The organism is Pseudomonas sp. NBRC 111124, assembly GCF_001320245.1.
Classification (GTDB): domain Bacteria; phylum Pseudomonadota; class Gammaproteobacteria; order Pseudomonadales; family Pseudomonadaceae; genus Aquipseudomonas.
This window is the reverse complement of sequence record NZ_BCBA01000027.1, coordinates 114692-170793: the sequence shown is the minus strand read 5'-3', so window position 1 is coordinate 170793 and position 56102 is coordinate 114692. Positions and strand designations below refer to the sequence as shown.

Annotated in this window: 54 protein-coding genes (2 of these 54 running past the window's edge); 29 read left to right on the top strand and 25 right to left on the bottom strand. The window is 63.2% G+C overall.

Going from position 1 to position 56102, the window contains the following annotated elements; translation table 11 throughout:
* Positions 1 to 267: the 5' end (the start) of a PhoH family protein gene (locus tag APH28_RS11755; protein WP_060509489.1), read on the bottom strand. Its footprint begins 732 nt before the window's first position; only the first 267 of its 999 coding nucleotides appear in the window; the start codon lies at positions 265 to 267; its stop codon lies beyond the left edge, outside the window.
* Between the two features lie 174 nt (positions 268 to 441).
* On the opposite strand from APH28_RS11755, the gene APH28_RS11750 reads away from it, so the two are divergent.
* Complete coding sequence (locus tag APH28_RS11750) at positions 442 to 768, top strand: DUF1820 family protein (protein WP_060509487.1); 327 nt, start codon at positions 442 to 444, stop codon at positions 766 to 768.
* Between the two features lie 3 nt (positions 769 to 771).
* On the opposite strand, the gene APH28_RS11745 is transcribed toward APH28_RS11750, so the two are convergent.
* From APH28_RS11745 to APH28_RS11730, 4 genes are all read right to left on the bottom strand, one after another.
* Complete coding sequence (locus APH28_RS11745) at positions 772 to 1317, bottom strand: tetratricopeptide repeat protein (RefSeq protein ID WP_060509485.1); 546 nt, start codon at positions 1315 to 1317, stop codon at positions 772 to 774.
* A gap of 236 nt (positions 1318 to 1553) precedes the next feature.
* Positions 1554 to 2837: a glutamate-1-semialdehyde 2,1-aminomutase gene (gene hemL / locus APH28_RS11740; RefSeq protein WP_060509483.1), complete on the bottom strand. Its 1284-nt coding sequence runs from the start codon at positions 2835 to 2837 to the stop codon at positions 1554 to 1556.
* Positions 2838 to 2854: 17 nt separating this feature from the next.
* The gene (thiE, locus tag APH28_RS11735) at positions 2855 to 3478 is read right to left on the bottom strand and encodes a thiamine phosphate synthase (RefSeq protein WP_060509481.1); all 624 of its coding nucleotides are present in this window, start codon (positions 3476 to 3478) and stop codon (positions 2855 to 2857) included.
* Positions 3479 to 3491: 13 nt separating this feature from the next.
* Positions 3492 to 4289: a hydroxymethylpyrimidine/phosphomethylpyrimidine kinase gene (locus APH28_RS11730; RefSeq protein WP_060509606.1), complete on the bottom strand. Its 798-nt coding sequence runs from the start codon at positions 4287 to 4289 to the stop codon at positions 3492 to 3494.
* 265 nt (positions 4290 to 4554) lie between these two features.
* Between APH28_RS11730 and APH28_RS11725 the strand changes: the two genes are divergently transcribed.
* The 4 genes from APH28_RS11725 (at position 4555) to APH28_RS11710 (ending at position 10506) form a co-directional block, all read left to right on the top strand.
* On the top strand, positions 4555 to 6546 hold the full coding sequence (locus APH28_RS11725) for a hybrid sensor histidine kinase/response regulator (RefSeq protein WP_060509479.1): 1992 nt from the start codon (positions 4555 to 4557) through the stop codon (positions 6544 to 6546).
* A gap of 117 nt (positions 6547 to 6663) precedes the next feature.
* On the top strand, positions 6664 to 8316 hold the full coding sequence (locus APH28_RS11720) for an acyl-CoA dehydrogenase family protein (protein WP_060509477.1): 1653 nt from the start codon (positions 6664 to 6666) through the stop codon (positions 8314 to 8316).
* 84 nt (positions 8317 to 8400) lie between these two features.
* On the top strand, positions 8401 to 9864 hold the full coding sequence (amn, locus tag APH28_RS11715) for an AMP nucleosidase (protein WP_060509475.1): 1464 nt from the start codon (positions 8401 to 8403) through the stop codon (positions 9862 to 9864).
* A 6-nt stretch (positions 9865 to 9870) separates the two neighbouring features.
* Positions 9871 to 10506 carry a pseudouridine synthase gene (locus tag APH28_RS11710; protein WP_060509473.1) on the top strand — a complete coding sequence of 212 codons (636 nt, stop codon included), beginning with the start codon at positions 9871 to 9873 and terminating at the stop codon, positions 10504 to 10506.
* 3 nt (positions 10507 to 10509) lie between these two features.
* Here the strand turns inward: APH28_RS11710 and APH28_RS11705 are convergent, their stop codons facing one another.
* A complete protein-coding gene (locus APH28_RS11705) occupies positions 10510 to 10713 on the bottom strand; it encodes a DUF2788 domain-containing protein (protein ID WP_027917747.1) in 204 nt (67 codons plus the stop codon).
* Positions 10714 to 10765: 52 nt separating this feature from the next.
* Complete coding sequence (locus APH28_RS11700) at positions 10766 to 11242, bottom strand: Lrp/AsnC family transcriptional regulator (protein WP_003249795.1); 477 nt, start codon at positions 11240 to 11242, stop codon at positions 10766 to 10768.
* A 391-nt stretch (positions 11243 to 11633) separates the two neighbouring features.
* Here APH28_RS11700 and APH28_RS11695 point away from each other — a divergent pair, with 391 nt between their 5' ends.
* The gene (locus APH28_RS11695) at positions 11634 to 12458 is read left to right on the top strand and encodes a DUF6515 family protein (RefSeq protein WP_060509472.1); all 825 of its coding nucleotides are present in this window, start codon (positions 11634 to 11636) and stop codon (positions 12456 to 12458) included.
* 1 nt (position 12459) lies between these two features.
* On the opposite strand, the gene APH28_RS11690 is transcribed toward APH28_RS11695, so the two are convergent.
* Together APH28_RS11690 and APH28_RS11685 are read right to left on the bottom strand one after the other, a co-directional pair.
* Positions 12460 to 13329, bottom strand: coding sequence for a cation diffusion facilitator family transporter (locus tag APH28_RS11690; protein ID WP_060509470.1), 870 nt, complete (start codon positions 13327 to 13329; stop codon positions 12460 to 12462).
* Between the two features lie 25 nt (positions 13330 to 13354).
* Positions 13355 to 13774, bottom strand: coding sequence for a hypothetical protein (locus APH28_RS11685; RefSeq protein ID WP_060509604.1), 420 nt, complete (start codon positions 13772 to 13774; stop codon positions 13355 to 13357).
* A 115-nt stretch (positions 13775 to 13889) separates the two neighbouring features.
* On the opposite strand from APH28_RS11685, the gene hrpB reads away from it, so the two are divergent.
* Positions 13890 to 16418, top strand: coding sequence for an ATP-dependent helicase HrpB (gene hrpB / locus APH28_RS11680; RefSeq protein WP_060509468.1), 2529 nt, complete (start codon positions 13890 to 13892; stop codon positions 16416 to 16418).
* Positions 16419 to 16446: 28 nt separating this feature from the next.
* On the opposite strand, the gene APH28_RS11675 is transcribed toward hrpB, so the two are convergent.
* Positions 16447 to 16941: a hypothetical protein gene (locus tag APH28_RS11675; RefSeq protein WP_060509466.1), complete on the bottom strand. Its 495-nt coding sequence runs from the start codon at positions 16939 to 16941 to the stop codon at positions 16447 to 16449.
* 99 nt (positions 16942 to 17040) lie between these two features.
* Positions 17041 to 17697 (bottom strand): YciC family protein, encoded by a 657-nt coding sequence (locus APH28_RS11670; protein WP_060509464.1) that lies wholly within the window; start codon positions 17695 to 17697, stop codon positions 17041 to 17043.
* A 155-nt stretch (positions 17698 to 17852) separates the two neighbouring features.
* On the opposite strand from APH28_RS11670, the gene APH28_RS11665 reads away from it, so the two are divergent.
* From APH28_RS11665 to APH28_RS11645, 5 genes are all read left to right on the top strand, one after another.
* Entirely contained in the window at positions 17853 to 18617 is a 765-nt protein-coding gene (locus APH28_RS11665) for a DUF2076 domain-containing protein (protein ID WP_060509462.1), read from the top strand.
* 68 nt (positions 18618 to 18685) lie between these two features.
* On the top strand, positions 18686 to 19165 hold the full coding sequence (locus APH28_RS11660) for an NYN domain-containing protein (RefSeq protein ID WP_054883934.1): 480 nt from the start codon (positions 18686 to 18688) through the stop codon (positions 19163 to 19165).
* An 8-nt stretch (positions 19166 to 19173) separates the two neighbouring features.
* Positions 19174 to 19782, top strand: coding sequence for a PolC-type DNA polymerase III (locus APH28_RS11655; RefSeq protein WP_060509459.1), 609 nt, complete (start codon positions 19174 to 19176; stop codon positions 19780 to 19782).
* Between the two features lie 106 nt (positions 19783 to 19888).
* The gene (gene yedA, locus APH28_RS11650; RefSeq protein WP_060509457.1) at positions 19889 to 20803 is read left to right on the top strand and encodes a drug/metabolite exporter YedA; all 915 of its coding nucleotides are present in this window, start codon (positions 19889 to 19891) and stop codon (positions 20801 to 20803) included.
* Positions 20804 to 20858: 55 nt separating this feature from the next.
* The gene (locus APH28_RS11645; RefSeq protein ID WP_060509455.1) at positions 20859 to 22190 is read left to right on the top strand and encodes a DEAD/DEAH box helicase; all 1332 of its coding nucleotides are present in this window, start codon (positions 20859 to 20861) and stop codon (positions 22188 to 22190) included.
* Positions 22191 to 22310: 120 nt separating this feature from the next.
* On the opposite strand, the gene APH28_RS11640 is transcribed toward APH28_RS11645, so the two are convergent.
* From APH28_RS11640 to APH28_RS11630, 3 genes are all read right to left on the bottom strand, one after another.
* Complete coding sequence (locus APH28_RS11640; RefSeq protein ID WP_060509602.1) at positions 22311 to 23552, bottom strand: TIGR03862 family flavoprotein; 1242 nt, start codon at positions 23550 to 23552, stop codon at positions 22311 to 22313.
* Positions 23553 to 23701: 149 nt separating this feature from the next.
* Complete coding sequence (locus APH28_RS11635; protein ID WP_060509453.1) at positions 23702 to 24616, bottom strand: histone deacetylase; 915 nt, start codon at positions 24614 to 24616, stop codon at positions 23702 to 23704.
* Positions 24617 to 24654: 38 nt separating this feature from the next.
* Positions 24655 to 25341, bottom strand: a complete 687-nt coding sequence (locus tag APH28_RS11630) for a histidine phosphatase family protein (protein WP_060509452.1) — start codon at positions 25339 to 25341, stop codon at positions 24655 to 24657.
* A gap of 167 nt (positions 25342 to 25508) precedes the next feature.
* Here APH28_RS11630 and APH28_RS11625 point away from each other — a divergent pair, with 167 nt between their 5' ends.
* The 4 genes from APH28_RS11625 to APH28_RS11610 all read left to right on the top strand — a co-directional run bounded on the left by APH28_RS11625 (position 25509) and on the right by APH28_RS11610 (position 28698).
* The gene (locus tag APH28_RS11625) at positions 25509 to 26081 is read left to right on the top strand and encodes a GNAT family N-acetyltransferase (RefSeq protein WP_060509450.1); all 573 of its coding nucleotides are present in this window, start codon (positions 25509 to 25511) and stop codon (positions 26079 to 26081) included.
* A 90-nt stretch (positions 26082 to 26171) separates the two neighbouring features.
* On the top strand, positions 26172 to 27041 hold the full coding sequence (gene tesB, locus APH28_RS11620; protein WP_060509448.1) for an acyl-CoA thioesterase II: 870 nt from the start codon (positions 26172 to 26174) through the stop codon (positions 27039 to 27041).
* Positions 27038 to 27628 (top strand): HAD family hydrolase, encoded by a 591-nt coding sequence (locus APH28_RS11615; RefSeq protein WP_060509447.1) that lies wholly within the window; start codon positions 27038 to 27040, stop codon positions 27626 to 27628. The genes tesB and APH28_RS11615 overlap by 4 nt, the downstream gene beginning before the upstream one ends.
* Positions 27629 to 27687: 59 nt before the next feature.
* Positions 27688 to 28698 carry an NAD(P)-dependent alcohol dehydrogenase gene (locus APH28_RS11610; protein WP_060509445.1) on the top strand — a complete coding sequence of 337 codons (1011 nt, stop codon included), beginning with the start codon at positions 27688 to 27690 and terminating at the stop codon, positions 28696 to 28698.
* 19 nt (positions 28699 to 28717) lie between these two features.
* On the opposite strand, the gene APH28_RS11605 is transcribed toward APH28_RS11610, so the two are convergent.
* Entirely contained in the window at positions 28718 to 29416 is a 699-nt protein-coding gene (locus APH28_RS11605) for a FadR/GntR family transcriptional regulator (RefSeq protein WP_060509443.1), read from the bottom strand.
* 259 nt (positions 29417 to 29675) lie between these two features.
* Between APH28_RS11605 and APH28_RS11595 the strand changes: the two genes are divergently transcribed.
* Positions 29676 to 31028: an MFS transporter gene (locus tag APH28_RS11595; protein ID WP_060509439.1), complete on the top strand. Its 1353-nt coding sequence runs from the start codon at positions 29676 to 29678 to the stop codon at positions 31026 to 31028.
* A 19-nt stretch (positions 31029 to 31047) separates the two neighbouring features.
* On the top strand, positions 31048 to 32403 hold the full coding sequence (gudD, locus tag APH28_RS11590; RefSeq protein WP_060509436.1) for a glucarate dehydratase: 1356 nt from the start codon (positions 31048 to 31050) through the stop codon (positions 32401 to 32403).
* A gap of 92 nt (positions 32404 to 32495) precedes the next feature.
* On the opposite strand, the gene APH28_RS11585 is transcribed toward gudD, so the two are convergent.
* Complete coding sequence (locus APH28_RS11585) at positions 32496 to 33383, bottom strand: LysR substrate-binding domain-containing protein (protein ID WP_060509434.1); 888 nt, start codon at positions 33381 to 33383, stop codon at positions 32496 to 32498.
* Between the two features lie 99 nt (positions 33384 to 33482).
* Here APH28_RS11585 and APH28_RS11580 point away from each other — a divergent pair, with 99 nt between their 5' ends.
* The 4 genes from APH28_RS11580 to APH28_RS11565 all read left to right on the top strand — a co-directional run bounded on the left by APH28_RS11580 (position 33483) and on the right by APH28_RS11565 (position 38883).
* Entirely contained in the window at positions 33483 to 34433 is a 951-nt protein-coding gene (locus tag APH28_RS11580) for a 2-hydroxyacid dehydrogenase (RefSeq protein WP_060509432.1), read from the top strand.
* A gap of 161 nt (positions 34434 to 34594) precedes the next feature.
* A complete protein-coding gene (locus APH28_RS11575) occupies positions 34595 to 35938 on the top strand; it encodes an MFS transporter (protein ID WP_060509430.1) in 1344 nt (447 codons plus the stop codon).
* A gap of 365 nt (positions 35939 to 36303) precedes the next feature.
* Complete coding sequence (gabP, locus tag APH28_RS11570; RefSeq protein WP_060509428.1) at positions 36304 to 37695, top strand: GABA permease; 1392 nt, start codon at positions 36304 to 36306, stop codon at positions 37693 to 37695.
* 144 nt (positions 37696 to 37839) lie between these two features.
* Positions 37840 to 38883 carry a YhcG family protein gene (locus APH28_RS11565; protein ID WP_060509426.1) on the top strand — a complete coding sequence of 348 codons (1044 nt, stop codon included), beginning with the start codon at positions 37840 to 37842 and terminating at the stop codon, positions 38881 to 38883.
* A gap of 7 nt (positions 38884 to 38890) precedes the next feature.
* Here APH28_RS11565 and APH28_RS11560 read toward each other — a convergent pair whose 3' ends face one another.
* Positions 38891 to 39760 carry a LysR family transcriptional regulator gene (locus tag APH28_RS11560; RefSeq protein WP_060509424.1) on the bottom strand — a complete coding sequence of 290 codons (870 nt, stop codon included), beginning with the start codon at positions 39758 to 39760 and terminating at the stop codon, positions 38891 to 38893.
* Between the two features lie 104 nt (positions 39761 to 39864).
* Here APH28_RS11560 and APH28_RS11555 point away from each other — a divergent pair, with 104 nt between their 5' ends.
* From APH28_RS11555 to APH28_RS11525, 7 genes are all read left to right on the top strand, one after another.
* Positions 39865 to 41391 (top strand): MFS transporter, encoded by a 1527-nt coding sequence (locus APH28_RS11555; protein ID WP_060509419.1) that lies wholly within the window; start codon positions 39865 to 39867, stop codon positions 41389 to 41391.
* A gap of 120 nt (positions 41392 to 41511) precedes the next feature.
* A complete protein-coding gene (locus APH28_RS11550) occupies positions 41512 to 42363 on the top strand; it encodes an STAS domain-containing protein (protein WP_060509417.1) in 852 nt (283 codons plus the stop codon).
* Positions 42364 to 42367: 4 nt separating this feature from the next.
* On the top strand, positions 42368 to 42730 hold the full coding sequence (locus APH28_RS11545; RefSeq protein ID WP_060509415.1) for an STAS domain-containing protein: 363 nt from the start codon (positions 42368 to 42370) through the stop codon (positions 42728 to 42730).
* A complete protein-coding gene (locus APH28_RS11540) occupies positions 42727 to 43131 on the top strand; it encodes an anti-sigma regulatory factor (RefSeq protein ID WP_060509413.1) in 405 nt (134 codons plus the stop codon). Before APH28_RS11545 ends, APH28_RS11540 begins: the two co-directional genes overlap by 4 nt.
* Positions 43128 to 44138: an ATP-binding protein gene (locus APH28_RS11535; protein WP_060509600.1), complete on the top strand. Its 1011-nt coding sequence runs from the start codon at positions 43128 to 43130 to the stop codon at positions 44136 to 44138. Before APH28_RS11540 ends, APH28_RS11535 begins: the two co-directional genes overlap by 4 nt.
* Entirely contained in the window at positions 44131 to 44994 is an 864-nt protein-coding gene (locus APH28_RS11530) for a sensor histidine kinase KdpD (protein ID WP_060509411.1), read from the top strand. The genes APH28_RS11535 and APH28_RS11530 overlap by 8 nt, the downstream gene beginning before the upstream one ends.
* A complete protein-coding gene (locus tag APH28_RS11525) occupies positions 44984 to 46921 on the top strand; it encodes a response regulator (protein ID WP_060509409.1) in 1938 nt (645 codons plus the stop codon). Before APH28_RS11530 ends, APH28_RS11525 begins: the two co-directional genes overlap by 11 nt.
* Positions 46922 to 46956: 35 nt before the next feature.
* Here the strand turns inward: APH28_RS11525 and APH28_RS11520 are convergent, their stop codons facing one another.
* From APH28_RS11520 to APH28_RS11485, 8 genes are all read right to left on the bottom strand, one after another.
* Complete coding sequence (locus APH28_RS11520; RefSeq protein ID WP_060509407.1) at positions 46957 to 48777, bottom strand: hypothetical protein; 1821 nt, start codon at positions 48775 to 48777, stop codon at positions 46957 to 46959.
* 75 nt (positions 48778 to 48852) lie between these two features.
* Positions 48853 to 49542, bottom strand: a complete 690-nt coding sequence (locus APH28_RS11515; protein WP_060509405.1) for an OmpA family protein — start codon at positions 49540 to 49542, stop codon at positions 48853 to 48855.
* A 7-nt stretch (positions 49543 to 49549) separates the two neighbouring features.
* Positions 49550 to 51748, bottom strand: coding sequence for a hypothetical protein (locus APH28_RS11510; RefSeq protein ID WP_256249178.1), 2199 nt, complete (start codon positions 51746 to 51748; stop codon positions 49550 to 49552).
* On the bottom strand, positions 51745 to 52977 hold the full coding sequence (locus APH28_RS11505) for a hypothetical protein (protein ID WP_060509402.1): 1233 nt from the start codon (positions 52975 to 52977) through the stop codon (positions 51745 to 51747). Before APH28_RS11505 ends, APH28_RS11510 begins: the two co-directional genes overlap by 4 nt.
* Positions 52978 to 53940 (bottom strand): ATP-binding protein, encoded by a 963-nt coding sequence (locus APH28_RS11500; RefSeq protein ID WP_060509400.1) that lies wholly within the window; start codon positions 53938 to 53940, stop codon positions 52978 to 52980. It abuts the gene before it with no gap.
* A 574-nt stretch (positions 53941 to 54514) separates the two neighbouring features.
* Positions 54515 to 54784 carry a DUF3077 domain-containing protein gene (locus tag APH28_RS11495; RefSeq protein WP_060509398.1) on the bottom strand — a complete coding sequence of 90 codons (270 nt, stop codon included), beginning with the start codon at positions 54782 to 54784 and terminating at the stop codon, positions 54515 to 54517.
* Positions 54785 to 54845: 61 nt separating this feature from the next.
* Positions 54846 to 55088 (bottom strand): hypothetical protein, encoded by a 243-nt coding sequence (locus APH28_RS11490; RefSeq protein WP_060509396.1) that lies wholly within the window; start codon positions 55086 to 55088, stop codon positions 54846 to 54848.
* Between the two features lie 570 nt (positions 55089 to 55658).
* Positions 55659 to 56102, bottom strand: partial view of a hypothetical protein gene (locus APH28_RS11485; protein ID WP_034023893.1) — the 3' portion only. The gene runs 231 nt beyond the window's last position; the window shows 444 of its 675 coding nt (coding positions 232–675); its start codon lies off the right edge, out of view; its stop codon occupies positions 55659 to 55661.

Below are 56102 nucleotides of genomic sequence, written 5' to 3'. Positions count from 1 at the left end.
CGACTCCTGCAGGTACAGGTGCACGGTCTCTGGCGAAAGGTCGTTGGCCTTGGTCTCGCGGTAGAGACGGCGCAGCAGTTGCTCGGCAGCGGAAGTGGTCTTGGGTTCGCCGATCAGCTCGAATTGATTGCCGCGATTGCGGATTTCAATCGCCAGGCGTTGTTCGATCAGGCGCAGGTGCTCGTCGAACTGGCCACACAAGTTGGCGAAACGGTGGGCCTCGAAGGGTTCGAGGATGAAACGATGGGGTTGTATGGGTGCGTTCAAGGTCGTTTTTAGCCGCTCGACGGCAATGAAGGTGAACTCAAGAATAACCCTTGAAGGGCAGTGGCGAAAGCACTGAAACGATCAAGGGTTGGTACAAGCGGTGTACCTGCGCGGGCCTGGGCCTGCTCTGCTATGATGCGCGCCTTTTCTTACGCATGTGTTATCCCGCCGAACATGAGCAAACGCGAACCCGCCATCTATAAAGTGATCTTCCTCAACCAGGGGCAGGTCTTCGAGATGTATGCCAAGCAGATCTACCAGAGCGACCTGTGGGGCTTTCTGGAAATCGACGAGTTCGTTTTCGGCGAGCGCACCCAGGTGGTGGTCGACCCGAGCGAAGAGAAGCTCAAGAATCAGTTCGAAGGGGTGATCCGCAGTTTCGTGCCGATGCATTCGATCGTACGCATTGACGAGGTGGAGCGCCTGGGCACGGCCAAGATCAGCGAGGCCAGGGCCAGTGGCAACGTGATGCCGTTCCCCATGCCGATGCCGGAGAAGTAAGGCTCAGGGCAGTGGCGAAAACGGTGTGCGCCCTTCGGCGTTCTGCAGTTCCAGCAGGTACTTGCGGAAGATCTGGCCAAGCACCTGGGTGGCGTGTTCCAGTTCGTCGCGGGGCATTTGCTCGGTCACTTCGTCGGCCATGTCCAGCGCATCTTCGGCACCGTTGACTGCAGCCATCTTCAGCAGGATATAAGCCTGCACGTTGTTGGCCTTCACCCCTTCGCCATGGAAGAACATGGCGCCAAGGCGGTATTGGGCTTCGGCGTGGCCTTGCAGCGAGGCCTTCTCGAACCAGTCCAGGGCCTTTTTCAGGTTTTTCGGCGTGAGCGTGTAGTAGTACTCGCCCAGCTCGAACTGTGCCTGGGCGTCCCCGGTCGCCGCTGTTTCCTCGCAGGTTTTCAGCGCGTTCTGCAGGTCTTCTGGCTGAACATTGAGCGTGCAGCGCCCCGTTGCCGGAATCAGCAACGAGTTACCGCCCTCCGCCAGGGCCAGCAGGGGCTGAAGAAGCAACAGGCAGCCCAGGGTAAGGGCGCGGCCGGTGCGGTTCATGGGGATCGACTTACCTCTGCAAAGCTGCGGCCAATGTCTCTGGTGGCACATTATGGGATAAGCAGCGCCAACCTTACAAAGTTTTACGCGAAATTGTGTTGAGAAGAAGGGTTTGCTGATTGGATTGGCATTTATTGCCTGCACGCGCCTCTTCGCGGGTAAACCCGTTCCCACAGGTTACACGCATAACTTGTGGGAGCGGGTTTACCCGCGAAGAGGCCGGTGCAGGCGGCCAGTCACTTCAGCGCGGCAAAGGCTTTTTCAGCTGCATCCAGGGTGATCTGCAGTTCTTTTTCACCATGAGCGATCGAAGTGAAGCCAGCTTCGAACGCGCTCGGTGCCAGGTACACGCCGCCGTCGAGCATCAGGTGGAAGAAGCGCTTGAAGCGCTCAGCGTCGCTGGCCATCACGTCGTCGAAGGTGACGATGTCGTCGGCACCGCTGAAGTACAGGCCAAACATGGCGCCCGCCTGGGTGGTGACGAACGGTACGCCAGCGGCATCGGCACGCTGCTGCAGGCCGTCGAGCATGCGGCTGGTGAAGGCGGTCAGTTCGTCATGGAAACCCGGGCGGCTGATGAGCTTCAGGGTGGTCAGGCCTGCGGCCATGGCCAGCGGGTTGCCCGACAGCGTACCGGCCTGGTAGACCGGGCCCAGCGGGGCGATGCAGCCCATGATTTCGCGCTTGCCACCGAAGCAGCCCACGGGCATGCCGCCGCCGACGATCTTGCCGAAGGTCGACAGGTCCGGCTTGATGCCGTAGTAACCCTGGGCGCCGCCCAGCGAAACACGGAAACCGGTCATCACTTCGTCGAAGATCAGCACCACGCCGTGCTTGTCGCATTGCTCGCGCAGGCCTTCAAGGAAGCCAGGCGCTGGCGGAACGCAGTTCATGTTGCCGGCCACGGGCTCGACGATGATGCAGGCCACGGTCTGGCCGACCTCGGCCAGGGTCTTTTCGACCGCAGCGATGTCGTTGAACGGCAGCGTCAGGGTGTGTTTGGCAAAATCCGCCGGTACACCTGCCGAGCTCGGCACGCCCTGAGTCAGCAGGCCCGAACCGGCCTTGACCAGCAGGCTGTCGGAGTGGCCGTGGTAGCAGCCTTCGAACTTGATGATGGCGTCACGGCCGGTGTAGCCACGGGCCAGGCGGATGGCGCTCATGGTCGCTTCGGTACCGGAGCTGACCATGCGTACCATTTCCATCGATGGTACCAGCGAGCAGACCAGGTCGGCCATCTCGGTTTCCATCGCGGTCGGCGCGCCGTAGGACAGGCCGTGCTCCAGCTGGCGGCGTACTGCGTCGAGCACGTCCGGGTGGCCATGGCCAAGGATCATCGGGCCCCACGAGCCGACATAGTCGACATAGCGCTTGTCATCTTCGTCGACGACGTAGGCGCCTTCGGCGTGCTTGAAGAACAGCGGCGTGCCGCCGACGCTCTTGAAAGCGCGGACCGGCGAGTTGACGCCACCTGGGATGTGTTTCTGGGCTTGGGCGAACAGGGCTTCGGAACGGGACATGGGGTCTTCTCTCGAAATCAGGAAGCGAATAGGGCGTTGAAGGCGCGGGCGCGGCGGGTGACTTCCTGCGCGCTCTCGGCGCCGAACAGGCCGTGGATCACCGCCAGCAGATCGGCACCGTGGGCGATCAGCGGGGCGGCGTTGTCGAGGGTGATGCCACCGATCACGGCGATCGGCAGTTTCACCTGGGCACGGGCCTGCTCCAGCAGGTCGACATTGGCAGCCGGCGCACCGGGCTTGGTAACGGAATTGAAGAAGCGGCCGAAGGCCACGTAGCTGGCACCTTCGCTGGCCGCCTGGGCGGCCAGCTCGAGGCTGGCGTGGCAGGTGGAGCCAATGATCGCCTGGCGACCGAGCAGGGCGCGCGCGGGTGTCAGCGGGCCGTCGGTCTGGCCCAGGTGCACGCCGACGCCCAGGCGTGCGGCCAGCTCGGCGTCGTCGTTGATGAGCAACTGGGTGCCATAGCGCTCGCACAGCTTCATCAGCGCTTCGGCCTCGCGCAGGCGGCGGGCGGCGTCATCGCTTTTGTCACGGTACTGCAGCAGGCACACACCGCCTTCCAGCGCGGCTTCGACGTGGGACAGGAAACGGCCGGCGAGCAGCTGGCTGTCGGTGATCGCATACAGACCGCGTAGCTTCATTTAAAGCCTCGTATCAGGAGCAGAAATCCAGGGGCAGCCGGCGCGGGACGAATTGGCCCTTGCCCAGCTGTTCGGCGTCGCGCAGGGTGCGCCAGGTGTAATCCAGGGCGCTTTTCACCGCGCTTTGCAATTGCTCGCCAAGCGCCAGGCGACCGGCCAGGGCGCTGGCCAGGGTGCAGCCCGAGCCGTGGTAGCTGCCCGGCAGGCGCTGGCAGGTCCAGGTGAGGCTCTGGCCGTCGCGGCTGTACAGGCGGTTATGGATTTCGTCCTCGTCACCGTGACCGCCGGTGATCAGCAGGTGTCTACAGAACGGCAACAGTTTTTCGGCACATTCGTCGGCGGTGCCTTCAGGCAGTTCCGCGAGGATGCGCGCTTCCGGCAGGTTCGGCGTGGCGATGGTCGCCAGCGGCAGCAGGCGTTCGCGCAGGGCATAGCCGACTTCGTCCTTGCCCAGGCGGCCACCGCCACCGGCGCGCAGCACCGGGTCGCAGACCAGCGGCAGGTGCGGGTGGGCACTGAGCAGTTCAGCGACGGTGTCGACCATGCTGATCGAGCCGAGCATGCCCAGCTTGACGGCGGCGACCGTGGAGTCGGCCAGCACGGCATTGGCCTGGGCCAGGACCCACTCGCGGTCGAGCACGCGGAAGTCGGAAACGTTGACGGTATCCTGCACGGTCAGGGCGGTCACGGTAGGTGCGGCGTGACAGCCTTGGGCGATCAGGGCTTCGATATCTGCCTGCAAGCCGGCGCCGCCACTTGGGTCGTGGCCGGAGAGACAGAGGACAACGGGGCGGGAGCTGTAGGTATTCATGGTCGGCGAGCTTACCACCAAACCCATTTGCGCGGATCGTCCTACAAGACTGAATTGCTGATCGAACGGTCAGATTTGATGTTGTTACGGTACTGAAAGCATTGATTTAGAGCGTTTTCTTTGAAAATTGGAGTGGCCCGTCGCCAGCGTTGAAAGCTATGCTAGAGTGCTCGGATAACTCGACAAACGGGCTCTGCCGGATTTCGTCGTCTCAAAGGGATTGGAGGCCATCGCGACGCGACCGGACAGGCCATGCTGGGGCTGTATGCGCTATTTGCTGATTGTGCTTCTGGGCTTGCTGCCCGTGCTGGCCGGAGCCGTCGAATTCGACGAGGCGACCCGGCACCTTCCCTTGGGCAAAGTCATGCAGGTCTACGAGGACCGTGACGGCAGCGCCAGCATTGCCCAGGTCAGCGCGCCGGTCTTCGCCAGCCGTTTCCGCACGCACCACCAGGAGGTGCTGAATGCCGGTTACTCGACGTCGGTGTTCTGGCTCAAGGTCGACCTGCACTATGTGGCCTCTGCCGAAGCGCAGCCGCGCCAGTGGTTGCTGGAGCTGGCATACCCGCCGATGGACCATATCGAGCTGTACTTGCCGGGCAATGATGGCGAGTTCCGCCTGGCCCAGCGCACCGGCGACGCCTTGCCCTACGACAGCCGACAGATACGCCAGAACAACTATCTGTTCGAACTTCTTTTGCAGCCCGGGCAGTCGACCACCGTCTACCTGCGCCTGCACAGCCAGGGCTCGGTGCAGGCACCCCTGGCGTTGTGGTCCGCCGAGGCCTACATGGAAGACCAGCCGACCCGCCTCTATGTGCTGGGCATGATCTACGGCGTGCTGCTGGTGATGGCGGTTTACAACCTGTTCATCTACCTCAGTGTGCGGGACGTCAGTTACCTCTACTACATTCTCTACATTGCCTCGTTTGGCTTCTACCAGGTGTCGGTGAACGGGGCTGGGGTCGCTTATTTCTGGCCGGACAATCCGTGGTGGGCCAATGCCGCGACGCCGTTGTTCATCGGCGCCGCAGGCCTGTTCGGTTGCCAGTTTGCACGGCACTTCCTGCAACTGAGCAAGATCAGCCGCGGCTTCGACCGGTTGCTGCAGCTATTGATGCTCGGTGGCGTGCTGGTAATGGTACTGTCGGTGAGCATGCGCTACGGCATCGCCTTGCGCATGGCCACGGTGCTGGCCCTGCTGTTCACCGTGAGCATCTTTGCGGCCGGGTTGTATGCCTGGGTGCGTGGCCTGCGCGTGGCGCGCTGGTTCATCATCGCCTGGACGGCGTTTCTCCTCGGCGGGTTGGTGAACACCCTGATGGTACTGGGCTACCTGCCCAACCTGTTCATCACCATGTATTCCAGCCAGCTGGGTTCCGCGCTGGAAGTGGCGTTGCTGTCGCTGGCCTTGGCCGACCGCATCAACAGCATGCGCGAACAGCAGGCGCAGACGCTGCGTGATACTGGCCAGGCGTTGGAGCAGATGAACCAGCAACTGGCCAGGAGCAACCACCTGAAGGATGAGTTCCTCGCCACTGTCACCCACGAACTGCGCACGCCGATGAATGGCGTGATCGGCTCGCTGGAACTGATGCACACACTGCCCATGAGTGCCGAGATGGCCCAGTACCACCGCACGGCGGTCGGTTCGGCCCAGGGCATGATGGACATGGTCGACGACATTCTCACCTTGACCGAATTGCAAGCCGGCCGCATGCGCCTGCAGGCGCAGCCGTTCAGCTTGCGGCGCACGCTGCAGGACTTGCGGGCCGGCTATGCCGGAACGGCTTTAGGCAAGGGGTTGTACCTGAGCCTGGACATTCCCGCCGAGTTGCCGGACGAGTTGCTGGGCGATGCGCAGAAAGTGGCGCGTTGTCTGGGCTGCCTGGTGGACAACGGCCTGAAGTTCACTCATCAGGGTGGGGTGATGGTGCAGGTCCGCGGGCGCCGTTTGGGCCCGGACAGCCTGGCGTTGACCTTCACCATCAGTGACAGCGGCATCGGTTTCGATGATCTGGACCAGGCGATTCTCTATCAGCGTTTCTTCCAGGTCGACGGCTCGATGACCCGGCGTTATGGCGGGTTGGGTATTGGCTTGTCGATCTGCCGGCAGCTGGCCGAACTGCTCGACGCCAAGTTGTCCCATGAGTCGACGCGGGGGTTGGGGAGCCGGTTTGAGTTGACCTTGAATGTGGCGATTGCTCAGGTGCAGATACCGCCGGGCAGGGCCGTTTCGGGTGCTACTCGATTCTGATTCAAGGTGGTTTATCAGGGCTGCTCGCCACATGTTTAGTCATTAATGTCACTTTGACTGACCCGCAGGGAGTGCTTCACTGGGCTTTTCAGGCATGCCCGGATCCAGGAGCTCCCAATGAACCTGCACCAGTACGCTGAAACCCACGAAGTCACCAATCAACCGCCATCCCTCGACGGTGCCAACCTGTACCGCCTCGACCTGCCGCTGCAGGAGTGGTCGCGGCGCTTCGGGGCCGGTTGGGCCGAGTCGCGGATCGACGCCTATGGTGCCCTGGCCGGCGGCCCGCTGATGGCCGCTGGCTTCCTGGCCAATGCGCACAAGCCGGAGTTCAGCAGCCATGACCGCTATGGCCATCGCATCGACCTGGTCGAGTTCCACCCCGCCTACCACGAACTGATGCGCACCGCCGTCGAGCATGGCCTGCCATCGTTGCCCTGGGCCGAGCCTCGCCCTGGCGCTCATGTGGCACGGGCGTCGATGACCTACCTGCACAGCCAGGCCGAGGCCGGTACCGGCTGCCCGCTGACCATGACCTTTGCTGCCGTACCTGCGCTCAGGCTGCAGCCCGAACTGGCCGAATACTGGCTACCGAAAATCCTGGCCTGCGAGTACGACCCGCGCAATGTCGGTGACCGGCACAAGGCCGGGGTGACCCTTGGCATGGCCATGACCGAGAAGCAGGGCGGCACCGACGTGCGTGCCAACACCACCCGTGCCTACCCGGTCGGCAGCCCCGGCCCCGGGCAGGCCTACGAGTTGGTCGGGCACAAGTGGTTCTGCTCGGCACCGATGTGCGACGCCTTCCTCACCCTGGCGCAGACCGACAAGGGCCTGAGCTGCTTCCTGCTGCCGCGTCATCGGCCTGACGACAGCCGCAACCAGTTCTACATCCAGCGCCTGAAGAACAAGTTGGGCAACAGCTCCAATGCCTCCAGCGAAGTCGAGTTTCGCGGTGCCTTGGCATGGATGGTGGGCGAAGAAGGACGCGGCGTGCCGACCATCATCGAGATGGTCGCCATGACCCGCTTCGACTGCATGGTCGGCTCCAGCGCACTGATGCGCCAGGCATTGACCCAGGCGGCACACCATTGCGCACATCGCAAGGTCGGTGGCCGGGTGCTGAACGAACAACCCCTGATGCAGAACGTGCTGGCCGACCTGGCCCTGGAAAGCGAGGCCGCGCTCGCCTTGAGCCTGCGCATGGGGCAAGCCCTGGAGCAACTCGACGATCCGCAGCAGGCGCACTTCGCGCGGCTGGTGACAGCGGTGGGCAAGTACTGGATCTGCAAGCGTGCGCCGGCCATGATCAACGAGGCCGCTGAGTGCCTGGGCGGTGCCGGTTACGTCGAAGACAGTATCCTGCCGCGGCTGTACCGCGAAGCGCCGGTCAACTCGACTTGGGAGGGTTCTGGCAACGTGCAATGCCTGGACGTGTTGCGCGCGTTGTCCAAGGAACCCGGCGTGCTCGATGCACTGTTCGCCGAGCTGGGCGACGGGCATGGCGATCCGCGCTTGGCTGCGCATATCGGCAACCTCAAGGGGGCGTTCGCCGACACCAGCGATATCCAGTACCGGGCACGGCAACTGACCGAGGACATTGCCTTGGCACTGCAGGCCAAGCTGCTGCTGGAGGCAGGGAATACCGTGGTCAGCGATGCGTTCATCGGTAGCCGGCTGACCGGTGGCGGGCGGGTGTATGGCGCATTGCCGCGAGGCATCGATGTCGCGGCGCTGGTGGCGCGGGCGACGCCAGCCTGGCCAGGTTGAATACGGCGGCTGACCACCGGGGATGTATTTAGTAACAAAGGCAGGCAAGATGGCTGACATGCATGTCCAGACAGGAAGCCGAGTGTGAGCCAAGCGTTTGTAGTCGTTGATACCCCCGAACAGGCCGTCGACCGTCTGGCGGCCCTGCATGAACAGGCCACCGGGGCGCTGAGCCAGGCCCTCAAGCGCTACCTGAAGGACCGTACCGAGCCGAGTGCCGATGAGCGCGCGGTGTACCGATACCCGGCGCTGCGCCTGACCTACTACAGCCACGGCGAAGTCGCCGCCACTACCCGCGCCTATGCCAAGGTCCAGGTGGCGGGCACTTACAGCGTCACCGTCACCCAGCCCGCAGCATTTCGCGGTTACCTGCTGGAGCAACTGCGCCCGTTGATGCACGACTATACGGTGACCGTGGAAGTCGGTGTCAGCGAACAGAACATCCCTTACCCCTATGTGGTCGACCAGGGCGATGAGCTGGCTGGCAGCGGCATCACCGCCGCCGAGCTGGCGCGGGTGTTCCCCAGCACCGACCTGTCGGCAGCTACCGACAACATCGCCGATGGCCTGTATGACTGGGGCAATGCCGAAACCCTGCCGCTGGCGCTGTTCGATGCCGCCCGCGTGGACTTCTCGCTGCGCCGCCTGGTGCACTACACCGGCAGCGACTGGCGCCACGTTCAGCCGTGGATCCTGCTGACCAACTACCACCGCTACGTCGACCAGTTCATCAGCCACGGTCTCGAGCAGCTGCGTGAAGACCCGCGGTTCGTGCGCATGGTGCTGCCGGGCAACGTAATGATCGAAAAGGGCATGGATCACGGCGAAGCTCAGGCCCTGGTGGCCAGTGTCGTCTGGCACCGCTATCAAATGCCGGCCTACCACCTGATCGCTGGCGACGGTGATGGCGTGACCCTGGTCAACATCGGCGTCGGCCCGTCCAACGCCAAGAACATCACCGACCACCTGGCTGTGCTGCGTCCGCACTGCTGGCTGATGATCGGCCACTGCGGCGGCCTGCGCCAGTCGCAGACCATCGGCGACTATGTGCTGGCCCACGCCTACATGCGCCGCGACGGCATTCTCGATCGCGTGGTGCCACCGAACATTCCGATCCCGGCGTTGGCTGAAGTGCAGCTGGCGCTGCAGGAAGCCGCAGCGCAGGTCACCGGCGAGCGTGGTGAAGAACTGAAGAAGCGCCTGCGCACCGGCACCGTGCTGACCTATGACGACCGCAACTGGGAGCTGCGTTGGGCCCAGGAGCGCCCTTTGATCAACCTGTCGCGCGCCGTGGCGGTGGACATGGAAAGCGGCACCATCGCGGCCCAGGGCTATCGCCTGCGGGTACCGTACGGCACTTTGCTGTGCGTGTCCGACAAGCCGTTGCACAGCGAAATCAAGCTGCCAGGTTCGGCCAACGCCTTCTACAACCGTGCCGTCAGCCAGCATCTGAAGATCGGCATCGCCGCACTCGACCTGCTGCGCACCGAGCTCAATTCGTTGCACTCGCGTAAACTGCGCAGCTTCGATGAGCCGCCGTTCCGCTGAGGATCCATGCCACTGCCACCCCGTTCCAAGCCGCGCCGCCCCCAGGCGCGGCCTGCCGGCCCCCGTCGCCAGGCCAAGGCGCCACCGGCCGAGCCACGCCTGATTCTGTTCAACAAGCCGTTCGATGTGCTGACCCAGTTCAGTGACGGTGAAGGGCGCGCGACCCTCAAGGACTTCATCGACATCCCTGGCATCTACCCGGCCGGACGGCTGGACCGTGACAGTGAAGGCTTGTTGCTGCTGACCAACGATGGCGGGCTGCAGGCGCGCATTGCCGACCCGAAGCACAAGTTGCCCAAGACCTACTGGGTGCAGGTGGAGGGTGAGCCGAGCGACGAGCAGATCCAGCGTTTGCGTGATGGCGTGGAGCTCAATGATGGCCAGACCTTGCCTGCCGAAGCCCGGCGCCTCGACGAGCCCGAGCTATGGCCGCGCAATCCGCCGGTCCGGTTTCGCAAGAGCGTGCCGACCAGCTGGCTGGAATTGGTGATCCGCGAAGGGCGTAACCGCCAGGTGCGGCGGATGACTGCCGCGGTGGGCTTGCCGACCTTGCGCCTGGTGCGGGTGCGGATTGGCGACTGGGCGCTGGATGGGCTGGAGCAGGGCTGCTGGCGCGAGGTTGCCCCGAAGCTGGCGCGTTAGGGCCTAGACCCCTTCGAGAAACGCCACCACCACGCTCTTGATGATGAAGGCCAGCACCCCCAGCCCAAGTACGAAGAACAAAATCATCGTGCCAAAGCGCCCGGCCTTGGACTTTTTCGCCAGGTCCCAGACGATGAAGCCCATGAAACCGATCAGTACGGTGACCAGTACGATCATCATCCATTCTTCGAATACGGCGGGATCCATCTGTGTACTCCAGGCAGGCTGAGCTTCCGATTATAGGCGGGCAAGCGGGTGTTTAGCGCAGGTGTGTCAATGGCAGCTCGGTACTTGCCAGTACCTGGTTGAGCACGAAGCTCGAGCGCACGCTGGTCACGCCTTCGATCCGGGTCAGGCTGCCTAGCAGCAGTTTCTGGTAGTGGTCCATGTCTGGCACCACCACCTTGAGCTGGTAGTCAGCATCCATACCGGTGACCAGGCTGCATTCGAGTACCTGCGGCAGGTTGCGGATGGCGGCCTCGAACGTCTCGAAGCGTTCCGGGGTGTGTCGGTCCATGCCGATCAGCACATAGGCGGTCAAGCTCAGGCCTAGCTTCTTGCGGTCGAGCAGGGCGACCTGGCGCGAGATATAGCCGTCGTCTTCAAGCTGCTTGACCCGACGCGAGCATGGCGATGGCGACAGGCCGATGCGTTCGGCCAGCTCCTGGTTGGAGATGCGCGCGTCGCGCTGCAGTTCGGCGAGGATGCTCAGGTCGTAGCGGTCAAGTTTGCTCATGGAAAAAGCCTTTTCTGTACGGATTGCGGTGAATTATCAATCCAGGGTTAAAAATTGCGCAAGTGCTATTTATCTGAGCAATCTTCGCAATCTTGTGCCGCAACCCATCCCGTATCGTTAACCCCAGAATCACTGCCCGGACATCAGTCCACGGCGACGCGCCCTAGGCGGGCGGTCGCGGCCAGCCATCCAACAGGATCTGCAGGCCCCCGGGCTACACAGCTTCCAGAAGACGCTGTGAGGTGAGCCGGCGCCACAAGTGCCGAGCACGGACGACAATTCCCAAAGGGAGGCCAATGGCCTCCCTTTTTTAATGGCCGCGATTTCATCTGCCCCTGGCGCCAGCGCGGTAGACTGGCAGCATGCCGTTTTCTTTACCGTGAGGAACAACATGAAGTCGCGCATCTGGCAGTTCGCAGGTGTTGGTTTGCTGGGTTTGAGCATCAGCCTCGGGGCCATGGCCGAAGGGCCGGGCGAGGGGCGCGGTGATGGGTTTGGCAACGGCCCTGGCCGCCCACTCAACTCGCGTGACGAAGTGCAGCAGACCCAGCCCGCGCGGCAGGGCTACTACCAGGATATCCCTCGGCACAATGGCGACAATCGTCACTGGCAAGCCGGCGGCCCAGGCCAGCGGCCCGGCGGCGACTGGCAGGGGCGCCCGGACGGCCACGGCAATGGCTGGGGCCCGGGGCCACAGTATCGTCCTGGCCATTCCATCGATCATTTCCCGGACCGCTACTGGAAGGTGCCGTATCGCGGCAATGACTACTTCTACTCGGGTGGCTACTGGTATCGCCCGCACGGTGGCAGTTACGTGGTGGTGACCCCGCCTTACGGCGTGCGGGTCAGCTATCTGCCGTCCTACGCGCGGGAAGTCTGGCTGGGCGGCGCGCTGTTCTTCCTGGTCGCCGATACCTATTACCAATACCTGGCCGATAGCCAGGAATATGTTGTGGTCAACCCACCCTCGATGGCGCCGGCACCGTTGCCAGCGTCAGCCCCGGCCAGCAACAGCTATGACGTGATCGCCTATCCGATGTATGGCCAAGGGCAGGAGCAACAGGATCAGGACCGCTACCAGTGCCACCGCTGGGCCGTGAGCCAGTCAGGCTTCGACCCGGCGACAGCGCCATATGCACCGCCCGTCGAGGTGGCGAGCAACTACCGCCGGGCGTTGGGCGCCTGCTTCAGTGGCCGGGGCTACAGCGTCAACTGATTCACACGGGGTCGGCATGTACCATCACATCCGCCTGTGGATAACGCTGGCGGATGACTTCCGAGGCCCGCACGCACAGGTCGTGGGCATCATTGAGCGGCAACTGCCCAGGCAGCTCCAGGTGTAGTTGCACGAACCACTGGTTGCCCGACACCCGCGTACGCAGGTCATGCACGCCTTTCACACCGGGAATGCCCAGCACCAGTTCGGTCATCCCTTCGCCGATGTCGCCGGGCAGTTCCTTGTCCATCAGGATCGCCGTGCTTTCGCGGGCGATCTGCAGGGCACTCCAGAGAATGTAGAAGGCGATACCGAGGCCGAACAGCGCATCCAGTTGCGGCCAGCCGAAGCGTGCCAGCAGCAGGGCGAGCAGGATGCTGCCGTTGAGCAGCAGGTCGGAGCGGTAATGCAGCGAGTCGGCGCGCACAGCGGTGGAACCGGTCAGGCGAATGACCTTGCGCTGCAACGCCAGTAAGGCGACCGTCAACGCCAGCGACAGCAGCATCACGGCGATGCCAATGGCGGTGCCACCCAGCGGCGCCGGAGCTTGCAGGCGCTCGACAGCCTGCACCCCGATCAGCACCGCGCTAACCCCGATGAACAGCGCCTGAGCCATGCCGGCCAGGGCCTCGGCCTTGCCGTGGCCGAAACGATGGTCGTCATCGGCCGGGCGCAAGGCGTAGTGCACGGCGAGCAGGTTGAGGAATGAGGCGACGGCATCCAGGGCCGAGTCAGTCAGCCCGGCCAGCAGGCTGACCGAGCCGCTCAGCCACCAGGCTACAGCCTTGCTCACGACCAGGATGCTGGCCACCGCCAGTGAGGCGCGGGTGGCCAGGCGCAGCAGGCGCTGGTGTTCGGCCGGGGTAATCATGCCCAAGGCAATGTCCTTGTGTGAATCAGGCCGCAGGTACGAGGCCCAGCGCCGCCAGCTGCTCGACGCTGCCGCGGTGCTGGATCAGCCGTGGGTCATCCAGCGGCAGGCGCTGGCCCAGTTCGCTTTCCAGAATGGCCTGCAGCTTGAGGTTGTCGACCTTGCCATCCGGGCTGACGGCGTCACGCAGTTTTGCCGGATCGACCTGGGCAGTGTGCCCGCCCTTGTAGTAGATGGCGCCCGTGGCGAAGTCGATGCCAAAGGCGATCAGGCCCGGGATCACATAGAACAGGATACCGATGGCGTCCATCGCGGCAACCACGGGGTCGATCTTGCCGCCGATCTGGCCACGGCGCTCGGGATAGAAAATGGTGCCGCAGGCCGTCAGCTGGGTCAGCAGAGTGACGATCAGGGCGCCACCAATGACGCGGGATGGGATGCGCATGTAAATCTCCGAAAAGTATTCAGCAGGGCAAGCGAAGCGCCAGCACCTGAAGCTAAGACCATGATAGAGCAGGCTGGGTTCGCCGTTATACTCGCCAGACTGTTCGAGGACCACCATGATTTCTTTACCGATCGATGCCGTCTTGCCCGCCCTGCGCGAAGCCCTGGAAAACCGCGACGAAGCCGTGCTCGAAGCGCCCCCCGGCGCGGGCAAGACCACCCGCGTGCCGTTGGCGCTGCTGAACGAGCCGTGGCTGGCAGGGCAGACCATCCTGATGCTCGAACCGCGCCGCCTGGCTGCGCGGGCGGCGGCCGAGCGCCTGGCCAGCGAGCTTGGCGAAAAGGTCGGCGAAACCGTGGGCTACCGCATTCGCCTGGACAGCAAGGTCGGCCCGAACACCCGTATCGAGGTGGTCACCGAAGGCATCCTCACTCGTCGGCTGCAGTCCGACCCGGCACTCGAAGGTGTGGGCCTGCTGATCTTTGACGAATTTCATGAGCGCAGCCTGGATGCCGACCTGGCCCTGGCGTTGAGCCTCAATGGCCGCGAGCTGTTGCGTGACGACCCGCCGTTGAAGATCCTGCTGATGTCTGCGACCCTGGAAGGCGAGCGCCTGTCGCGTTTGCTCGACGACGCGCCGGTGGTCAGCAGCGAGGGGCGCATGCACCCGGTGGATATCCGCTGGAGCCGACCGTTCCAGCCGGGTGAGTTCATCGAGCCACGGGTTGTCGATAACGTGCTGCTGGCATTGGCCGAGCAGCCTGGCAGCGTGCTGGTGTTCCTGCCTGGCCAGGCCGAGATTCGCCGTGTGCACCAGAGCCTGCAAGACGCTCTGGGCGAGCGCCCCGATGTGCTGCTGTGCCCGCTGCACGGTGAGCTTGACCTCAATGCCCAGCGCGCCGCGATCGACCCACCGGCCAAGGGACTGCGCAAGGTGGTGCTGGCCACCAACATCGCCGAAACCAGCCTGACCATCGACGGCGTGCGCGTTGTCATCGATGCTGGCCTGGCGCGCGTGCCGCGTTTCGATCCGGGTAGTGGCATGACTCGCCTGGATACCCAGCGCATTTCCCGTGCCAGCGCTACCCAGCGTGCCGGCCGTGCCGGGCGCCTGGAGCCGGGGGTGTGCTACCGGCTGTGGTCCGAGGCTCAACATGACCAGCTGGCTGCCCATGGCAGCGCCGAGATTCTTCAGGCCGACCTTGCCGGCCTGGCCCTGCAACTGGCCCGCTGGGGTGTTGCACCGCAGCAGCTGTGCTGGCTCGACCAACCGCCCGCAGCAGCCTTCTCCCAGGCCCAGGACCTGCTGGCGCGGCTGGGCGCGTTCAAGCCGGGCAGTCGCGGTAACCTCAGTGACCACGGCCAGGCCATGGCCGAGCTGCCGGCACACCCACGTATCGCTCACCTGCTGCTGCGTGGCCAGGACCTGGGCCTGGCGACCATGGCCTGCGATGTCGCCGCGTTGCTTGGCGAGCGTGATATCCAGCGCGGTGGTGGTGCCGACCTGCACAGCCGGCTGGCATTGGTCAGCGGCGAGAACAAGGCCAGCCGCGGTGGCCAGGGCGGCGTGCAGCGCGCGCGGCAGCTCGCTCGCCAGTACCGCAGCCTGCTGCGCGGCAAGCCCGCAGCCGCTGTTGCCGACCCCGATCACCCCCGTTGGCTCGGCGCACTGCTGGCGCTGGCCTATCCCGATCGAGTCGCCCAGCAGCGTCGCGAGGGCGGCGCGGAGTATCGCCTGGCCAACGGCCGTGCGGCTTTGTTCGCCGAGGTCGACGCGTTGATGAAATGCCCGTGGCTGGTAATCGCCGACCTGGGCAGCCGCCAGGGCCAGCGGGAAGAGCGTATCTATCTTGCGGCCGAGTTCGACCCGGCGCTGCTCGACGATGTGCTGGCCGAGCAGGTCGAGCGCGTCGATATTCTCGACTGGGACGAGCGCGAGCAGGTGCTGCGTGCCGAACGCCAGATTAAGGTGGGCGAACTGGTACTGGCTCGCGAACCGTTGCCTGGCCTGGATGATGAAGCCCGCGCCAAGGCGCTGCTTGGCCTGGTGCGGCGCAAGGGCCTGAACCTGCTGACCTGGACCCCGGAGCTGCGCCAATGGCAGGCGCGGGTGGCGTTGTTGCGTCAGCTGGATAGGGAGAAGGAAGGGCAAAGCGAGTGGCCCGATCTGGGTGACGAGGCGCTGCTGGCGACCCTGGAAGATTGGCTGCAGCCCTACCTGGGCAAGGTTTCGCGCCTGAGCCACTTCGCCGCCCTGGACCTGTCGTCGATCCTGCGCAACCTCTTGCCCTGGCCCTTGCCACAGCGCCTGGACGAATGGGCTCCGTCGCATCTGGCAGTGCCGTCGGGTTCGAACATCCGCCTGGACTACAGCGAAAACCCGCCGATCCTCGCCGTGCGCCTGCAGGAACTATTCGGCCTGGCCGACACGCCGCGTATCGCCCAGGGCCGCCAGCAGCTGAAGCTGCACCTGTTGTCGCCAGCACGTCGACCGGTGCAAGTGACCCAGGACCTGGCTAACTTCTGGCGCACGACCTATGCCGAGGTAAAGAAGGACCTCAAGGGGCGCTACCCGAAACATTACTGGCCGGATGACCCGTTGGTAGCTGAAGCGACCGCGCGGGCCAAGCCGCGCGGTACTTGATTGAAAAGGAGTGAAAACTGCCCTCAGCTCATGCCTCTGTGCGCACGATGAGGAACTCGATGGCGGATTCCCCGTTGATGGTAAGGTGAGCCGTACTGGTCTCTAAAGTGACACGATGCCCTTGGTGATCGCGAATCAGGCAGTGAAGGCTATCGGACTCCCAGTTGAGAGGCTCCAGCTTCCAGAAGTCATTGACCTCGGCGTAGTGGTATAGGCCCAGGAAGCCATTGCGGCTCAGGCCAAGTTTGCGACCTCGGTCCGAAGCGAGGCTGATCATGAAATTCAGTCTGTTTGGGGTTTGTGAGTGATATTCAAAAAAGAAGATCGCGGGCTCTTCGCTGTTGTTTGCTCTCAGCCATCCGTCGTCAGTTCTGACAGTGCCGGTGCCCCGGGACAGCGAGACGGGGCCGTAGAATTTGTTCACATGTGAAATAGGCACTCTACGGTTGCCGGAAGCTAAAAAGATCTTGGCAGTAAAGGACTGGGCGTCGGCCCAGGCATGTGCAGTGACGAAATCGTTCATGCGTTACTCCTGCTTGAAGTCAAGGCACACCAGCGTGCGATGGCTTTAAGCAGGGGGGCAGCTTGAACGATTTCCTGGTCGCGCCCAGGCCTCATCCACTCAGTGTTCGGGATGGGCCTCCAACAGCATGAACAGGCGATACAGCACCACCGTGCTGAAGAGTTGCAGGAAGCCACTCAGGCTGTCCAAAGCCAGTTCAACACCCGGCGCAGGCTCGGGGAAGGCCATCAGCAGCAGCCCATCGATCAGCCAGATCGGTGCCAGCACGCCGAGCACGCAGATCATGATGCGCAGGAAGTGCCCGGTGGTCATGCGCGCACTTTCACGCATCGACTGCACCACCGGCAGGCCGCGCAACACCAGCAGGTATTCGGCGAACACCAGGTTGATCATGATCCACACGCCCGGGAACACCAGCAGCGCGAGGCCGGCCATGATCAGCAGCGAGCTGATCGTGATCAGCAGGGCCAATTGCGGCCACAGCTGCACGGCGCGGGCGAACAGGTCGCGTTTGCGGACCTCCTGGCCGTTGCTGCGGGTGTCCAGGTAGAGGATCAGTGCCGCGCTGTACAGCGGGTAGAACAGCAGGCTGACCAGCAAGCCGTAGGCCGCGGAGGCCTGGTCGCCCAGCTGCCGGTACAGCAACTGGGTGATGAGGGCTTCGAGCACCACCAGCGGCAGGCACAGCGGGATGATGTTGGCCAGGTGGCGGCGGAAGAAGTACAAGGAGTCGCGCAGAACGCTCAGCGGATTCATCAGTCAACATCGCACGGCAGTAAAAACAGGGGCCTAACTTTAGCCCAGAGCTGTCACTTGCTGAAAAAAGTTTCACCCGTGAAGCGATTGAATCCTCCGCCCGGGCGCCCCATCTTTGCCGTGTCCGATGTCCTGCTAGCCCATGAGGTAGCCCCATGAACACTGATGAACAAACCCTGATCGACGGCCTGTTCGGCCGCATCAAGCAAGCCGAAGACCCAAGCCAGCCGCGTGATGCGCAGGCCCAGGCACGGATCGAGGAGCATGTCCGCCAGCAGCCGGCGGCGCCTTACTACATGGCCCAGGCAATCCTGGTTCAGGAAGCCGCGATCAAGCGCCTGGACGAGCAGAACAAGCAGCTGGAGGCCGAACTGAAGCAGGCCCGAGCGCAGCTTGAGGCGACCCGTGCCAGCAGTGGTAATGCCGGCGGTGGGTTCCTGTCGAGCATCTTCGGTGCCGGTGCACGCAATCCGGAGCCGGTTCAGCCGCAGCGCCCAAGTGCGCCGGTCGCATCGGGTGGCGGTTGGCGCGAGCCGAATGCGCCGGGCTTCTCCCAGCCGCAGCAGCCGCCGCAAATGCAAGCACAACCGCAAGCCGGTTTTGGCGCCGCGCCGGCGCGCAGTGGCGCCAGCAGCTTCCTCGGTGGCGCGATGCAGACCGCTGCGGGCGTCGCCGGTGGTGTGTTGCTTGCGCAAGGCATCAGCAGCCTGTTCAACCACCACTCGCAGCCTGAAGAGGTGGTCGAGGTGATCAAGGAAGAGCCGGCACCAGCCAGTGACAGCGGCGGCTGGAATGACCAGGGTGCACAGCAGCAGGTCGCCGACAACGGTGGCTGGGGCAATGACCAGGGTGGCTGGGCTGATACCGATTACGGTAATGATGGCGGTGGCTTCTTCTCGGATGACGATACGTTCGTCTGACCGGTCTGGCATACTGCTGGCATTTCCGAAGGGGCGCTTTGCGCCCCTTTTCATGTCGAGGGTATGTGGTGAAAAAGATCGCGCTGTTCGCCGATGTGCAGAACCTCTACTACACCGTGCGCCAGGCCCATGGTTGCCACTTCAACTACACCGCACTGTGGAAGGAGGTCAGCCGCGAAGGCGAGATCGTCGAGGCCGTGGCCTATGCCATCGACCGTGGCGACAGCAAGCAGCAGCAATTCCAGCAGATCCTGCGCAACCTCGGTTTCGACGTGCGCCTGAAGCCGTTTATCCAGCGCAGCGACGGTTCAGCCAAGGGCGACTGGGACGTGGGCATCACCCTTGATGTGATCGATGCCGCCAGCCGGGTCGACCAGGTGGTGCTGGCCTCTGGTGACGGTGACTTCGACCTGCTGCTGGAGCGGGTCATCCAGCGCCATGGCACCGAAGCTGTAGTCTATGGGGTCCCCGGGCTGACGGCGTTGTCGCTGATTCGCGCCGCCACCCGTTATGTGCCCATCGAGGGCGCGCTGTTGCTCAAGCACTAAGGTTTTTCATGGAACGTATTGCTGTCATCGACTTTGAAACCACCGGTATTTCCCCCGGTGCCGGCTGCCGTGCCACCGAGGTGGCGGTGGTGATGCTGGAGCGCGGGCGCATTGTCGAGCGCTACCAGAGCCTGATGAATGCCGGCGTGCCGGTGCCGGCCTTCGTTGCCGGGTTGACCGGCATCACCACTGCCATGCTGCGCACGGCGCCGCCGGTGGACAGGGTAATGAACGAAGTGGCCGAGTTTGTCGGTGATACCCCGTTGCTGGCGCACAACGCTGCCTTCGACCAGAAGTTCTGGGATTACGAACTGAGCCGCATTGGTCGCAGCCGCCAGCAGTCCTTCGCGTGTTCCCTGCTGCTGTCGCGGCGCCTGCTGCCGGCGGCGCCTAACCACAAGCTGGGCACGCTGACCCGTTGGGCCGGGTTGCCGGATACCGGTACCGCGCACCGGGCCATGGCCGATGCCGAAATGGCTGCCAACCTGCTGCAGCATTTGGCCGGTGTTTTACGCGGGGCCCATGGTGTCCAGCAACTGTCCCACGAGCTGCTCTGCCGTCTGCAGAAAACCCCTGCCGCGAAGGTTCGCGAAACCTTGGCCAGGTTGGCGTTGTGAGCGCACCAAAAGTGTGCCGCTCATTTCGCGCAGTTTTGTAACTTATCTTTACTTGCGCACGGCCCTAAACTCGGTCCCCCGAAAACGGATTTCTGAGTTGCCTGCCATGTCTGCCTCCCGTCGCTTTCCGCTGCTGCTCGTCGGCGCCTTCCTGGCCTTGTACCTGGTCTGGGGGTCCACTTACCTGTTCATCCGCATTGGCGTCGAGTCATGGCCGCCAATGCTGATGGCGGGTGTGCGCTTCATGATCGCGGGCGGCCTGCTGTATGGCTTTCTACGCTGGCGCGGTGTGCCGGCCCCTACCTGGCCGCAATGGCGAGCGGCAGGTGCCATCGGCTTTCTGCTGCTCAGCTGCGGCAACGGCGGTGTGACCGTGGCCGAGCATGCGGGGGTGGCATCAGGCGTGGCGGCGCTGGCGGTGGCGACGGTGCCGTTGTTCACCTTGGTGTTCGGCTTGCTGTTCGGCCACCGCAACTCGCGCCTGGAATGGGCCGGGATTCTCCTTGGCCTGCTTGGCATCGGTTTGCTCAACCTTGGCTCTAACCTGCAGGCCAGCCCCATTGGCGCTGCGCTGATCCTGTTCGCGGCGGCTTCGTGGGCGTTTGGCTCGGTGTGGAGCAAAAGCCTGCCGCTGCCCCAAGGGCCGATGGCCAGTGCCGCCGAGATGTTGGTCGGCGGCGCGGTATTGCTGCTGGGCAGCGTAGTATCGGGCGAGCGCATGACGCAGATGCCAAGTGCTGCGGGCTGGGGCGCGCTGGCCTATCTGGTGTTGTTCGGTTCGATCCTGGCCTTCAGCGCCTACATGTACCTGCTCAAGCACGTGCGCCCGGCCGCTGCCACCAGCTATGCCTACGTCAACCCGGCGGTGGCGGTGCTGCTGGGCATCGTCTTTGCTGGCGAAGCGATCGGCGCGGAAGAATGCCTGGCCATGGCGGTGATCATCGGCGCCGTGGTGCTGATCGGCCTGCCACAGTGGCGCAAGGCACCCGAGCAGCCGTTGAAGGGCGAAATCTGCAAGTAGCCAGGGGTGATGCGGTAAACTTGCCGCCTTCGCTGAACCCCCTGACGGTATTGCCATGAATTTCGCCCAACTCGGCCTGATCGAACCGTTGCTGCGCGCCTTGCAGCAGCTGGACTACACCACCCCGACCCCGGTCCAGGCCAAGGCCATCCCTGCCGTGCTGGCCGGCCGTGACCTGATGGCCGCGGCCCAGACCGGCACCGGCAAGACCGCCGGTTTTGCCCTGCCGGTGCTGCAGCGCCTGGCCCTGGAGGGTGAGAAGGTCGCCAGCAACTCGATCCGCGCACTGGTGCTGGTGCCGACCCGCGAGCTGGCCGAGCAGGTGCACAACAACGTGCGCGAGTATGCCGAGAACCTGCCGCTGAGCACCTACGCGGTGTACGGCGGTGTGAGCATCAACCCGCAGATGATGCGCCTGCGCCGTGGCGTCGACCTGCTGGTCGCAACGCCTGGTCGTTTGCTCGACCTGTTCCGTCAGAACGCGGTGAAGTTCAACCAGGTGCAGACCCTGGTGCTTGACGAAGCCGACCGCATGCTCGATCTGGGTTTTGCTGAGGAACTGCAATCGGTGTACGCCGCCTTGCCGCGCAAGCGCCAGACGCTGCTGTTCTCCGCCACCTTCTCCGAGCAGATCCGCATGCTCGCCGGCCTGGCCCTGAACGATCCGCTGAGCATTGAAGTCAGCCCGCGCAACGCCGCCGCGACCACGGTCAAGCAGTGGCTGGTGCCTGTGGATAAAAAGCGCAAGGCCGACTTGTTCATGCACCTGCTACGCAAGCAGCGCTGGAAGCAGGTGCTGGTGTTCGCGAAGACCCGCAATGGCGTCGATCAGCTGGTCGAGCGCTTGCTGGCTGAAGGGGTGAATGCCGATGGCATCCACGGCGACCGCCCGCAGGCCACCCGCCAGCGCGCGCTGGACAGCTTCAAGGCGCGGGAGATCCAGGTGCTGGTGGCGACCGATGTCGCGGCCCGTGGCCTGGACATCGACGACCTGCCGCTGGTGGTCAACCTCGACCTGCCAATCGTGGCCGAGGACTATGTGCACCGCATTGGCCGCACCGGCCGGGCCGGCAACAAGGGCGAGGCGATCTCGCTGGTGTGCGCGGACGAAGTGCAGATGCTGTCGGCAATTGAAGTGCTGACCCGGCAGACCCTGCCGCGCCATGAAGAGCCTGACTTCATCCCCGAGCACCGGGTACCGTTGACCGATGCCAGTGGCCAGGTTGTGAAGAAGCCGAAGAAACCGAAGAAGCCCAAAGAGAACAGTGCCAAGCGTGGCCTGGGGCGTTGGATGGACAGCACCGAAGCGGGTGCTGCCGAGCCAGCGGTGAAGGCCGTGCGCAAGGTGCCGAGCTTCAACGGCGGGCCGCGCAAGCGCAAACCTTGAGATCCTTGGGGCCGCTTTGCGGCCCTTTCGCGACACAAGGCCGCTCCTACAAGGGCACGCGACTCCCTGTAGGAGCGGCCTTGTGTCGCGAAAGGGCTGCGAAGCAGCCCCGGCAATCAATCAGGCAGACCGCGCCAGCCAATCCACCACGGCTCGCCCCGCCCGCAATCCAGTGGCAAAGCACGCCGTCAGCAGATACCCCCCGGTCGGCGCCTCCCAGTCCAGCATCTCGCCCGCACAGAACACCCCCGGCATCCGGCGAACCATCAGCCCTTCATCCAGCCCTTCGAAACGCACGCCACCGGCACTGCTGATCGCTTCATCCAGCGGACGCGTTCGTACCAGCGTGATCGCCAAAGCCTTGATCGCCCGCGCGAGCGCCTGAGGATCGGCAAACGTCGCCTGATCCGTCAGCTCCCGCAGCAACCCCGCCTTGACTCCATCGATGCCCAACTGACTGTGCAGATGCTTGGCCATCGAACGTGACCCGCGCGGCTTGGCCAGCGCCTGGGCAATCTTGTCCACAGGCTTGTCTGGCAGCAGATCGAGCAACAGCCTGGCGTGCCCCTCATGCTCGATGGCCTGGCGCAGCTGCGCCGACCATGCATACACCAGGCTGCCTTCGACGCCTTGGGCCGTGAGGATGAACTCCCCTTTGCGCGGCGCCATGCCCGGCACGCTCAAAGCAATATTCTTCAGCGGTGCCCCCGCGAACTTGTCCACAAGCAGCTGGCTCCAGCCTTCCACCTCGAAACCGCAGTTGCTCGGCCGCAGCGGCGAGATATCCACAGCACGCTCGGCCAGCAGTGGCTGCCAGGCGCCATCAGAGCCCAGCCTTGCCCAGCTGGCCCCACCGAGGGCCAGCACCACAGCGTCGGCCTTGACCTGCAATTCACCCTGTGGATAAGCGATCTGCAAGCTTCCGTCGGCATTCCAGCCCAGCCAACGATGGCGGGTGTGGATAACTACACCGTTGTCACGCAGGCGCTTCAGCCAGGCGCGCAGCAGCGGCGCGGCTTTCATGCCGGTCGGGAACACCCGGCCCGAGGTACCGACAAAGGTTTCTATCCCCAGCCCATGAATCCACTGGCGCAGCGCCTCGGCATCGAAGTCGCGCAGCAATCCGTCAAGCTGGTCCTCACGCTCGGCATAGCGCGAAACGAACTGTGGATAAGCTTCTGAGTGGGTAATGTTCATGCCGCCGACGCCGGCCAACAGGAACTTGCGGCCCACAGAAGGCATGGCGTCGAACACTTCCACCGCCAGGCCCGCCTGGGCCATGGCTTCTGCGGCCATCAGGCCGGCAGGGCCGCCGCCGATCACGACGGCCAGGGGAGGGGAAGCGAGGGATTTATCTGGCATGGTAGGCAGCAGGCTGTGGAAAAGACCGCACATTCTAGCGCAGGAGTGCTAGCGGAAGCACTGTTCAAAAATTGATCAGTTCTCTGCAAGCCAGGCGGGTTAAGGGCTGCAGCGCCTTTCCCGCAGGTTATCCACAAGCGGTTCCACAGTCATTGTGAACAACCCATAACCCGTGCTGCGCTGTGGTGGAGAATGCCGTGGCGCCTGGCCAAGGCTTCACGGTCCTTGCTGTAGCCGCCACCGATCACGCCGACCATCGGGATATCGCGGCCAAGGCAGTGGCGCATCACCAACTCGTCACGCGCCGCCAGGCCCTGGTCGGTGAGTTGCAGGTAGCCCAAGGCATCGTCCTTGTGCACATCGACGCCAGCGTCGTACAGCACCAGGTCGGGTTGATACAGCGGCAGCAGATAGCTCAGCGCATCTTCCACCACCTTCAAGTACGCCGTGTCGCCCATGCCGCGTGGCAGGGGAATGTCCCAGTCACTGTGGGCCTTGCGCGCCGGGAAGTTTTGTTCGCAATGCAGGGATACGGTGATGGCGTCAGGGGTGTCGTGGAGGATGCGCGCGGTACCGTCGCCCTGGTGCACATCGCAGTCGAAGATCAGCACCCGGTGCACGCGGCCTGCTTCGAGCAGGTAGCGGCTGATCACTGCCAGGTCATTGAAGATGCAGAAGCCGGCCGGGTGGTCGTAGTGGGCGTGGTGGGTGCCGCCGGCCAGGTGGCAGGCGATGCCATGCTGCAGCGCCATTTCGGCGGTCAGCAACGAGCCGCCCACCGCACGCACGGTACGCCGGGCCAGGGCTTCGCTCCAGGGCAGGCCGAGGCGGCGCTGGTCCTCGCGGGACAGCTCGCCGTTCATGTAGCGCTCGATGTAGCTGCGGTCATGGGCCAGAGCGAGGATATCGTTGGGGCAGATGTCCGGGCGCAGCAGGGCCTGGTCGGTGGTCAGCCCGCTGCCCACCAGGTGGTCGCGCAGCAGGCGGAACTTGTCCATGGGAAAGCGGTGCTCGGCAGGGAATTCCGGGCTGTAGTCTTCGTGGTAGATCAGCGGCAACGGCATGGGGACTTCGCAATCGGGGCCAGCGCTGATCTTGCCAGTTATTTCCCCACGCTGGCCAATACGCGTTGCCAATCCGGCTCGTTCAAACGGCCGAGGATCCGTGCCTTGCCATTGGCGTCCACCGAAACGAACAGCGCGCTGGCGTAGTTGCTCTCGCGCTCGCCACCGGCCACACGCTGCTGACGGGCGAAATGGTCGATACAGCCATTGTGGGTGACCAACACCAGGTTGTGCCCGGCACGCTTACGCGCCAATGCCTCACTGGCGAACTGATTGTCGCAGCTTTCCAGCCAGGCTTCGCTCACCACGGCCTGGCCAAGGATAAAGTGCGCGGTCTGCTGGGTGCGCACTTTGGGGCTGGCGAGCAGATCGGCATTGCCCAGGCCCAGTTGCTTCAACCCTTGGCCTACCCGGGTGGCAGCCTCGCTGCCGGCCACGGTGATGCCGGTAGGGTCGTTCAGGCACGGGCCGGGCGCGCTGTCGCAGCGTTCGGCATGGCGGATCATCACGATCACCGCACCATCGGCCCAGTCTTGCAGCAGGCCGCTTTCGTTCAACTGTCGCTCATTGCCAAGGTCCACGATATGGGTCCTCGTCGCCAGCCAGGTGGTCACCGCCGCGATGACCATGCACAGGCCGAGAGCGGCACCAAGGGCTTTGCGTGACATGCGTCGCTTGCGACGGGCGTGGATGGCGGGATGGCCCAGGGCGTTGCTCGGTTGCATGCGTCACTCCAATGGCGCGGCGGTGGTTTGGCGGTAGTGTGCGCAGCCGTCTGTCGGAGGCCGGTGAAGGGGTTGTGAAAATTGCATTCCGTGCGCCGCCAGTTGCGTGAAAAACCTGGCCGGGCCTACGCTGATGAATGCCACAGCGCAAAACCGGAGCTTGCCCCATGACCCCCATCCTCCACCTGGAAAGCGCACGCCTGGTGTTGCGTCAATGGCACGATGACGACCTGCGCGAATTCGCCGCGATGTGTGCCGACCCCCAAGTGATGCGCTATTTCCCGGCGCCGATGACGCGGCTGGAAGCAGCAGCGCTGATCGGCAGGATTCGTGGGCACTTCAACGAATACGGCTTTGGACTGTGGGCCCTGGAGCGCAAGGACAGTGGAGCCTTCATCGGCATGACGGGGCTGCTCAACGTCAACTTCGATGCGCCCTTTGCCCCAGCGGTGGAGATCGGCTGGCGCCTGGCCCTGCGCCATTGGGGCCTGGGATTTGCCAGCGAGGCGGCGTGGACCTGCCTGCGTTGTGCTTTCGCCCAATTGCGCGTCGAAGAGGTGGTGTCGTTCACTAGCGAGAGCAACTTGCCGTCGCAGAAAGTCATGCAGGCCATTGGCATGGTCCAGGACGCCAATGGCAGCTTCGACCACCCCCGCCTGCCCATCGGCCACCCGTTGCGCCCTCACGTGCTGTATCGCATTGACCGCGCACATTGGGAGCAGACCCTGCGCACTGAATGAGCCGGCATGCACGGCGTCAATGACAAACCCTGTATCATTTCCCACCTGAGAGCGCCGTAGAGCTGTGATGCCTTGCTAGGAGAACCCCCGATGAGTCATGTGTTGGACGACCTGGTCGACCTGTTGAGCCTCGAGTCGATCGAGGAGAACCTGTTCCGTGGCCGCAGCCAGGACCTGGGCTTCCGCCAGCTGTACGGTGGCCAGGTGCTGGGCCAGTCGCTGTCGGCTGCCAGCCAGACGGTCGAGGATGCGCGCCACGTGCATTCGCTGCACGGTTACTTCCTGCGCCCGGGCGATGCCAGCCTGCCGGTGGTGTATTCGGTCGACCGCGTGCGTGACGGCGGCAGCTTCAGCACCCGTCGGGTGACGGCGATCCAGAAGGGCCAGCCGATCTTCACCTGCAGCGCGTCGTTCCAGTACGACGAGGAAGGCTTCGAGCATCAGGTGCAGATGCCCGATGTGGTCGGCCCGGAAAACCTGGCGACCGAAGTCGAGCTGGCCAGTGCCCATGCCGACAAGCTGCCCGAGCGCATCCGCGACAAGGTGCTGTGCGCCAAGCCGATCGAAATCCGCCCGGTGACCGAGCGCGACCCGTTCAACCCGCAGCCTGGCGACCCGGTGAAGTACGCCTGGTTCCGCGCCGACGGCACACTCCCTGACGTGCCTGCACTGCACAAGTACCTGCTGGCCTACGCCTCCGACTTCGGCCTGCTGACCACGTCGCTGCTGCCCCATGGCAAGTCGGTGTGGCAGCGCGACATGCAGATCGCCAGCCTCGACCATTCGCTGTGGTTCCACCGCAACCTGCGCGCCGATGAGTGGCTGCTGTACGCCACCGACAGCCCGTGGGCCGGCAATGCCCGTGGCTTCTGCCGCGGCAGCATCTTCAACCGCGCCGGCCAGCTGGTGGCATCGTCGACCCAGGAAGGCCTGATTCGTCACCGCAAGGACTGGGCATGAACCTGGGCGAGATCCGTAACTGGGTGTTCGACATGGACGGCACCCTGACCGTGGCGGTGCACGATTTTGCCGCCATCCGGGTAGCCCTGGACATCCCGGCGGAGCACGACATCCTCACCCACCTGGCGGCGCTGCCGGCAGCGGAAGCGGCAGCCAAGCATGCCTGGCTGCTGGAGCATGAGCGCGACCTGGCGATTGCTTCGACTGCGGCCACCGGGGCGGTGGAGCTGGTGCGTGAGCTAGCGGAGCGCGGTTGCCGGCTCGGCATCCTGACCCGCAATGCGCGGGAGCTGGCGCACGTGACGCTGGAAGCGATCGGCCTGGCGGATTGCTTTCAGGTCGAGCACATTCTCGGGCGCGATGAGGCGCAGCCGAAGCCGAGCCCGGATGGGCTGTTGAAGATTGCCAGCGCCTGGGGCGTAGCGCCCAGCGAGCTGGTGATGGTCGGGGATTACCGCTTTGACCTCGATTGTGGACGGGCCGCAGGGGCGCGCACGGTGCTGGTGAACCTGCCGGACAACCCGTGGCCGGAGCTGGTGGATTGGCATGCGGCGGATTGCCGGGCATTGCAGGTGCTTCTGGGCTGATGCTTGTGGCTTCACTGGCTATGCTGAACCCCAGTCTTTCTCTGAATGGAGCCTCAGTCATGACCAGCAAGGCCATCTACGTGCAACCCGGCGGCGGCTACGACAAAGTCGAAGTCGGCACCTGCGAGGCGCCAGCGCCCAAGGCCGGCGAGATCACCGTGCAGCTGCACGCCAGCTCCCTCAACTACCACGACTTCGCTGTGGTCAGCGGCATGTGGGGCCCGAGCGAGCGGCGCATTCCCATGGCCGACGGTGCCGGAGAAGTGGTCGCGGTCGGTACGGGCGTGACCGAGTTCAAGGTCGGCGACAACGTGGTCAGCACCTTCTTCCCCGACTGGCTCGACGGCCAGGCCAATGTCGAAGGCTTTGGCCGGGTGCCTGGCGATGGCATCGATGGTTATGCCCGCGAACAGGTAACGGCTTCGGCCACATCGTTCACGCTGGCACCCCAGGGGTTCAGCCACGCCGAGGCTGCGACCCTGACCACGGCGGGCCTCACCGCCTGGCGCACATTGATGAGCGATGACCACCTCAAGCCCGGCGACACGGTGCTGGTGCAGGGCACCGGCGGCGTGTCGATCTTCGCCCTGCAGTTCGCCAAGCTGGCCGGTGCCACGGTCATCGCCACGTCGTCCAGCGACGCCAAGCTCGAACGCCTGAAAGCGCTCGGCGCAGACCATCTGATCAACTACAAGAGCACCCCAGCTTGGGGTGAGAAGGCGCGGGAGCTGACTGGCAATCGCGGCGTCGATCATGTGATCGAAGTGGGTGGGCCGGCGACCCTGGAACAGTCGATGATCGCCGCGCGCATCGGCGGGCATGTGTCACTGATCGGCATCCTTACCGGCGTGGCCGGGCAGCTGCCGCTGGTGCAGGCACTGGTGCGGCAGATCCGCCTGCAAGGGGTGCTGGTGGGCAGCCGTGCGCAGCAGCAGGCGATGGTGCGGGCGATCGATGCCAATGGCTTGCGGCCAGTGGTGGACAAGCACTTCGAGCTGGAGCAGATCGTCGAGGCGTTCCGCTATCAGGAGAGCAACCGGCATTTCGGCAAGATCTGCCTGACCTGGTGATATTCAACGAGAGCGGCCCCTAGTCCGGCAGCAGGCGATCGCGGCTGTTGGACAGGTGCAGGCAGATCGCTGCCCGCGCTGCATCCGGGTCCTGCCGGCGGATGGCATTGAGGATCGCCTCGTGCTCAAGGTTGGCCAAATACGCCTGCCGCGCCAGCTTGGCTCCGGTGCGCTCGGCCAGGGCCATGCGGTTACGCGGGATCAGCCCGTTGCCCAGTTGCGCCATCATCTCGCTGAAATACAGGTTGCCGGTGGCCTCGGCGATCAACAGGTGAAAACGCCGGTCTGCCTCGATGCAGCTGTCGCCGGCAGCCGCCAGGTCTTGATAGTCATCCAGCGCCTTGCGCATGCGTGCCAGGTGCTCGTCGCTGCGGCGCACGGCGGCCAGGGCCGCCGCCTGGCCCTCCAGGCCGATGCGCAGCTCCAGCAGGTCGCGCACGCTCGCGGCATTTTCCGCCCCCACCCGCAAACCCGCATGGCCCTGGCGCTCCATCACGAAGGTGCCGATGCCGTGGCGCGGCTCCACCAGGCCTGAGGCCTGCAACTTCGACAGCGCTTCGCGGACCACGGTGCGGCTGACGCCATGCTCGCGTACCAGGGTGTTCTCCGATGGCAACTTGTCGCCCGGCTTGAAGGTGCCCAGCAGGATTTGCTGGGTCAGGCTCGATACCAGGTCGTGGGCGCGGCTGTGGCTGCGTTTGGCAGGGGAGGTATCCATGGGTGTCCCGCAAAAAGATTACTTGTACGACAAGTTAACCAATAAAAATATTTTTTGCCTGGATTTTCTCTACACGGTAAAGGCCGGTCAATTGCTTTTTCGGCATGTTCGTCGCGGTATCGCTATTTATCAGCTTGTATTTTGCTATTTGAGCGATATTCGGCACCTTGTCGTACAACCGTGCTGCGCATATGCTCCGTTCCACTGTCATGTCAGACAACATCGACCCGCACAAAAACAATTAGTGGGAGATCCACCCGTGAACGACACCCTCGCTCCGTCTGCCCGGAATGAAGGCGACGCCTTGGCCAGTGCCGTGGCCAAGGTCAAACGCCACGTCCTGCCGCTGTTCGTCATCATGTTCATCGTCAATTACCTCGACCGCGTCAACATCGGCTTCGTACGCCCGCACCTGGAAAGCGACCTGGGCATCAGCGCCGCCGCCTTTGGTTTCGGCGCCGGGCTGTTCTTCATCGGCTACGCGCTGTTCGAAGTGCCCTCGAACATGCTGCTGCAAAAGGTCGGTGCGCGGCTGTGGCTGACCCGCATCATGTTCACCTGGGGCCTGGTGGCCACCGCCATGGCCTTTGTCCAGAGCGAAACCCAGTTCTATGTGCTGCGCTTTTTGTTGGGCGTGGCCGAAGCGGGCTTCTTCCCTGGCGTCATCTACTACTTCACCCGCTGGCTGCCCGCCGCCGAGCGCGGCAAGGCGATCGCCATCTTCCTCAGCGGTTCGGCCCTGGCCTCGCTGATTTCCGGGCCGCTGGCCGGCGCGCTGATGCAGATCCAGGGCCTGGGGCTGCATGGCTGGCAGTGGATGCTGTTCATCGAAGGCATGGCTTCGGTAACCCTGTGCTTCTTCGTGTTCTTCTGGCTCGACTCCAAGCCGCAGGATGCCAAGTGGCTGAGCCAAGCCGAACAGGACGCGCTGGTAGCGACCATCGACCGCGAGCAGCGTGAGCGCGAAGCCGTCGGCGCGGTGAAGCCTTCGGCTTGGAGCCTGCTCAAGGACCGCCAGATCGTGCTGTTCTGCCTGATCTACTTCTGCATCCAGCTGACCATCTACGCCGCCACCTTCTGGCTGCCGAGCATCATCAAGCGCATGGGCGACCTCAGCGACCTGCAGGTCGGCTTCTTCAACTCGATCCCGTGGCTGATCTCGATCATCGCCATGTATGCCTTCGCTGCTGGCTCCACGCGCTGGAAGTTCCAGCAGGCCTGGGTTGCCGGTGCCTTGATAGTCGCCGCCATCGGCATGTTCATGTCGACCACCGGCGGCCCGGTGTTCGCCTTTGTTGCCGTGTGCTTCGCCGCCATCGGCTTCAAGTCGGCCTCGTCGCTGTTCTGGCCGATTCCGCAGGGCTACCTGGATGCCCGTATCGCCGCGGCCGTGATCGCCTTGATCAACTCGGTGGGCAACCTCGGCGGCTTCGTCGCCCCCACCACGTTCGGCCTGCTCGAACAGCAGACCGGGTCGATCCAGGGCGGGCTGTATGGCCTGGCCGTGACCTCGGTGCTGGCGGCCATCGCCATCTTCTTCGTGCGCATTCGCCCCAAGGGCGCTCCCTCTGACGACCTCAAGGCGCCTTCGGCCTTGGGCCAGACCCACTGATGACTGCGAGACAACAACCATGAACATGCAGACCAACCCCGCCGTTCACACCAGCACCCCGGTCATCACCGAGCTGCGCGTGATTCCCGTCGCCGGCCACGACAGCATGCTGCTCAACCTCAGTGGCGCCCATGGCCCGTACTTCACCCGCAACGTCGTGGTGCTGCGCGACAGCGCCGGCAACACCGGCCTTGGCGAAGTGCCCGGTGGCGAGAAGATCCGCCAGACCCTGGAAGACGCCCGCAGCCTGGTGGTCGGCCAGCCGATCGGCCACTACCAGCGCGTGCTCAATGCCATGCGCCAGACCTTCGCCAACCGCGATTCCGCCGGCCGCGGTCTGCAAACCTTCGACCTGCGCATCACCGTGCACGCGGTGACAGCCATCGAGGCGGCGCTGCTCGACCTGCTCGGCCAGCACCTCAACGTGCCGATGGCGGGACTGCTCGGTGAAGGCCAGCAGCGCGAGGCGGTGAAGATGCTTGGCTACCTGTTCTACATCGGCGACCGCCAGCAGACCGACCTGGCCTACCGCAACGAAGCCGATGCCGATGACGACTGGTTCCGCCTGCGCCACGAAAAGGCCCTGACCCCTGAAGCGGTGGTGCGCCTGGCCGAGGCCGCCAAGCAGCGCTATGGCTTCAGCGACTTCAAGCTCAAGGGCGGCGTGTTGCGTGGCGAGGAGGAAATGGAAGCAGTGACGGCCCTGGCCGAACGCTTCCCCGACGCGCGCATCACCCTCGACCCGAACGGCGCCTGGTCGCTGAAAGAAGCGATCGCCCTGTGCCGCGACAAGCACGATGTGCTGGCCTACGCCGAAGACCCGTGCGGTGCCGAGAACGGCTATTCGGGCCGCGAAGTGATGGCCGAGTTCCGCCGTGCCACCGGCTTGCCGACGGCCACCAACATGATCGCCACCGACTGGCGGCAGATGGGCCATGCGATCCAGCTGCAGTCGGTGGACATTCCCCTGGCCGACCCGCACTTCTGGACCTTGCAGGGCTCGGTGCGGGTGGCACAGATGTGCAACGACTGGGGCCTGACCTGGGGCTCGCACTCGAACAACCACTTCGACATTTCGCTGGCGATGTTCACCCAGGTGGCGGCGGCCGCGCCGGGGGAGATCACGGCCATCGACACCCACTGGATCTGGCAGGACGGCCAGCGCCTGACCCGTGAGCCGCTGCGTATCGTCGACGGCCATGTGCGGGTGCCGGCGCGTCCGGGGCTGGGGGTGGAGCTGGATGAAGACCAACTGGCCAAGGCCCATGAGTGCTACCGCAACATGGGGCTGGGGGCGCGGGATGACAGCGTCGCCATGCAGTACCTGATCCCGGGCTGGAGCTTCGACAACAAGCGGCCTTGCCTGGTGCGTTAAGGCATAGGGCCTCTTCGCGGGCACGCCCGCTCCCACGGGCTCTAGTGCAGTACCTGTGGGAGCGGGCGCGCCCGCGAAGAAGCCACCGCCATTCATCCTGCTTCAAAGAATGCCCGCGCCATCTCGACAAAGCCCCCTAGCACGGGGTTCGGGTTATCCCTGCAAAACGCCAGAAAGATCTCCGCCTGCTGTTCCATCCCCACCATCGGCTTGAACACCACCTGCTCCAGGCGCAAGGCCTGCGCCGAAGCCGGCACCACCGCACAGCCCAGCCCGACATTGACCAAGCCCAGGATCGAATGTGTCTGCCCCAGCTGATGCAGATACCGCGGCTGCACCTCATGCCGGGCAAACAGGTTGGCGATGCGGTCATGGAAATAGCGCCCTTCGTTGGCGCTGTACATCACGAACGGCTGGCCATCGAAATCGCTCGGCCTGAGCCGCTCGCGTGTCGCCAGCGCGTGGCCGGCGGGCAGGGCGGCAACGAAGGGTTCACGGTGGATCGGTAGGTACTCCACGCGCGCGCTGGGCAGCACTTGGCGCACCAGGCCGACATCGATCAGGCCGGATTCCAGGTCATGCACCTGGGTGGACGACACGCGCTCACTGAGTATCAGCTCGATGTCGGGCAAGGTCTGCCCGGCGTGCACCAGCAAGCGCGGGATCATGCTGTAGGCGCCGACAGCGGTGAAGCCCAGGGTCAGGCGGCCGGCTTCGCCATGGGCGATCCGCCGCGCCGACTGGCTGGCCGATTCGGCGACTTGCAGGATACGCCGGGCATCTTCGAGAAAACTTTGCCCGGCCAGGGTCAGGCGCGCCTGGCGGTTGTTGCGCTCCAGCAACAGCACCCCGAGGGCGTGTTCCAGCAACTGGATCTGCCGGCTCAGCGGCGGCTGTGTCATGTGCAGGCGGGTGGCGGCGCGGCCGAAATGCAACTCTTCGGCGACGGCGACGAAGCAGCGCAGCTGGTGCAGCTCCATGATTCAATTCCTGAATTATTCGATCCAGTATCTATATTAGACCTGTATCAAATGCGGGCCTAGCATCGAGTCATGTCCTCGACCTGCCGGATGCCCACGATGAACAACACTCCCATCGACCTGCTGCTGACCCAGCCCATGCCAGAGGCCATCGATGCCCAGCTGGTCAGTGCCTTTCAGGTGCATCGCCTGTATCAGCATGACCACCCGCAACAGCTGCTCGCCGAAGTGGGCCCACGCATTCGAGCGGTGGTAACGGGCGGCGCCAAGGGCCTGTCGAATGCGCTAATGGACCAGCTGCCGGCCCTGGAGATCATCGCCATCAGCGGTATCGGCACTGACGCCGTGGACCTGCGCCACGCGGCCAGCCGCGACATCCACGTCACCACCACGCCGGGTGTGCTGACCGCCGATGTGGCCGACCTGGCCATGGGCCTGATCATCAGCACCCTGCGCCGCCTGGGCGAGGGTGAGCGGCTGGTGCGCGACGGGTTGTGGGGCACGGTCAACCTGCCGTTGGCGCGCAAGGTCAGCGGCATCGAACTGGGCATTGTCGGGTTGGGGGAGGTCGGCAAGGCCATCGCCCGACGCGCCGCTGCATTCGACATGCGCATTGCCTACAACGGGCGGCGTGAGCAGCCAGAAAGCGGTTATCGCTACGAGGCCAACCTGGTCGAGCTGGCGCGCTCGGTGGATGTGCTGGTGGTAGCGGCTTCGGCCGATGGCGGCCAGGTGCTGGTGACAGCCGAGGTGCTCGATGCACTGGGGCCGGAGGGGTACCTGGTTAATGTGGCGCGGGGCAAGCTGGTTGATGAGGACGCGCTGGTCGAGGCGTTGCGTGAACAGCGCATTGCCGGGGCCGGGCTGGATGTGTTCGTCGATGAGCCGCATGTGCCGCCGGCCTTGCGTGACCTGAACCAGGTCAGCCTGCAGCCGCATCGCGGCAGCGCCACGCTGCAGACCCGGTTGGAGATGGGGCGCATGGTTCTGCAGAACCTTGAGGCCTGTTTTCGGGGCGATCTGCCGCCGAATCGGGTCATCGACCTTTAGGGCCTCTTCGCGGGGCGAGCCCGCTCCTACAAGGATCGCGTTTCCCCTGTAGGAGCGGGCTTGCCCCGCGAAAGGGCCGGCAAAGGCAACACAAGGCCTCAAAGGGCCACACCTTCTCTGCACAAGAACAATCGCTTCCACCGAGAAGCAAGAGGGTCCACATGAACAGCAAATCCGCCGTCGCCGCACCGCAGGCCGTGGCCGGGATCGGTCGCCATCGTTTCCTGGTCCTGGCGCTGATCTTCGTCATCACCGTCATCAACTACGCCGACCGCGCCACCTTGTCGATCACCGGCACCGAGGTACTCAACGACCTGGGCCTGGACCCGGTGATGCTGGGCATGATCTTCTCGGCCTTCGCTTGGGCCTACGCCCTGGGCCAGGTCCCCGGCGGCTGGCTGCTCGACCGCTTCGGTGCGCGCCGGGTGTACGGTGTCAGCCTGATCCTCTGGTCACTGTTCACCCTGCTGCAAGGCACCGTCGGCTGGCTGGGCCTGGCCGGGGTCTCGGCCGCTGTGGCGCTGTTTTCAATGCGCTTCATGCTCGGCCTGGTGGAGTCGCCGGCGTTCCCGGCCAACTCGCGCATCGTCAGTTGCTGGTTCCCCACCCGCGAGCGCGGCACGGCCTCTGCTTTGTTCAACTCGGCGCAGTATATGGCGGTGGTGGTGTTCGCCCCGCTGATGGCATGGATGACCCACAGTCTGAGCTGGGAGCAGGTGTTCATCTGGATGGGCATACTGGGGCTGGTGCTGAGCGTGGTGTGGTTCCGCCTTTATCACGAGCCGCACAGCGCGCCGGGGCTGAGCCGCGAAGAGCTGGACTACATGCGTGAAGGCGGCGCCCTGGTCGACCTGGAAAAGGAACGCAAGACGGCCAAGAGCAAACCGAACCGTACCGAAGTCATGCAGCTGTTCACCAGTCGCAACCTGTGGGCGGTGTACCTGGGGCAGTATTGCATCACCGCGCTCACCTACTTCTTCATCACCTGGTTCCCGATCTACCTGATCAAGGGCCGTGGCATGACCATCATGGAAGCCGGCTGGGTCGCCGCGCTGCCAGCCATCTGCGGCTTCACCGGCGGCATTCTCGGCGGCTTCGTTTCGGACTGCCTGATCCGCCGCGGCGTGCACCCGTCCAAGGCGCGCAAGACCCCGTTCGTGATCGGTATGGCGCTGTCCACCATCCTGGTGCTCGCCAACTATGTGGACAGCAACGCGGCGGTGATTGCCCTGATGACGCTGGCCTTCTTCGGCAAGGGCCTGGCAGCGGTGGGCTGGGCGGTGCTGTCGGATGTGGCGCCAAAGAAAATGGTCGGCCTGTGCGGTGGCGTATTCAACGGTATCGGCAACATCGCCGGCATCGTCACCCCGCTGGTGATCGGTTACGTGGTCGCCAGCACTGGCTCGTTCCACAACGCACTCTGGTTCGTGGCCGCCCATGGCGTGCTGGGGATCTTCGCTTACCTGTTGCTGGCCAGGCGCTTCGAGCGTACTGGGCAGGCGTAGGCAGACGCCTGAGCAACAGAGGCCCCGGGAGACCGGGGCTTTTTTGTGCCCGGCCGAAACACACCCAAATGGAAAACGAAAGCGTCAGACGGCCCGCTGGCGTGATTGGGCATGCCATTCGCGACATCTGGCGTTTCTGGAAATGCGCTGTCGTGATCGAACAGTTCCGAGGCGTTCTCGTGTAATTTCCCGCAGCCTTGCAAGGCTTAAATGAAGCCCGAACCACACCGGCATCTTGCTCTGTGACGTGTGCCAAAGATCAACAACAGCGCACCAGCAACATGTCGACTTATTGATTTCAAAGGAGATATTTTCGCCTACGCCTGCCCGTCCTTCCTTGTGTCAGCAAAAAGAGAACAATATCAATGAACACCGTGGGATCTGATGGCAACCTTGCTCAAGGTTTCAAGCCACGTCATGTAACGATGTTGTCCATTGCGGGCATCATCGGTGCCGGTCTTTTTGTCGGCTCCGGGCACGCCATTGCGGCAGCCGGACCCGCCACCATCCTTTCGTACTTCGTGGCCGGGACCCTGGTGGTACTGGTCATGCGCATGCTCGGCGAAATGGCCGTGGCACACCCGGACACTGGATCGTTCTCCACCTACGCTGACCAGGCCATTGGCCGCTGGGCCGGCTATACCATCGGCTGGTTATACTGGTGGTTCTGGGTGCTGGTGATCCCGATCGAAGCCTTGGCGGCAGGGCATGTACTCAACGCCTGGTTCCCCGATATCCCCAGCTGGATCTTCGCCCTCGCTTCAGTGCTGTTGCTGGCAGGCACCAACCTGTTCAGCGTGGCCAAGTACGGCGAGTTCGAGTTCTGGTTCGCCATCCTCAAGGTCACCGCTATTCTCGGCTTCATCGGCCTGGGCTTCGCCGCGCTGATGGGCTGGCTGCCGAACCGGGAGGTCAGTGGTTTGAGCGGGTTGATCGCCGAGCACGGCGGCTTTGCGCCCAAGGGCTGGTCTGCCGTCATCGGTGCGTTCATCACCGTGATGTTCAGCTTTATCGGCACCGAAGCCGTAACCATCGCCGCCTCCGAATCCAGCGACCCGTCGCGCAACATCGCCAAGGCCACCCGCTCGGTGATCTGGCGCATCAGCACCTTCTACATCCTGTCGATCTTCGTGATCATCTCGGTGGTGCCGTGGAACGACCCGCAGCTGGCCGTGGTGGGCTCGTACCAGCGCGCGCTGGAAATCATGAACATCCCCAACGCCGCCTTTATGGTCGACCTGGTGGTGCTGGTGGCCGTGACCAGCTGCATGAACTCCTCGATTTACATCGCTTCGCGGATGATGTACTCGCTGGCCAAACGCGGCGACGCCCCGGCGTTCCTCAACAAGACCTCCAAGGTCGGCGTGCCACGTGCAGCGGTATTCGGCAGCACCCTGATCGGCGCGGCAATCGCCGTCCTCAACTACTTCGCACCCAAGGGTGTGTTCGAGTTCCTGCTGGCAAGCTCCGGCGCCATCGCGCTGCTGGTGTACATGGTCATCGCCATCTCCCAGCTGCGCATGCGCCGCCGCCTGGAGCGCGAGAACACGGCGCTTAAATTCCGCATGTGGCTGTTCCCGTACCTGACCTGGGCGGTGATCATCTTCATCGCCGCTGCGCTGGCGGTGATGATGTACACGCCGGAGCATCGGGCGGAAGTGAGTTCGACCTTGGGCCTGGCGATCGTGATTTCCTTCCTGGGGATCGTGACCTCGCGGGGCCATGCGCAAACGGTGGGGGCGCGGTCGATGGGGTGATTGAGTTCACCTGGCAACAAGGGCGAGGGCACCCAGTGGATGGGTGCCCTTTGCTTTTTGAAACACTTGATCGGTGCTGCTGGCAACTGGAGGCTGGCTTGGTGGGGGTAGACTTCTAGCGCAGTTCATACAGGGAGTCGAAGCATGAGCGCGAGACAACATAACCCGAAAGCGCCAGCGGCCTCTCCGTCGTTAAGGGATGACCGTTTCGAGGAGGTGCTGGCGTTGATACACGGGGCCCGGCAACGGGCGGTGCAGGCGGTCAATACCCAGCTGATTGAGTTGTACTGGCAGGTGGGAGCCTACATCAGTCGCAAGCTGGAGCAGGCGGAGTGGGGCGATTCGGTGGTCAGCCAACTGGCAGCACATCTCGCCCAGACGCAGCCGGGGCTGCGCGGTTTCACCCGCGCGAATCTGTTCCGGATGCGTCAGTTCTACGAGTCATATCAGGGGGACGAGAAAGTCGCACCACTGGTGCGACAATTATCCTGGAGTCATAACCTCATCATCATGGGGCAGTGCAAGCAGCGCGATGAGTGCGAGTTTTATGTGCGCATGGCCGTTCAGGAGCGTTGGTCGAGGCGTGAGCTTGAACGACAGTTGAAGGCAGCGTTGTATGAACGCAGCATCGCCAGCCCGGCAAAATTCTCAGCAGCGCTGAGACAGAATTATCCTGCTGCCATGGATATTTTCCGAGATGCCTACGTAGTCGAGTTCCTTGGCCTGCCTGGAGGTCATGCCGAAGCTGATCTGCATTGCGCATTGATGGATCGGCTCAAAGAATTTCTCATCGAGTTGGGCAGAGACTTCTGCTTCGTAGGCTCCCAATACCCATTACAGATAGGCGGCCGCGACTTCGCTCTGGACTTGCTGTTCTTCCACCGTGGTCTCAATTGTCTGGTGGCGATCGAGCTCAAGGTCGGTCGCTTTGAGCCGGAATACCTGGGCAAGCTCGATTTCTATCTGGAAGCTCTGGATCGCAATGAGCGCAAGCCTCATGAAAATCCGGCCATCGGTGTATTGCTGTGTGCCAGCAAGGACGATGAAGTGGTCGAATACGCGCTCAACCGCAGCTTGTCTCCTGCTTTGATCGCGGAATACCAGACACGCTTGCCAGACAAGGCACTATTGCAGGCCAAGTTGCACGAGTTTTACGCCTTGGGGGTTACCCCTGAGGAGGGCGCTTGAGCTCAGATCAAATGCCAGGGCTCACGCCATCGATGTAACGCCCAACCGCCGGCGCCCTCTCGAAGCGCCGGTGGACCAGGCTCAACCACGAGCTTGACTGGCAATCCGCAATCCGCCGGTAGTTCACCTGCGGCAGGCTGATGCGCTGCACCACCGACTCCGGCACCACGGCAATCCCTTGCCCCAGCGACACCAAGGTAATCACTGCCACCAGGCTGCCCGGTTGTGACCCCAGCCGTGGGACGAAGCCACCTTGCGCCGCCGCCTCCAGCGTGCCGGAAATCTGTTCGGGCAGGATGAAGGTCTCGTTGGCCAGGCGCGCCGCCGGAATCTGCGCCAGTTCGTTGATCCGCGAGCTGGCGGGCAGGGCGAGCACGAAGCCTTCCTGATGCAAGGCGATAGCATCGAGCTCTTCTGGCAGCTCCATTGGCGAGCGAACATAAGCCAGGTCGAGCAGGCCGTCACGCACCATGCCTGGCAGCTCGGCCATGGGCAGTTCACGGATGTTCAGGCGTACGCCGGGGTGGGCCTCGCTGAAGCTGATCACCTGCCGCTGCAACATGCCCGAATACGCCGCCGACGCCACATAGCCCAGCTCGATACGCCCGCTGTCACCCCGCCCGGCGCGTTGCGCGCCCAGCTGCGCGGCATCGAACTGGCGCACCGCCTGCTCGGCTTCGATCAGCAGCGCTTGGCCGGCGGCGGTGAGGTTCACTTCGCGCTGATTGCGCTCGAACAGCCGCACGCCCAGCTCGCGTTCCATGTCCTGGATCTGCCGGCTGAGCGTGGGCGGGGCGATGCCCAGCTGCTCGGCGGCACGGGTGAAGTGACCGTGGCGGGCGACGCAGAGGAAGTAGCGGAAATGGCGGATTTCCATGCGGTGTTACCTGCAGGCTAATGACGCGGACCCTTGAGGCTAACAAGCTTCGGGGAAGGTGGCATTAAGGTAAGTGCAACCAGCACGCCTCCCGGAGCCTATCCATGCCCGCAGCACGCTTCACCCTGCTTACCGCTTCCCTGGTCTGCGCCTTGATCATCCTCGACACCAACATCGTCGCCGTCAGCCTGCCTAGCATCGCTCGCGACCTGTCCGGCTCGTTCGCCGATATCGAATGGGTCGTCAGCGCCTACCTGCTGGCCTTCGCCGCCTGCCTGCTGCCCGCCGGCAGCCTGGCCGACCGCTTCGGCCGCCAGCGCATGTTGCTGATAGGCCTGGCCGTGTTCGGCCTCGCCTCGCTCGCCTGCGGCGCCGCTCCCAGCCTGCTGTTCCTCGACCTGGCCCGGGCAGCCAAAGGCGTAGGCGCGGCAATGCTGCTGACCTCGGCCCTGGCCGCCATCGGCCACCGCTTCCACGAACCGCAGGAACGCATGCGCGCCTGGGCCTTCTGGGGAGCCTGCATGGGCGCGACCATCACCTTCGCGCCACTGCTCGGCGGGGTGATCGCCAGCACCCTCGGCTGGCGCTGGATCTTCTACATCAACCTGCCGCTGGTGGCGGTGCTGGCGCTGATGGTGCTGCGCAGTATCGAAGAAAGTCGCGACAGTGACGCCGCACGGCTCGACCCGATGGGCAGCCTGACTTTCGCCGGCAGCCTGGGCTGCCTGATCTGGGCGATGATCGACGCCAATCAGGTGGGGTGGACCAGTGTCGACACGCTCGGGCGCCTCTTGATCAGCGCGTTTCTGCTGGGGCTGTTCATCATGGTCGAACGCAGCCAGGAACGGCCGATGATCGACCTGCAACTGCTGCGCAGCGGGCGCTTCATCGGGGCCTTGCTGGGCATGTTCGCTTACGCCGCCTGTGCGCAGGTGATGATGACGCTGTTGCCGTTGTATCTGCAGAACGGGCTGCAGCTGTCAGCGCTGGCGGCGGGGGCGGGGATGTTGCCGTTTGCGCTGGCGATGTTGCTGACGCCGCGATGGGGGATGCGATTGGCTGGGCGTTGGAGCGCGGCGCAGGTATTTGCGCTGGGGCTGGTGTTGGTAGGGGTGGGGAATCTGCTGTGTGCCTGGGCTGTGGGGGTTGGGGGGTATGTGGCCTTTGCCCTGGCGAGCCTGGTGTTGGGGGCGGGGGCAGGGCTGCTCAATGGCGATACGCAGAAGAACATCATGGCGTGTGTGCCGCGAGAGCGAACGGGCATGGCTTCAGGATTGAGTACCACCACCCGATTTGGCGCGATCGTGCTTGCCATCGGCCTGTTCGGGGGCGTGCTGGCGATCAGCGGTGAACAGTTGCTGCGCCAGGCGATGCAGGCAGTGGCACCTGACCAGATGGGCAAGGTAGGCGCCATGGCCACGCGCGTGGCGGCAGGCGATGTGCAGGCGGCAATGGCGTTGGTCGACCCCGCCCTGCGCGAAACCATCGCACCGCTCGCGCAGCAGGCCTTCATGGGCGGCTTCCAGGCGATGCTGCTGTGCGCCGGGAGCGCAGCCCTGATGTTCGCGGTGCTCGTCGGCACGCTGCTGAGCCGCCCGCTGCCCACCTTGGCGCTGCACACAGCGCGCTGAAGTGGCCCATTGCAACTATCTTTCCTGTGCGCCACAACTATTTGAATGCAAAGATGTCATTCTGAACAGGCCGGCGGCTACCAAGGCAAGCCGGCCTTAATGCACAGGAGCGAAAGGCACATGGCAGCACTGCAAGGCAGCACGTTGGAAGCAATCAAGGCAAACCAGGCTCAGCTGATCAATGAGTGGCTTGCGGCCCTGGAAGCCAGCGGCGCCACGCGCAACATCAAAGAGCAGACGCTCAATCAGGAAGTCCGCGAGTTCCTGCAGCTGCTATCGCAAGGCATGCAATCGGAAAGCGGCAACAATGCCGCCGCTGCCGAATGGGAGGAAGCCCGGCGCTTCCTGGAGAAGTTGTCTGCCAGCCGTGCCCAGCTCGGTCATGACTCGCACCAGACCGTTTACTTCATCTTCGCCCTCAAGGGCCCGTTGTTCGGCTTGCTGCAGGCCCATTACAGCAACGAACCTGCACGCCTCGCCGAGCAGCTATGGGGCATCTCTGAATTGCTCGATAGCCTGGGCATGCACACCATGCGCACCTACCAGAAAACCCGCGAAGCGGTGATCAAGCGTCAGCAGGAAGAGTTGCTGGAGCTGTCCACCCCTGTGGTAAAGCTGTGGGACGGCGTGCTGGCGCTGCCGCTGATCGGCACCCTGGACTCGCAACGCAGCCAGACCGTGATGGAGTCGTTGCTGCAACGCATCGTCGACACTGGCTCGGAAATCGCCATTATCGACATCACCGGCGTGCCGACCGTCGATACCCTGGTCGCTCAGCACTTGCTCAAGACCGTGACCGCGATCCGCCTGATGGGCGCCGACTGCATCATCAGTGGTGTGCGCCCACAGATCGCCCAGACCATCGTGCACCTGGGGCTCGACCTGGGCACGCTCACCACCAAGGCCAACCTTGCCGACGCGCTGAAACTGGCCTTGTCACGCCTGGGTGTGAGCCTGGCCGAGCGGGTATAGGGCCATGGAGCGCATACCGATCCTGCAAATGGGTGAATTTCTGCTGGTGACCATCCAGGTCGACATGCATGACGAACTGGCCATGCGCCTGCAGGACGACCTTACCGACCGTATCAGCAGTACCTCGGCCCGTGGTGTGTTGATCGACATTTCCGCGCTGGACATGGTCGACTCCTTCATCGGCCGGATGATCGCCGATATCGCCAGCCTTTCGCGGCTGATGGATGCCCAAGTGATGGTGGTGGGCATGCAGCCCGCGGTGGCCATCACCCTGGTTGAACTGGGCTTGAACCTCCCCGGCGTCAGCACCGCACTCAACGTCGAGCGTGGCATGCAGCGGCTGCGCCAGACCGTGAGGCGCGCATGATCGCCCATGACAGTGGCAGCCTGCCGGTGCGTATCGAGCAGGACGTGGTACTGGCTCGCCAATTGGCCCGCAAGCTGGCCGGCGAGTGCGGCATGCGCCTGGTGGACCTGACCAAGCTGGTAACGGCCGTCAGCGAGCTGGCGCGCAACACCGTGGTCTACGGCGGTGGTGGCGACATGGACTGGCAGGTGCTCGAAGACGCCGGGCGTACTGGCTTGCGCCTGGTATTCCGTGACGAGGGCCCTGGCATTCCCGACATCCAGCTGGCGCTGACCGACGGCTGGACATCCGGCAATGGCCTCGGCCTGGGCCTGACCGGTGCCAGGCGCCTGGTCGACGAGTTCGAGCTGGACACTGCGCCGGGCGAGGGCACCCGGGTGACGATCACACGATGGGCATGAACATCCACGCCAGCCTCACGCACGTGCTGCCGCTGGAAGACTCCAGCCAGGTTGGCTACGCGCGGCGCATGGCGCAGAAACTGGCCGAGCAACACGGTTTCGACAGCGAGGACGCAGGGCGTGTGGCCTTGCTGGCTACCGAACTCAGCAGCAACGTGCTCAAGCATGCCCAGCGCGGCGAACTGCACCTGCGCGCCGTGCCAGGGGCCAACGGCTGTGGCGTCGAGCTGTTGGCGGTGGACCGGGCACAAGGGTTCGATACCGCGACGTGCTTGACCGATGGCTATTCCACAGGCGGGACTCAAGGCATCGGCCTGGGTGCCATTGCGCGCCTGGCGCAGGTGTTCGACGTACACACCGACGCGCGCGGTTCGGTGATCATGGCGCGCTTGTACCGGCGCCAGGACGCCGCCCACGACATGCGTATCGGCGTGAGCCATCACGCCCTGCATGACGACCCGGCCTGTGGCGACACCTGGCACGTGGCGATCGACGGCAACCGCCTCAGCGCGTTGGTAGTCGATGGCCTGGGCCACGGGCCAGACGCCGAGACAGCTGCGCAGGCAGGCGCAGCGGCCTTCGCGGCCAATGCCTTCATCGCCCCGCAGCTGCTGATCGAACGCCTGCATCAGGCGATGGCTGGCACCCGCGGTGGCGCCGTGGCTATCGCCCAGCATGATGCCAGCAAGGACAGCCTGTCGTTCACCGGCATCGGCAATATCGGCGCCAGCCTGATCCAAGGCACCCAGGCGCGTGGCCTGGCCTCGCTGCCGGGCATCGTCGGCGCTCAGTACCGCAAGGCGCAGGCCTTCGACTACGCTCAGGTGAACGGCAGCCTGCTCATTCTGTACAGCGACGGCCTGCAATCGCGCTGGAACCTCAAAGACTACCCTGGCCTGGTGCATCGCCACCCGGCCGTGATCGCGACCGTGCTGCACCGTGATTTCTGCCGCGGGCGGGATGACGTGACGGTGCTGGTTGTCGACCTGGAGCCCACCCATGGCTGAACCCTTGATCGACCAGGCCACCCTGGTCGCCCGCCTGCAGGCCGATAATGAAGCCCTGCGCGCCGAGCTGGAAGAGACCAACCAGGGCGTGCTGGCGCTGTATGCCGAACTGGATATCCAGGCCGAACAGCTGCGCCAGGCGTCGGACCTGAAAAGCCGCTTCCTCTCCTACATGAGCCACGAGTTCCGCACCCCGCTGGGCTCGATCCTGAGCATCACCAGCCTGCTGGCCGACGAACTGGACGGCCCCTTGTCCGAAGAGCAGCACCGCCAGGTCGCGTTCGTCAGCACCGCCACCCGTGAGCTGTCGGACATGGTCGATGACCTGCTCGACCTGGCCAAGATCGAGGCCGGGCGCATCACCATCTCGCCGGCCTGGTTCGACATGCTCGACCTGTTCGCGGCCTTGCGCGGCATGTTCCGGCCGATTGTCGACGCCAGCACCGTAGACCTGATCTTCGAAGAACCGGTTGGCCTGCCAAGGCTCTACACCGACGACAAGAAGCTGGCGCAAATCCTGCGCAACTTCATCTCCAACGCGGTGAAGTTCACCACTCGCGGGGAGGTGCGCGTTTCTGCCCGACTCCACGGCGAGGACAAGATCCGCTTCGCCGTCAGCGACACCGGCATCGGCATCCCGGCCGGGCTGTTGAACACCTTGTTCGAGGACTTCGCCCAGGTTGACTCGCCGCTGCAGAAACGCCTGCGCGGTACCGGCCTGGGCCTGTCGCTGTGCAAGCGCTTCGCCACGCTGCTGGGCGGTGAAGTGGGTGTGATCAGCGAACCAGGGACCGGCTCATGCTTCTTCGTGATCATCCCGCTGGCCCTGGCCCAGGAGAACCCCGATGAAACCTGATGTGCGCCTGCTGATCGTCGACGACAACGCGGCCACCCGCTACGCCTTGCGCCGGCGTCTGGGCGTGCACGGTTATGAGGTGCTTGAAGCGGGCACCGGCGGCGAAGGGCTGGCGCTGATCCGCGAGCAGCAGATTGATGCGCTCATCCTCGACGTCAACCTGCCCGACATGAGCGGTTTCGACATTGTTCGCCTGCTGCGCGATGAGCCCCGCACCGCTTTGCTGCCGGTGATCCACGTGTCGGCAGCGTCGATCCAGAGCGGCGACATCATTACCGGCCTCAATGCCGGCGCCGATGCCTACTTGATTCACCCGGTCGACCCGGACGTATTGCTGGCCACCCTGCGTACGCTTTTACGGGTCCGCGACACTGAGCGCGCGCTGCGCGAGAGCGAGGCGCGCTTTCAGGAAATCTTCCGCAGCGTGTCGGCGCCCATCGCCGTGCTGGACGCCGAGCTCAAGGTGCATGAATGCAACCACGCATTCGCCCACCTGATGCAGGACAATCGCGACCCCCAGCAGTTGCGCGAGTGCTTTGCCGAGGGCCAGGTGCTAGATGAGCTACGTGAACATCTGCGGGCCGGCAAGCGCTGGCGAGGCAGCCTTGAAATGCGCCTGCATGGCGAGCCGCGCGATACCGAATGGCAGCTGTCGCCATACCGCGCGCCAGGGCTGTGCCTGGTATTCATCGAAGACAACACCGAGCACCGCCATCGCGAACGTTCGCACCTGGCCCGCCTGGACGACGCCACCACGCAACTGGCCAAGGAAGTTGCCGAGCGGGCACGCACCGAGGCCCAGCTGCTGCAATTGCAGAAGATGGAGGCCCTCGGCAGCCTGACCGGCGGCATCGCCCACGATTTCAACAACCTGCTCACTGGCGTGATCACCAGCCTTGAGCTGATTCGCAAACGTGTCACCGAGGGCCGCACGGAAAAGGTCCCGAAATACGTCGACGCAGCGCTGAGTTCCGCCAGCAGCGCCGCCGTACTCACCCACCGCCTGCTCGCCTTCGCTCGCCAGCAACCGCTGGACACCCGGCCGGTGGACGTAAACCGCCATGTCAGCTCGCTGGAAGAGCTGCTCACCCGCACCATCGGCGAACGCGTCACCCTCAACCTGCATTTGTCCGCCCATTCGGCCATTGCCCTGGTCGACTCGGTGCAGCTGGAAAGCGCCGTGCTCAACCTGGTGATCAACGCCCGCGACGCCCTGCCCAAAGGCGGGAACATCTGGGTCACGACCTGCGCGGTACGGGTCCACGGCGATCCGAACCTGCGAGACGGCCCTTATGTGGCGTTGACGGTGCGTGACAACGGCAGCGGCATCGAGCCGGACGTGCTGGACAAGGTGTTCGACCCGTTCTTTACCACCAAGCCGGTCGGGCAGGGGACCGGCTTGGGGTTGTCGACCATCTACGGCTTTGCCCGCCAGTCCGGTGGGCATGTGGCATTGAGCAGTGTGCTAGGCCAGGGCACCGAGGTGACCTTGATGCTGCCCGCCACCGAAGACGCGGCCGTGACCCACCACCGCGAGGCAGCGGAGGATGCCCAGGGGAATGGTGAGCATGTGCTGATTGTCGAGGACATGGCTTCCGTGCGGCTATCAGTGGCGGAAGCGCTGACCGATGCGGGATATCGCTGCACGTTGGCCTCCACGATTGACGAGGCGCTGGAACAGTTGCGGCTGGAGCCGGGGCCGGATTTGCTGTTGACCGATGTGGGATTGCCGACGTTGAGCGGGCGCGAGTTGGCGGATATGGCCAGGACGTATCGGCCGGGGTTGCCGGTTTTGTTCATGACCGGGTATGCCGATGAAGCGCTGGACCGGCAGGCGTTTTTGGGGGAAGGGATGGATATGCTGGTGAAGCCGTTTCGGTTGGGGGAGTTGCTGGATAAGGTGGGGCGGGCGGTGGGGCGGGTTTGAGCGCCCCAGCCTGCCTTGATGGGCTTAACCTGAGGTCAAATTGCACTCGCCAATAGTTGAGCCTCGGCGATCTTGCCATTTTGATAACGCAGCAATACCTGCTGTTCACCTTCATTGAAGAGCGACTGGTGCAGCTGACGGGTGTCCAGCGGGCCTTGTGCCAGCGTACCGGCAATGCTGTCCAATTGCGCCGTGAAGCTTTGGCTCAACGCGCTGTCGATGCTGAAGACTCGAGACTGGGTCAGTTCCATTTGCGAGCTGTACACGCTGCGGCTCTGGGCAGCGATAGCTTCGAGTTGCCCCAGGCTTTCAAGTACTTTGGCTGCAGCGCTGCGGTGACGTTGCTGCGGCTCAGCCATATAGCGCAATGCACTGTTCACCACCTGCAGCTGGGCAGTTTGCAGGTATCCGCTCACCCACCCGTCCATCTTCGTCAGGCTGCCTTTCAGCGCTTGGCGGGCACCATCTGCCCCGAATAGCTTGTCGGCGTCGACAGCCTGGGCAACGTCCAACTCTTCTTTCATCTTGCGGTCGAAGTACGTCCTCAGCGTCGAGATCTGGCTGTGCTGACTTTCGAGTGTCTGCACAGCGTAGTGACTGATGCCGTCTTGCGCGTAATGGTCGAGCAGGTCTTGGGTATAGTCGACCATCCCGGCAAGTGTTTCCCAGCGGGCTTCGTCCAGCTCGCGCAGCACGCTGTCGAGCTGGCGCTTGATGGCATTCAGTTTTTCATTGATATCGTGCAAGTGCTTCTGGCCCACGGCCGAGGACACGGCATTCCACACCGCGCCGCTGAGCAATACATTCTGCAGCTCTTCAGGCAACGATAGGCTGGCCTGCTCGCTGATCTTGCCACCGGTACGGACGAAAGCCCGGACGCTACCGTCGTTGTTAGCATTTTTGGTCAATGTCTCGAAGGGCAGGCTGCAAACTACGTAATTGCCTTGAGACAGCTCGCCTAGCGCCGCAAGCCCAGGTATGTTGCTCAGCAAGGGGCTGAGCGCGCTGATCTGGTCGGTGGGAATCGGACGATGCTCGCCCGCAGGTGGTCGCTGTAGCGTGTTGAGTTTCAGCAGTGCTTCACCCCGGCCGTTCTGCACGACCAGTTCTGAACTGGCCGGTGTGGCTGCGGCAGCTGCAGTGGCCGGTACCGATGAAGGTGCTGCTGGTGCTTCACGGCGCAAACGTATCCAGCCCATCTGGGCCACAAAAGGCACTGTCACCCGATAGGCTTCGGCAATGCTGCTATTCAGACCCAAGCCAACCGTAGCTGCAGCGCCGAAAGGATTCAGGCGAAACCCCGTGGTCGCCACGGTGAACAACGCTGCGCTGCTGGCTGCCGACAGACCGATGGCGGTTCCGGAACTCACAGAGAGGGCGTCTGTGAGCTTGAACAGCCCGGCCAATACCCTGGCGCTGGTTGCGCGCTCATAGCGTTCACCAGGCGGCAACTCACGCCAACCGGCACCGAACAGCGCCAAGGCGATCTGACGCTCCTTGTCGGCGACGGACCGGCCCCCTGCGCCACCGCCATTGAGCTTGTAATAGACGTCGTTGACGATTTCGGCATAGGGCACTGCAGCCTTTTTCAAAAATTTGCGCGCCAGGTTCATCGCCGAGTGCCCGCCAAACTGCTGCAGTTCGTACCCAATCAGTTCAAGCTGCTGTTGGCTGTAACCGGCAGGTCGGGAGCTGTGCTTGGCTTGTACCAACAGCTTCTTGACGTCCGCATCCAAACCAGCGCGGCCACTGGAGAAGTCGGTGATGATGTCCACCAACAAGTCCACCTCTTCGGGCTTGGCGCTGAGCAGGCTGGCGAAGAGTTCGTCGTCGCAATCGATTCCTGTAGTTGCCATCGTGTCCTTACCTCTCGGTGTCTAATTCAAGTACAGGGGAGCAGCCCACCCGTCTGGAGCCTGGGCTGCATCGTGCTAATTTGCCGCTGGCAGCTGCGTGGCCACCACCAACTGCACCTCCACTCGGCGGTTGAGAGCACTGGCAGGATCCACGCCCGGTTTTGGCCGTGAATCACCATAGCCTGCCACCACTACGCGCAGTGCCTGCTGTGGCTCAAGTGCCTGAATCAATAGCTTGCGAGCCTCGCGCGCCCGTGCGGCAGACAGGGTGTAGTTGTCGTCATACACCGTGCAGAACCGCTCGTAGTCAGTGACCGGGCGGGAAACCGGCAGGTTGTCGGTATGACCCTCTACCAGCACTTGCCCTTGGCCGTAATCCTGAATGAAGGTAGCCACCCGCGCGCTGAGCAGGGTCAGCGCGCCTTTGGCGGCAGGGGTAATACAGGCGCTACCTCGGGCGAAGGCATTGTCGGGGAGGGTCAGGCGGCGGTTCTGAATATCGATGTCCACCAGGTCCGTTTCGCCGCTGCGCTGCAGGTCTGACTGCATGGCAGCTAGCAGCTTGCTCAGACCCGCCCGCTGGGCCGCGTCGCCTTTACTGCGCTCTTCCTGACGCGCGGCCTCCATCTGCTGCTTTTCAACGGCCATCGCTGCCTCGGCCGCTTTGTTCTGCAGCACCGACACCACAAGCATCAGCATCACCACGGCCATCACGCCAGCCATAAGGTCGGAAATCGAGACCCATTCATTGGGTTTGTCTTTCATGGCCGTCTCACGCTGTCAGGGGCTCGTCGGAAGCCTTGCGTGCCAGCGGCTGCTGGTTTTGCTCGGCCATCCGCTGAAGCAGGGCAACTGTGGAACCCGCCGCTTGCTGCAAGGGTTGCAGGTGATTGGAAAACTGCTCTCCAACCTTTTCCGCCAGCGCCTGAGGCAGGTTGGCGACCTGCTGCCGGCCTTGCTGCGTGCTGGCTGCCAGGGTCTTGAGCTGGGAAGAGAGCTCCGTCAGATTCTGCACCGCCTGGCTGAGCAGTTGGCCGCGTCGGTGAGGATCATCGCGCAGCTCCACTGCCAGCTTGTCCAGCATCGACAAGGTTTGCGTGCCCTGACCGAGCAACTGCTCGAAATGCCCATGCAGTTTGGCAAAACTGTCAGGCAGTTCTTTCAACTGCTCCAGCTTCTTGCCCGTGGCGCGCATGTTCCGGTTGCTCTCGGAGATATCAGTCAGACCTTGGGTGATCTGCTCCCCGAGTGCCTTCATGTTTTTTTCCATCTGACTGATGGCGCCGTTGAGCTCGTCGTTGGTCGTGGTGAACATCGCACTGGCGTTGGTCTGCGCCTTGTTCGCCCCTTCGATGTTGCGGCTCACGCTGGCCATCACCTCGTTGACCTCGCCAGAGAGCCGGACGACAGCCTCGGAGATATTGTCGGTAGCCGAGCGCAGGTTCTCGGACATCGCCGTGGTGTTCTGGGTGAAGTCCTGGCTCATCCGGTTGACGTTTTCCATCATCCCGGTCTGCAACTCGTTCATCACGTTGCTCAGGCGTGAAATGTTGCCATCGAGACTGCTCTGCATCGTCTGCAGGTGAGCATGGAAGTCGTCGTTGAGCTTGTCGATGGCGGCCCCGACGCTCTTCTCCATGGTCAATACGCTGCCTTCCAAGGCACTGGCGGATTGGGCCAGCTGATTGGCGGCCGTACCCATGGTAGTGCCGGCTTGTTCGAGCGCATTGAGGTTTTCTGTGCTGGCTGTGACGAACAGCTCCAGGCTGCGCTGGCTAGCCTGGGTGTGCGCGCCGACTGCCTGTGTCGCCTCGATACCTTTGGACGAAAGTGCGGCCAACTCATCAAACCGCTCTTGGACACGAGCAGCCTGTGCGCGGTCAGCGTCCATTTGCACGCCATGCTGCTCGGTCAGAGTCGCCAGCAAGGTTTGACCTTGGCCTTCGCGGCGCTCACTTTCCTCCCGTGCGTGCTCCGATTGCAGGGTTGCGGTCTGTTGAAGGCGCTCTGTCAGCTGGTGGCTGTGTTCAAGCTGCTGCCCCAACCCAGTGAGCTGCTGGTTGGAGTGCTCCAGTTGCGACTGCAGCCGGCCGAGGCCAGCATCGAGGCCCTGCAGGGTTTCGCCATGACGCTCCAGCAGATCCAGACGCGGCAGGTGGGCGGCGAAGCGGGCCAGCGATGCAAGGTACCCGTCCGGGCCGCTGAGCTGCTGCAACTGCTGCAGTTGCCCGTCCAGATTGGCGGCGGTCTGCGCGAACTGCTCATCGTGGGTTTGTCCGCGCTTGAACTCCATCAGCTTGAGTTGCTTGAGCTCATTGCCGAGCAATTGGCTCTGGCTGGCAATGGCTTGCACCAGCTGCTCACCAACAGCGGCCAGCGCCTGGCGGGTGAGGTTGTCACGGAGCTCGGTAGCGTTTTTTTGTTGATCTCGGCTGTTGTCGATCTCGCGCTTCATGCGATCGACGCACCAGCCAGTCCGGCGGCTTTCAGCGGACCAGCGCGCAGAGTCCCACAGTTTCAGCACGATGAAGGCGATGATGCCCCAGGTCGAAGTTTTGAACTTGGTACCTAGGTCTTTCATCATGCCAGTGAGCTGGCCCAGCGAGTCGCTCATCGCATTGAGCGAATCGGCGTTGCCCTGGAGAATTCCAGACGCTTTGTCCAAGGCCATGCCCAAGCCCAGGAAGGTGCCCAGCAAGCCGACGATCAACAGCAAGCCCGGCATGTTTGCCACGATGCGTTCGGGCAGGGTGGCAACGGCCAGGTTCAACTCGCCGAGTGACCCGTGCTCGATGTCCAGCGCGCCCTTGTGCGTGCCGCCTTGCCAGTTGCGCTCCCACGCGGGTGCGCGGCCAAAGATCTCGGCGGTGATCAGCGAAACCAGCATGCCGCCCATGATCACCGTGCAGAACACCACCTCCAGCGGGTTGCCCAGCGAAGGCGACAGAAACTCCAGAACACCACCACTCACGCTGCCACCTCAACCTGGGTGAACGTTTCGGCACGCTTGCGGCAGTCGGCTTCGAAGATATTGGCGAAGCTGATGATCAGCGATTGCTCCTCGCGCTTGAGGTTCTCCCACTTCTCACCGTTCTGGGCGCAGCGAATCAGCAGTTCACCCACCTCAAAACCGTCGTCCATAAGGTATTCACGGTCCTGGTCGATCAGGCGCTGCTCGTCATTCTCCAGCAGTTGCAGGAAGCCTTCCGCGGCATAGACATAGTTGCGCTTGGCGAGCGTTACGCTGGCAAGCTTGTCCAAACGGGCCTGGTCGGTTGGCAGCAGTTTTTCGAGGTCAGCGAGTACCTTGGCTTCCTCGATCGGCAGTGGCTCCAGCTTTGCCAGATTGTTCAGGCGCTTGGCGATCACTTGGTCACGGGACACGCGCTTGCTCAGCTCTTCCCAGGCATCCTGGTGTTGCTTCAGGTCCAGGCCCCACACGTTGATCATCTCTTCGAACACGAACGGGATCACCGGCTTGCCGAAGCGAGCAGTGGTCAAGCTGTCGAGACGCTCCATGGCCGCGTCATCGAGTTCGGCGTGACCTTCAATCAGTTGGCTAGCGACCTGGATGATGAACAGCGGCTCATCCAGCACGCTGTTGATGTCATTGAGGTGCTCCATCTGCTCTTCGTACAGCGGCAGCAGTTTCTGCACCGCTCGAATGCGCAGGTAGTGCTCGAAGTTGACGAACGCCTCATCCTCGACCAGCCGGCTGATCCGCGCACGGACCAGCTCGTAGCGGTTGCTCATGGCCAGGCATTCGAGCGCCTGACGGCCCGCCTCATCAACCTGTGCCATTGCGGCTTCGAGGTCGGCAGCACGCTGCTCGGCTTCCTTGACTTCCTCATCGTTGAGCAGGTGGCGTTTGATATCGCGGGCGCGGGCGATAATCCATTTGATCGCCTCATCGACCTTGGCAGCGAGCGGGTGACTGTCCAGATGTTCCAAGGCAGCCAGAGCCTTGTCGAGCGCCATGCTGATGCCCTGAACCCAAGGTACCGGTACATTCGCGGCGATGGTCCGCAGGACCATACGGGCTTTGGAAATGTAAGGTTTGGCGGCCTTGTACAGGCGCTTGACTTCACCTACGAAGGTTTCGGCCTTGTCAGCCAGCCAGTTGACGGCCTCGACGACCTTCTCCTTGACCACCTGAACCGCTTTGCTGAAAAAACCTTTGACCTTGCTCAACCAGCCCATTTAACCGTCACTCCTTGAGTTCACGCCCAATAATTTGCGTGCGATATCGTTACGCCCGGACGGATCGCCAGGTGTGGAAACTTTTATGTCATTGCGTGCCAAGAGCAGTTGCTCGATTGCGCCGAGCACATGCTCAGGCGTCAACCGTCCACCGCCGCCTTCTAGCAAGGGCTTGGGCAATGCCAGGCGCAGGCAGGTGCGGATTTCCCGGCCAGAGAGGCCGGCGGACGGCTGCACCAGCGCGTCAATCAGCTCATCTCGCGCCACACTCAGCGGGATGCCTGGGACCAGCAGCTTGGCCCAGATCGCTCGGCGCTCGTCATCGCCAGGAAGCTCGAAATGAATGTGATGAGAGATGCGGCTGACGAACGCGGAGTCGTAGTTGCGAGCGAAGTTAGTGGCGAAAATCACGATCCCGGGGTGTTTCTCCAGCTCGATCAACAAGGTCGAACGCATTGCGTTGACTTCATTGTCGATGCCCTGGGTAACCGAAGAGAGGCGACGGCCGAGCAACGTATCTGCCTCATCGAGAAACAACACTGCGTCTTCGCTGCGCGCTGCGGCAAACAGGCTGACGATGTTCTTCGAGGTATCACCCATGAACTTGCTTTCGAGGTCAGCGATGCTGGCATTGATCAGCCGCTTGCCGATGCTGCCGGCGAATGCTTCGGCAGTGAGGGTCTTTCCGGTCCCTGGGGCACCATGGAAATTGAGCAGGGTGCCTCTGCCGCTTGGGTCGACCTCGGCGAAGCCCCAGGTTTCATAGATGACGTCGTGGTAGCGAATCTTGACTAACGCTTCATCCAGTTGCTGGCGGTTACTAGCCGAGAGCACCACGTCCCGCTCAAGGGTGAAGCGAGGTTCGCTGCTGCGTTGCGAAGCACTGGTGTCCGCTTGGGCAGGGGCTTCGGGAGCGACGAGTTCCGGGCGAAGGTTTTTGTACAGGTAATCTCGGGAAGACATGCTCAGCACTGCCTCAGGTTGTGGGGCAGACAGGTGTTCAGGCCGGTTGGGAAATTGCTGAATAGAACAAATGTGCGGCGCAGGGGAGTGTTCACACGAGAAGTCCATTTGTCGAAGTGGTGGGCGCGTAAGGAATGGTGGCCACTGGCTTGTATCGACCGACCGCGACGGTACTTGAGGTGGATGTAAAAGAAAGTGGCGTCTGGTTTGACCGCTTGGGCGCGGCGCGGCTGGGCTTGTCGATTCCGGTTCGAGCCGGCATTTTGCGGGTGAATGTCAATGCGACATCATGCCAGCTGAGTGTGAGCAAGCCACACGACAACCGAAACGGAATAACCATGGTGATCCCGGCAGGCGCTGGCCAGCGGCCCTTGGCGGATTACCGTGTCTTGGCTGAAGCAGTTTCCCGAGTTCGCCGATTTCCACACTTCCAAGCCGCAGGCTTCCGATGTGCCGGACGTGATCGGGAGCAGGGGGGTGGAAAGCTTGAACGGTCTGGTGTACTTACTCATATGAAACGCCCTTTTTGTCCAGCGACAGAGGCGCGGTTCAAAAAGAGCGGCTGCGTGGGGCCTCAAGGTGCTTTTGTCATGCCCAGTTCGGCGTCATCCAACAGGGCCTTGGCCAGGGCGCAGAGGTAGTGCGAGGCCCAAAGCAGTTGAGGTTTGTCTTCCATCAGCCCGTCGATTGACAGGTCGCGAGCGTAGCCCATCAGTTCCGAGGCCTGTTCGCGGGCGGCCTGGCACGGGATGCCGGCTTCGATGCGAAACAGCGGATGAGTCTGGTTTTCACCTTGAAAGAAAGTGGTCTTGCCAACGGTGAATCTGTTTTCTTCGGTAGCCATTGTTTATCTCCCTGAAGTCGTAGATGCCTGGCCTGGTCGGCCAGGCGGATCATGCTGCGGATCAGTGCAGCGTCTGCGGATCGGCGGGCTTCTGGATCTGGGCTAGCGCCGTTTCGAGCAATCTGCGCAAGCTGTCGAGCTCGTGCATTGACGTCATGATCAGCAGCGACACCGGTGACTTGGGCTGCATCAGCATTGCCTGCTGGGCGACGACTTCGGCGCATAGCGCGTAGTCGGCGGCCATCATCAGCGTGTCTTCCAGGGAGTGGAGGAGGTGGGGTGGATCGGGGACTATCTTCAACATGATTGCTTCCATTTCAGGGCCGTCACCATCTGCTGTCAAACAGAGGGTGGCAGCTGTACGCGGGTTGACAGACCGGCGGAAACAACAAGTTCCGGCGCACGCAAGCGTGCCCGCACGTACAGCCGCCATAACGACGAACCGTTTTGTTGTTTACCGTCGCGACCTGTCAAAGTCAGCCGTTGATGTGCAACGACCTACCGAGACTAAAACCCTGAAAAAATGACCGCAACGGAAAACAAGCGCTGAGAGTATCTTTAGGAAATGCCCTACAAGAAAGGGGTTAAATCTGATTTTTTCGCTGCATTTCGAAACAATCTGTAACGCCTAATCAGGTGGGTCAGATTATTCCAGACACAAAAAAAGACGCCCGAGGGCGTCTTTTTTCTTGGATTTGGTGGGCCGGGGTAATCTGAAACGATAGCCTATCTTAATGAAAAATATGAGAAAAGTTCGGTTTGATATTTGTCTGGAATACCATTTGGAATACCGGGCGGCTGGATTTGAACTCAGGATGTCGGGGCGCTGAGAAGATCCATGGCTTGGGATTTAGGTGGCAGGCTCGAAATTTGCTCAGACTGACCTCGGGCTCAGCATCTCATGCTTGGCGACGGAGGCATCGATGGCCTCTTGGACTACACGCATTCGGCGTTCTGCAAGAGCTGTTGCGGCTGCTTCGTCTTCGTAGGATAGCTCGGGCAGTTCTTCTTTTAGAAAGGTTTCCCACCGCGCGAGCTGCTTCATGCAGTGGTGCAGCTGCTTTCTGGTCTCATCAATCCGAACTTTGTCCAGCTCCTGCGTAAGCTTGCGCGCATTGCGTGTGACTTTGCCCATTTGAGCGTCGCGACGCATCACCTCTTTCTGTTCTGCGGCTGCCTGGGCGGCGACTTCGATCAAGCGCTGAATCAGCGCTGTTTCGGTTGTTTTGTGCCCTTTGGCGAGGCTTTTGAGTGTGGTCTTGGTTTCGAGTGGGAGCGTGAAGGAGCAAGTCTTTCTGCCGCCTTTGGCTAATCGATA

Excerpts from the sequence above, each read along its gene's own strand:
- APH28_RS11750 (WP_060509487.1), top strand. The coding sequence starts at position 442 with ATGAGCAAACGCGAACCCGCCATCTATAAAGTGATCTTCCTCAACCAG.
- APH28_RS11745 (WP_060509485.1), bottom strand. The coding sequence starts at position 1,317 with ATGAACCGCACCGGCCGCGCCCTTACCCTGGGCTGCCTGTTGCTTCTT.
- hemL (WP_060509483.1), bottom strand. The coding sequence starts at position 2,837 with ATGTCCCGTTCCGAAGCCCTGTTCGCCCAAGCCCAGAAACACATCCCA.
- thiE (WP_060509481.1), bottom strand. The coding sequence starts at position 3,478 with ATGAAGCTACGCGGTCTGTATGCGATCACCGACAGCCAGCTGCTCGCC.
- APH28_RS11730 (WP_060509606.1), bottom strand. The coding sequence starts at position 4,289 with ATGAATACCTACAGCTCCCGCCCCGTTGTCCTCTGTCTCTCCGGCCAC.
- APH28_RS11725 (WP_060509479.1), top strand. The coding sequence starts at position 4,555 with ATGCGCTATTTGCTGATTGTGCTTCTGGGCTTGCTGCCCGTGCTGGCC.
- APH28_RS11720 (WP_060509477.1), top strand. The coding sequence starts at position 6,664 with ATGAACCTGCACCAGTACGCTGAAACCCACGAAGTCACCAATCAACCG.
- APH28_RS11710 (WP_060509473.1), top strand. The coding sequence starts at position 9,871 with ATGCCACTGCCACCCCGTTCCAAGCCGCGCCGCCCCCAGGCGCGGCCT.
- APH28_RS11705 (WP_027917747.1), bottom strand. The coding sequence starts at position 10,713 with ATGGATCCCGCCGTATTCGAAGAATGGATGATGATCGTACTGGTCACC.
- APH28_RS11700 (WP_003249795.1), bottom strand. The coding sequence starts at position 11,242 with ATGAGCAAACTTGACCGCTACGACCTGAGCATCCTCGCCGAACTGCAG.
- APH28_RS11695 (WP_060509472.1), top strand. The coding sequence starts at position 11,634 with ATGAAGTCGCGCATCTGGCAGTTCGCAGGTGTTGGTTTGCTGGGTTTG.
- APH28_RS11690 (WP_060509470.1), bottom strand. The coding sequence starts at position 13,329 with ATGATTACCCCGGCCGAACACCAGCGCCTGCTGCGCCTGGCCACCCGC.
- APH28_RS11685 (WP_060509604.1), bottom strand. The coding sequence starts at position 13,774 with ATGCGCATCCCATCCCGCGTCATTGGTGGCGCCCTGATCGTCACTCTG.
- hrpB (WP_060509468.1), top strand. The coding sequence starts at position 13,890 with ATGATTTCTTTACCGATCGATGCCGTCTTGCCCGCCCTGCGCGAAGCC.
- APH28_RS11675 (WP_060509466.1), bottom strand. The coding sequence starts at position 16,941 with ATGAACGATTTCGTCACTGCACATGCCTGGGCCGACGCCCAGTCCTTT.
- APH28_RS11670 (WP_060509464.1), bottom strand. The coding sequence starts at position 17,697 with ATGAATCCGCTGAGCGTTCTGCGCGACTCCTTGTACTTCTTCCGCCGC.
- APH28_RS11665 (WP_060509462.1), top strand. The coding sequence starts at position 17,853 with ATGAACACTGATGAACAAACCCTGATCGACGGCCTGTTCGGCCGCATC.
- APH28_RS11655 (WP_060509459.1), top strand. The coding sequence starts at position 19,174 with ATGGAACGTATTGCTGTCATCGACTTTGAAACCACCGGTATTTCCCCC.
- yedA (WP_060509457.1), top strand. The coding sequence starts at position 19,889 with ATGTCTGCCTCCCGTCGCTTTCCGCTGCTGCTCGTCGGCGCCTTCCTG.
- APH28_RS11645 (WP_060509455.1), top strand. The coding sequence starts at position 20,859 with ATGAATTTCGCCCAACTCGGCCTGATCGAACCGTTGCTGCGCGCCTTG.
- APH28_RS11640 (WP_060509602.1), bottom strand. The coding sequence starts at position 23,552 with ATGCCAGATAAATCCCTCGCTTCCCCTCCCCTGGCCGTCGTGATCGGC.
- APH28_RS11635 (WP_060509453.1), bottom strand. The coding sequence starts at position 24,616 with ATGCCGTTGCCGCTGATCTACCACGAAGACTACAGCCCGGAATTCCCT.
- APH28_RS11630 (WP_060509452.1), bottom strand. The coding sequence starts at position 25,341 with ATGCAACCGAGCAACGCCCTGGGCCATCCCGCCATCCACGCCCGTCGC.
- APH28_RS11625 (WP_060509450.1), top strand. The coding sequence starts at position 25,509 with ATGACCCCCATCCTCCACCTGGAAAGCGCACGCCTGGTGTTGCGTCAA.
- tesB (WP_060509448.1), top strand. The coding sequence starts at position 26,172 with ATGAGTCATGTGTTGGACGACCTGGTCGACCTGTTGAGCCTCGAGTCG.
- APH28_RS11615 (WP_060509447.1), top strand. The coding sequence starts at position 27,038 with ATGAACCTGGGCGAGATCCGTAACTGGGTGTTCGACATGGACGGCACC.
- APH28_RS11610 (WP_060509445.1), top strand. The coding sequence starts at position 27,688 with ATGACCAGCAAGGCCATCTACGTGCAACCCGGCGGCGGCTACGACAAA.
- APH28_RS11605 (WP_060509443.1), bottom strand. The coding sequence starts at position 29,416 with ATGGATACCTCCCCTGCCAAACGCAGCCACAGCCGCGCCCACGACCTG.
- gudD (WP_060509436.1), top strand. The coding sequence starts at position 31,048 with ATGAACATGCAGACCAACCCCGCCGTTCACACCAGCACCCCGGTCATC.
- APH28_RS11585 (WP_060509434.1), bottom strand. The coding sequence starts at position 33,383 with ATGGAGCTGCACCAGCTGCGCTGCTTCGTCGCCGTCGCCGAAGAGTTG.
- APH28_RS11580 (WP_060509432.1), top strand. The coding sequence starts at position 33,483 with ATGAACAACACTCCCATCGACCTGCTGCTGACCCAGCCCATGCCAGAG.
- APH28_RS11575 (WP_060509430.1), top strand. The coding sequence starts at position 34,595 with ATGAACAGCAAATCCGCCGTCGCCGCACCGCAGGCCGTGGCCGGGATC.
- gabP (WP_060509428.1), top strand. The coding sequence starts at position 36,304 with ATGAACACCGTGGGATCTGATGGCAACCTTGCTCAAGGTTTCAAGCCA.
- APH28_RS11565 (WP_060509426.1), top strand. The coding sequence starts at position 37,840 with ATGAGCGCGAGACAACATAACCCGAAAGCGCCAGCGGCCTCTCCGTCG.
- APH28_RS11560 (WP_060509424.1), bottom strand. The coding sequence starts at position 39,760 with ATGGAAATCCGCCATTTCCGCTACTTCCTCTGCGTCGCCCGCCACGGT.
- APH28_RS11555 (WP_060509419.1), top strand. The coding sequence starts at position 39,865 with ATGCCCGCAGCACGCTTCACCCTGCTTACCGCTTCCCTGGTCTGCGCC.
- APH28_RS11550 (WP_060509417.1), top strand. The coding sequence starts at position 41,512 with ATGGCAGCACTGCAAGGCAGCACGTTGGAAGCAATCAAGGCAAACCAG.
- APH28_RS11545 (WP_060509415.1), top strand. The coding sequence starts at position 42,368 with ATGGAGCGCATACCGATCCTGCAAATGGGTGAATTTCTGCTGGTGACC.
- APH28_RS11540 (WP_060509413.1), top strand. The coding sequence starts at position 42,727 with ATGATCGCCCATGACAGTGGCAGCCTGCCGGTGCGTATCGAGCAGGAC.
- APH28_RS11535 (WP_060509600.1), top strand. The coding sequence starts at position 43,128 with ATGAACATCCACGCCAGCCTCACGCACGTGCTGCCGCTGGAAGACTCC.
- APH28_RS11530 (WP_060509411.1), top strand. The coding sequence starts at position 44,131 with ATGGCTGAACCCTTGATCGACCAGGCCACCCTGGTCGCCCGCCTGCAG.
- APH28_RS11525 (WP_060509409.1), top strand. The coding sequence starts at position 44,984 with ATGAAACCTGATGTGCGCCTGCTGATCGTCGACGACAACGCGGCCACC.
- APH28_RS11520 (WP_060509407.1), bottom strand. The coding sequence starts at position 48,777 with ATGGCAACTACAGGAATCGATTGCGACGACGAACTCTTCGCCAGCCTG.
- APH28_RS11515 (WP_060509405.1), bottom strand. The coding sequence starts at position 49,542 with ATGAAAGACAAACCCAATGAATGGGTCTCGATTTCCGACCTTATGGCT.
- APH28_RS11505 (WP_060509402.1), bottom strand. The coding sequence starts at position 52,977 with ATGGGCTGGTTGAGCAAGGTCAAAGGTTTTTTCAGCAAAGCGGTTCAG.
- APH28_RS11500 (WP_060509400.1), bottom strand. The coding sequence starts at position 53,940 with ATGTCTTCCCGAGATTACCTGTACAAAAACCTTCGCCCGGAACTCGTC.
- APH28_RS11495 (WP_060509398.1), bottom strand. The coding sequence starts at position 54,784 with ATGGCTACCGAAGAAAACAGATTCACCGTTGGCAAGACCACTTTCTTT.
- APH28_RS11490 (WP_060509396.1), bottom strand. The coding sequence starts at position 55,088 with ATGTTGAAGATAGTCCCCGATCCACCCCACCTCCTCCACTCCCTGGAA.